At 67.8% G+C, this 54,246-nt stretch carries 59 protein-coding genes (2 of these 59 only partly in view); 27 read left to right on the top strand and 32 right to left on the bottom strand.

The genetic code is table 11. The features are described 5' to 3' along the window. Positions 1–239, top strand: the end of a protein-coding gene (locus BN984_RS05115; RefSeq protein WP_008095045.1) for an acyl-CoA dehydrogenase family protein. 907 nt of this gene lie to the left of the window's left edge; 239 of the gene's 1,146 nt are visible here — the last part of the coding sequence; the start codon falls outside the window, past its left edge; its stop codon occupies positions 237–239. Positions 240–278: 39 nt separating this feature from the next. Here the strand turns inward: BN984_RS05115 and BN984_RS05110 are convergent, their stop codons facing one another. Next, on the bottom strand, positions 279–692 hold the full coding sequence (locus BN984_RS05110; protein ID WP_008095048.1) for a hypothetical protein: 414 nt from the start codon (positions 690–692) through the stop codon (positions 279–281). A gap of 75 nt (positions 693–767) precedes the next feature. On the opposite strand from BN984_RS05110, the gene BN984_RS05105 reads away from it, so the two are divergent. The 3 genes from BN984_RS05105 (at position 768) to BN984_RS05095 (ending at position 2,370) form a co-directional block, all read left to right on the top strand. Beyond that, a complete protein-coding gene (locus tag BN984_RS05105; RefSeq protein WP_008095050.1) occupies positions 768–1,322 on the top strand; it encodes an HAD family hydrolase in 555 nt (184 codons plus the stop codon). A gap of 194 nt (positions 1,323–1,516) precedes the next feature. Then, positions 1,517–1,930, top strand: a complete 414-nt coding sequence (locus BN984_RS05100; RefSeq protein ID WP_008095052.1) for a hypothetical protein — start codon at positions 1,517–1,519, stop codon at positions 1,928–1,930. A 92-nt stretch (positions 1,931–2,022) separates the two neighbouring features. Continuing rightward, the gene (locus tag BN984_RS05095) at positions 2,023–2,370 is read left to right on the top strand and encodes a hypothetical protein (RefSeq protein WP_008095054.1); all 348 of its coding nucleotides are present in this window, start codon (positions 2,023–2,025) and stop codon (positions 2,368–2,370) included. A 22-nt stretch (positions 2,371–2,392) separates the two neighbouring features. On the opposite strand, the gene BN984_RS05090 is transcribed toward BN984_RS05095, so the two are convergent. From BN984_RS05090 to BN984_RS05080, 3 genes are all read right to left on the bottom strand, one after another. Next, positions 2,393–3,898 carry an RtcB family protein gene (locus BN984_RS05090; protein WP_049967817.1) on the bottom strand — a complete coding sequence of 502 codons (1,506 nt, stop codon included), beginning with the start codon at positions 3,896–3,898 and terminating at the stop codon, positions 2,393–2,395. A 37-nt stretch (positions 3,899–3,935) separates the two neighbouring features. Beyond that, positions 3,936–5,048: a DoxX family protein gene (locus tag BN984_RS05085; protein ID WP_049967816.1), complete on the bottom strand. Its 1,113-nt coding sequence runs from the start codon at positions 5,046–5,048 to the stop codon at positions 3,936–3,938. Positions 5,049–5,139: 91 nt separating this feature from the next. Further along, on the bottom strand, positions 5,140–5,550 hold the full coding sequence (locus tag BN984_RS05080; protein WP_004042904.1) for an archease: 411 nt from the start codon (positions 5,548–5,550) through the stop codon (positions 5,140–5,142). A gap of 178 nt (positions 5,551–5,728) precedes the next feature. On the opposite strand from BN984_RS05080, the gene BN984_RS05075 reads away from it, so the two are divergent. The 3 genes from BN984_RS05075 (at position 5,729) to BN984_RS05065 (ending at position 8,575) form a co-directional block, all read left to right on the top strand. Next, positions 5,729–6,205, top strand: coding sequence for a GNAT family N-acetyltransferase (locus BN984_RS05075; RefSeq protein WP_004969418.1), 477 nt, complete (start codon positions 5,729–5,731; stop codon positions 6,203–6,205). Between the two features lie 109 nt (positions 6,206–6,314). Further along, positions 6,315–7,283, top strand: coding sequence for a sugar phosphate isomerase/epimerase family protein (locus tag BN984_RS05070; protein ID WP_004974649.1), 969 nt, complete (start codon positions 6,315–6,317; stop codon positions 7,281–7,283). Positions 7,284–7,456: 173 nt separating this feature from the next. Beyond that, positions 7,457–8,575, top strand: coding sequence for a Gfo/Idh/MocA family protein (locus tag BN984_RS05065; RefSeq protein ID WP_008095062.1), 1,119 nt, complete (start codon positions 7,457–7,459; stop codon positions 8,573–8,575). Positions 8,576–8,626: 51 nt separating this feature from the next. Here BN984_RS05065 and BN984_RS05060 read toward each other — a convergent pair whose 3' ends face one another. From BN984_RS05060 to BN984_RS05050, 3 genes are all read right to left on the bottom strand, one after another. After that, the gene (locus tag BN984_RS05060; protein WP_049967815.1) at positions 8,627–9,475 is read right to left on the bottom strand and encodes a translation initiation factor eIF-2B; all 849 of its coding nucleotides are present in this window, start codon (positions 9,473–9,475) and stop codon (positions 8,627–8,629) included. Between the two features lie 94 nt (positions 9,476–9,569). Then, a complete protein-coding gene (locus BN984_RS05055) occupies positions 9,570–9,806 on the bottom strand; it encodes a DUF5822 domain-containing protein (protein WP_049967814.1) in 237 nt (78 codons plus the stop codon). A gap of 135 nt (positions 9,807–9,941) precedes the next feature. Continuing rightward, a complete protein-coding gene (locus BN984_RS05050; protein WP_049967813.1) occupies positions 9,942–10,448 on the bottom strand; it encodes a type IV pilin in 507 nt (168 codons plus the stop codon). Positions 10,449–10,590: 142 nt separating this feature from the next. Between BN984_RS05050 and panB the strand changes: the two genes are divergently transcribed. Next, the gene (panB, locus tag BN984_RS05045; protein WP_008095070.1) at positions 10,591–11,400 is read left to right on the top strand and encodes a 3-methyl-2-oxobutanoate hydroxymethyltransferase; all 810 of its coding nucleotides are present in this window, start codon (positions 10,591–10,593) and stop codon (positions 11,398–11,400) included. Between the two features lie 27 nt (positions 11,401–11,427). Here the strand turns inward: panB and BN984_RS05040 are convergent, their stop codons facing one another. Next, entirely contained in the window at positions 11,428–12,210 is a 783-nt protein-coding gene (locus tag BN984_RS05040) for an alpha/beta fold hydrolase (protein ID WP_049967812.1), read from the bottom strand. Between the two features lie 252 nt (positions 12,211–12,462). Between BN984_RS05040 and BN984_RS05035 the strand changes: the two genes are divergently transcribed. Continuing rightward, on the top strand, positions 12,463–12,714 hold the full coding sequence (locus tag BN984_RS05035; protein ID WP_008095074.1) for an Hsp20/alpha crystallin family protein: 252 nt from the start codon (positions 12,463–12,465) through the stop codon (positions 12,712–12,714). Next, positions 12,715–14,979 carry a CDC48 family AAA ATPase gene (locus BN984_RS05030; RefSeq protein WP_008095076.1) on the top strand — a complete coding sequence of 755 codons (2,265 nt, stop codon included), beginning with the start codon at positions 12,715–12,717 and terminating at the stop codon, positions 14,977–14,979. It begins immediately after the preceding gene. A 381-nt stretch (positions 14,980–15,360) separates the two neighbouring features. Here the strand turns inward: BN984_RS05030 and bcp are convergent, their stop codons facing one another. From bcp to priS, 3 genes are read right to left on the bottom strand one after another with little or no spacing between them, the layout of a single operon-like run. Continuing rightward, complete coding sequence (gene bcp / locus BN984_RS05025; protein ID WP_049967811.1) at positions 15,361–15,828, bottom strand: thioredoxin-dependent thiol peroxidase; 468 nt, start codon at positions 15,826–15,828, stop codon at positions 15,361–15,363. A gap of 36 nt (positions 15,829–15,864) precedes the next feature. After that, positions 15,865–16,830: a DNA replication complex subunit Gins51 gene (locus tag BN984_RS05020; RefSeq protein ID WP_049967810.1), complete on the bottom strand. Its 966-nt coding sequence runs from the start codon at positions 16,828–16,830 to the stop codon at positions 15,865–15,867. Further along, on the bottom strand, positions 16,827–17,984 hold the full coding sequence (priS, locus tag BN984_RS05015) for a DNA primase small subunit PriS (RefSeq protein WP_008095082.1): 1,158 nt from the start codon (positions 17,982–17,984) through the stop codon (positions 16,827–16,829). Before priS ends, BN984_RS05020 begins: the two co-directional genes overlap by 4 nt. A 125-nt stretch (positions 17,985–18,109) precedes the next feature. Here priS and BN984_RS05010 point away from each other — a divergent pair, with 125 nt between their 5' ends. From BN984_RS05010 to BN984_RS04975, 8 genes are all read left to right on the top strand, one after another. Further along, entirely contained in the window at positions 18,110–19,087 is a 978-nt protein-coding gene (locus BN984_RS05010; RefSeq protein ID WP_049968584.1) for an aldo/keto reductase, read from the top strand. A gap of 155 nt (positions 19,088–19,242) precedes the next feature. Next, positions 19,243–20,793 (top strand): substrate-binding domain-containing protein, encoded by a 1,551-nt coding sequence (locus BN984_RS05005; RefSeq protein WP_115819362.1) that lies wholly within the window; start codon positions 19,243–19,245, stop codon positions 20,791–20,793. 126 nt (positions 20,794–20,919) lie between these two features. Continuing rightward, a complete protein-coding gene (locus BN984_RS05000) occupies positions 20,920–21,867 on the top strand; it encodes a carbohydrate ABC transporter permease (RefSeq protein ID WP_008095088.1) in 948 nt (315 codons plus the stop codon). A 1-nt stretch (position 21,868) separates the two neighbouring features. Further along, entirely contained in the window at positions 21,869–22,828 is a 960-nt protein-coding gene (locus tag BN984_RS04995) for a carbohydrate ABC transporter permease (RefSeq protein WP_049967809.1), read from the top strand. A 2-nt stretch (positions 22,829–22,830) separates the two neighbouring features. Continuing rightward, complete coding sequence (locus BN984_RS04990) at positions 22,831–24,018, top strand: ABC transporter ATP-binding protein (RefSeq protein WP_008095091.1); 1,188 nt, start codon at positions 22,831–22,833, stop codon at positions 24,016–24,018. A gap of 101 nt (positions 24,019–24,119) precedes the next feature. Next, entirely contained in the window at positions 24,120–24,323 is a 204-nt protein-coding gene (locus BN984_RS04985) for a hypothetical protein (RefSeq protein ID WP_004042869.1), read from the top strand. Between the two features lie 156 nt (positions 24,324–24,479). Further along, a complete protein-coding gene (locus tag BN984_RS04980; RefSeq protein ID WP_008095092.1) occupies positions 24,480–25,574 on the top strand; it encodes a Gfo/Idh/MocA family protein in 1,095 nt (364 codons plus the stop codon). A gap of 42 nt (positions 25,575–25,616) precedes the next feature. Continuing rightward, on the top strand, positions 25,617–26,411 hold the full coding sequence (locus BN984_RS04975; RefSeq protein WP_049967808.1) for a hypothetical protein: 795 nt from the start codon (positions 25,617–25,619) through the stop codon (positions 26,409–26,411). A gap of 60 nt (positions 26,412–26,471) precedes the next feature. On the opposite strand, the gene trmB is transcribed toward BN984_RS04975, so the two are convergent. Together trmB and BN984_RS04965 are read right to left on the bottom strand one after the other, a co-directional pair. Further along, entirely contained in the window at positions 26,472–27,533 is a 1,062-nt protein-coding gene (gene trmB / locus BN984_RS04970; RefSeq protein WP_004974690.1) for an HTH-type sugar sensing transcriptional regulator TrmB, read from the bottom strand. Between the two features lie 129 nt (positions 27,534–27,662). Next, a complete protein-coding gene (locus tag BN984_RS04965; protein ID WP_008095094.1) occupies positions 27,663–28,403 on the bottom strand; it encodes a proteasome assembly chaperone family protein in 741 nt (246 codons plus the stop codon). Positions 28,404–28,497: 94 nt separating this feature from the next. On the opposite strand from BN984_RS04965, the gene BN984_RS04960 reads away from it, so the two are divergent. Further along, positions 28,498–29,667 carry a mechanosensitive ion channel family protein gene (locus tag BN984_RS04960; protein WP_049967807.1) on the top strand — a complete coding sequence of 390 codons (1,170 nt, stop codon included), beginning with the start codon at positions 28,498–28,500 and terminating at the stop codon, positions 29,665–29,667. 76 nt (positions 29,668–29,743) lie between these two features. On the opposite strand, the gene BN984_RS04955 is transcribed toward BN984_RS04960, so the two are convergent. The 16 genes from BN984_RS04955 to BN984_RS04880 all read right to left on the bottom strand — a co-directional run bounded on the left by BN984_RS04955 (position 29,744) and on the right by BN984_RS04880 (position 44,071). Continuing rightward, entirely contained in the window at positions 29,744–30,151 is a 408-nt protein-coding gene (locus tag BN984_RS04955; protein WP_004974696.1) for a universal stress protein, read from the bottom strand. 93 nt (positions 30,152–30,244) lie between these two features. Further along, complete coding sequence (locus BN984_RS04950) at positions 30,245–31,624, bottom strand: bifunctional metallophosphatase/5'-nucleotidase (protein ID WP_008095096.1); 1,380 nt, start codon at positions 31,622–31,624, stop codon at positions 30,245–30,247. A gap of 117 nt (positions 31,625–31,741) precedes the next feature. Beyond that, positions 31,742–31,954 carry a dodecin gene (locus BN984_RS04945; protein ID WP_004042852.1) on the bottom strand — a complete coding sequence of 71 codons (213 nt, stop codon included), beginning with the start codon at positions 31,952–31,954 and terminating at the stop codon, positions 31,742–31,744. Between the two features lie 104 nt (positions 31,955–32,058). Beyond that, positions 32,059–32,868, bottom strand: coding sequence for a helix-turn-helix transcriptional regulator (locus BN984_RS04940; RefSeq protein WP_049967806.1), 810 nt, complete (start codon positions 32,866–32,868; stop codon positions 32,059–32,061). A 111-nt stretch (positions 32,869–32,979) separates the two neighbouring features. Continuing rightward, positions 32,980–33,627 (bottom strand): hypothetical protein, encoded by a 648-nt coding sequence (locus BN984_RS04935; RefSeq protein WP_049967805.1) that lies wholly within the window; start codon positions 33,625–33,627, stop codon positions 32,980–32,982. Next, positions 33,624–34,337: a hypothetical protein gene (locus BN984_RS04930; protein ID WP_008095101.1), complete on the bottom strand. Its 714-nt coding sequence runs from the start codon at positions 34,335–34,337 to the stop codon at positions 33,624–33,626. The genes BN984_RS04935 and BN984_RS04930 overlap by 4 nt, the downstream gene beginning before the upstream one ends. 56 nt (positions 34,338–34,393) lie before the next feature. Next, positions 34,394–34,738 (bottom strand): DUF7116 family protein, encoded by a 345-nt coding sequence (locus tag BN984_RS04925; RefSeq protein WP_049967804.1) that lies wholly within the window; start codon positions 34,736–34,738, stop codon positions 34,394–34,396. Between the two features lie 87 nt (positions 34,739–34,825). Continuing rightward, complete coding sequence (locus BN984_RS04920) at positions 34,826–35,074, bottom strand: DUF5816 domain-containing protein (protein ID WP_004974710.1); 249 nt, start codon at positions 35,072–35,074, stop codon at positions 34,826–34,828. A gap of 39 nt (positions 35,075–35,113) precedes the next feature. After that, positions 35,114–35,479 (bottom strand): HesB/IscA family protein, encoded by a 366-nt coding sequence (locus BN984_RS04915; RefSeq protein ID WP_008095106.1) that lies wholly within the window; start codon positions 35,477–35,479, stop codon positions 35,114–35,116. A gap of 120 nt (positions 35,480–35,599) precedes the next feature. After that, complete coding sequence (gene hisD, locus BN984_RS04910; RefSeq protein WP_181950704.1) at positions 35,600–36,880, bottom strand: histidinol dehydrogenase; 1,281 nt, start codon at positions 36,878–36,880, stop codon at positions 35,600–35,602. A gap of 88 nt (positions 36,881–36,968) precedes the next feature. Further along, positions 36,969–37,574, bottom strand: coding sequence for a hypothetical protein (locus tag BN984_RS04905; RefSeq protein WP_008095110.1), 606 nt, complete (start codon positions 37,572–37,574; stop codon positions 36,969–36,971). Positions 37,575–37,646: 72 nt separating this feature from the next. Continuing rightward, positions 37,647–37,913: a hypothetical protein gene (locus BN984_RS04900; protein WP_049967802.1), complete on the bottom strand. Its 267-nt coding sequence runs from the start codon at positions 37,911–37,913 to the stop codon at positions 37,647–37,649. A 127-nt stretch (positions 37,914–38,040) separates the two neighbouring features. Further along, positions 38,041–39,177, bottom strand: coding sequence for a pyridoxal-phosphate-dependent aminotransferase family protein (locus BN984_RS04895; RefSeq protein ID WP_008095115.1), 1,137 nt, complete (start codon positions 39,175–39,177; stop codon positions 38,041–38,043). A gap of 195 nt (positions 39,178–39,372) precedes the next feature. Then, the gene (locus BN984_RS04890; RefSeq protein ID WP_049967801.1) at positions 39,373–42,519 is read right to left on the bottom strand and encodes an FAD-binding and (Fe-S)-binding domain-containing protein; all 3,147 of its coding nucleotides are present in this window, start codon (positions 42,517–42,519) and stop codon (positions 39,373–39,375) included. A 133-nt stretch (positions 42,520–42,652) separates the two neighbouring features. Next, the gene (locus tag BN984_RS04885; protein WP_049967800.1) at positions 42,653–43,465 is read right to left on the bottom strand and encodes a hypothetical protein; all 813 of its coding nucleotides are present in this window, start codon (positions 43,463–43,465) and stop codon (positions 42,653–42,655) included. 30 nt (positions 43,466–43,495) lie between these two features. Further along, entirely contained in the window at positions 43,496–44,071 is a 576-nt protein-coding gene (locus BN984_RS04880) for a flavodoxin domain-containing protein (RefSeq protein ID WP_049967799.1), read from the bottom strand. Between the two features lie 180 nt (positions 44,072–44,251). Between BN984_RS04880 and thiE the strand changes: the two genes are divergently transcribed. The 4 genes from thiE (at position 44,252) to BN984_RS04860 (ending at position 47,508) form a co-directional block, all read left to right on the top strand. Next, entirely contained in the window at positions 44,252–44,884 is a 633-nt protein-coding gene (gene thiE / locus BN984_RS04875; protein WP_181950686.1) for a thiamine phosphate synthase, read from the top strand. Then, positions 44,881–45,777, top strand: a complete 897-nt coding sequence (gene thiM / locus BN984_RS04870) for a hydroxyethylthiazole kinase (protein ID WP_181950685.1) — start codon at positions 44,881–44,883, stop codon at positions 45,775–45,777. The genes thiE and thiM overlap by 4 nt, the downstream gene beginning before the upstream one ends. After that, positions 45,778–46,635, top strand: coding sequence for a bifunctional hydroxymethylpyrimidine kinase/phosphomethylpyrimidine kinase (gene thiD / locus BN984_RS04865; RefSeq protein ID WP_049967798.1), 858 nt, complete (start codon positions 45,778–45,780; stop codon positions 46,633–46,635). A 75-nt stretch (positions 46,636–46,710) separates the two neighbouring features. Continuing rightward, positions 46,711–47,508, top strand: coding sequence for an HpcH/HpaI aldolase family protein (locus BN984_RS04860; RefSeq protein ID WP_008095130.1), 798 nt, complete (start codon positions 46,711–46,713; stop codon positions 47,506–47,508). A 9-nt stretch (positions 47,509–47,517) separates the two neighbouring features. Here BN984_RS04860 and BN984_RS04855 read toward each other — a convergent pair whose 3' ends face one another. Both BN984_RS04855 and BN984_RS04850 read right to left on the bottom strand, forming a co-directional pair. Then, positions 47,518–48,264 carry a class I SAM-dependent methyltransferase gene (locus BN984_RS04855; RefSeq protein ID WP_049967797.1) on the bottom strand — a complete coding sequence of 249 codons (747 nt, stop codon included), beginning with the start codon at positions 48,262–48,264 and terminating at the stop codon, positions 47,518–47,520. Between the two features lie 31 nt (positions 48,265–48,295). Beyond that, positions 48,296–49,180 carry an aldo/keto reductase gene (locus tag BN984_RS04850; protein ID WP_008095133.1) on the bottom strand — a complete coding sequence of 295 codons (885 nt, stop codon included), beginning with the start codon at positions 49,178–49,180 and terminating at the stop codon, positions 48,296–48,298. Between the two features lie 146 nt (positions 49,181–49,326). Between BN984_RS04850 and BN984_RS04845 the strand changes: the two genes are divergently transcribed. The 3 genes from BN984_RS04845 (at position 49,327) to BN984_RS04835 (ending at position 51,973) form a co-directional block, all read left to right on the top strand. Further along, positions 49,327–50,316 (top strand): ring-cleaving dioxygenase, encoded by a 990-nt coding sequence (locus tag BN984_RS04845; protein ID WP_049967796.1) that lies wholly within the window; start codon positions 49,327–49,329, stop codon positions 50,314–50,316. Between the two features lie 153 nt (positions 50,317–50,469). Then, a complete protein-coding gene (locus tag BN984_RS04840; protein ID WP_049968582.1) occupies positions 50,470–51,582 on the top strand; it encodes a pyridoxal-phosphate-dependent aminotransferase family protein in 1,113 nt (370 codons plus the stop codon). A 19-nt stretch (positions 51,583–51,601) separates the two neighbouring features. Beyond that, a complete protein-coding gene (locus tag BN984_RS04835; protein WP_049967795.1) occupies positions 51,602–51,973 on the top strand; it encodes a tautomerase family protein in 372 nt (123 codons plus the stop codon). On the opposite strand, the gene BN984_RS04830 is transcribed toward BN984_RS04835, so the two are convergent. Beyond that, entirely contained in the window at positions 51,934–53,820 is a 1,887-nt protein-coding gene (locus tag BN984_RS04830; RefSeq protein ID WP_049967794.1) for a PAS domain S-box protein, read from the bottom strand. The two genes, BN984_RS04835 and BN984_RS04830, sit on opposite strands and share 40 nt — an antisense overlap. A gap of 125 nt (positions 53,821–53,945) precedes the next feature. Between BN984_RS04830 and BN984_RS04825 the strand changes: the two genes are divergently transcribed. Next, positions 53,946–54,246: the 5' portion of an NRAMP family divalent metal transporter gene (locus BN984_RS04825; RefSeq protein ID WP_049913573.1), read on the top strand. The gene runs 1,058 nt beyond the window's last position; only the first 301 of its 1,359 coding nucleotides appear in the window; it begins with the start codon at positions 53,946–53,948; its stop codon lies beyond the right edge, outside the window.

The raw sequence follows: 54,246 nt of genomic DNA, 5'->3' as shown, positions 1-54,246 counted from the left end.
AGGCCGCTCGCGTCGCCGACGCCGGCGACGACCCGCGGACCGCGGCGTCCATCGCGAAGTACTTCGCCAGCGAGGCCGCGGTCGACGTGACGAACGAGGCCGTGCAGGTCCACGGCGGCTACGGCTACACCACCGACTTCGACGTGGAACGCTACTACCGCGACTCGAAGATTACGACCATCTACGAGGGGACCAGCGAGATTCAAAAGGAGATTATCGCGCGGTCGCTCCTCGACTGAAGGGGCGAGCCAGCCCGCTTTTTCACCCGGTCGGGTCGCTCACGGACTCCGGGCGAGCGTCGGCAGTCCCCGCTCGCGGACGACGTCGACCGCGGCGACGCCCGCGAGGAAGATACATCCGACGAGCGTCACCCACGCACCCGCCGCCGAGACGAACGTCTCGTCCCACAGTTGGATGAACCGCAGGACTGCGACGGTCCCGACGACGCCGACGACGAGTTCCGCGCGGCGGGACCGCCGTCCGGCGAGCGCGGCCACGGAGAGCAGGACGACTGTCGGGAGGAGGACGATGCCGTGGACGAGCTCCAGACCGTTTCCCATGCCGCCGTAGTAGACGGAGATAACCGGACCTTCGTGGGCTGGGTCGACCTGTATCCACGGGAGGAAGACGCCGGCCGCGACGACGAGCGACGGGAGGACTGGGGCGAGGCGTTCGCGGAGCGGAGATGCCATATCGGAGGCGACGCCGGTTTTCCGTATAGGCCTTCTCCCGAAGCGTCTTTTCCCCGCGGTTCCCTACTGCGGGCAATGACGCTCCCCGACCTCTCGGCGTTCGACGCCGTCGTCTACGACCTCGACGGTACGCTCGTTAACCTCCGCGTCGACTGGGACGACGCCGCCAGCGACGCCGCAGCCGTCCTGCGCGACGCTGGCGTCGACGCCGACTCGCTGGACCTCTGGAAGATGCTCGACGCGGCCGACGAGGCCGGCGTCCGCGACGAACTGGAGCGGGAGCTCGCGGCGCACGAGCGAGAGGGCGCGTGGGTCTCCGACCGTCTCCCGCTCGCGGACTACCTCGCTGACGACGGCGTCCCCTCCGGCGTCTGCTCGCTCAACGCCGAGGACGCCTGCCGGGTCGCGCTCGACGTGCACGACCTCACGGGGCACGTCGACGCCGTCGTCGGCCGCGACACCGTGGCGACCCGCAAGCCCGACCCGGAGCCGTTGCTCGCGACGCTCGAACGGATGGCGGTCGACCCCGACTCGGCCGTGTTCGTCGGCGATTCCGGTCGCGACGAGGTGACCGCCGACCGCGCGGGCGTCGCCTTCAGATACGTCGACGGCGGCCCGTCGGGCGTCTGAGACGAGGCTCTGAGGAAGCAGAAATCGAGAGATGCAGGGCGAACAGGCGGCACGTTCGCTCCGCCGGACGGCGTGCCGCGCTCCCGCGTCTCGCCCGGCGGCGATGCTCAACGCACGGGGGCGCTGGCCGCGGAATCGGTGATAAACCTCCGCTCCGGCGCGGCCGTTAAGCCCGCCGAGTCCTACGGTCACGCATGGGATTTCCGGTCTCGTACTACTGTCCGCACTGCGGCGCGGTCGTCGAACTCGAACGCGACGGCTACCTGGCCGACAAGTCGGTGACGCCGTACCCGCTCGAAGGCTGGTCGTACGCCGACCCGACCGACGACTTCGAAGACGCCGAGGGCGTCCGGTTCGCCTGCGGCGAGAGCGACGCCCCCGGCCTGTCGTGGACCGGTGACGTGGTCGATGCCGACGACGTGGAGAACCCCACGCTGGCGTCGCCGTGCGGCCGCGAGTTCTACCTCTCGTTCGTCAGATACGAGAATGGCCGCGAGGTCGAAGCCGTCCCCGAGAGCGACTACGTCGTCATCGGCGGGGGAGGCCCGTCCGGTCCGTCGGGCCCACGAGGTCCGGACGCGGGGCCGCGCGGTCCCGACGGGTTCTGAGTCTTCGGGAGCCTCCGCGCCCGCGACGTACGTCCGAGTCGTGCGAACGCGCGTCACTCCGTATTCAATAGCTCACGCGTCGACTATCTATCATGGTTCCCATTCAGTCCACGTTCGGTCTCGGTGACGCGCTGTTCTTCGTCCCGTTCGTCGTCATCGCCGTCGTCATCTTCGCGTTCGCCGGCGCGGTGGTCTACCTCGAACACAGAAAGGAGATGGCGCTCATCGAGAGCGGCCACTACGACGAGGTCGGCCGCGACTCGCGGGCGTGGATTCTCGGCGGCGGCCTGCTCGTCCTCGCGCTCGGCCTCGGAAGCGTCGTCTCGGCGCTCCTCTCCGGCGGCGCGGTCGGCGACGGCGTGACCGCGGTCTTCGTCGGTCTCGCGGCGCTCGCGTACTACTTCTACAAGCGCCGCACGGTCGGAACGACCGCCGCCTGAGCCGCGAACACGGGTCGGGAGCTCAGCCCTTGATGTTGCAGACGGGGAACGTCCGCGCGACCTTGTCGCCGATGCCCAGTTCGTCCGAGACGCGGACGACCTCGTCCACGTCCTTGTAGACGCCGGGCGCTTCTTCTGCGACCGTCGCGCCCGACTGGGCCTTCACGTATATCTTCTCCTGCTCGCGGAGTTCGTCCTGCACCGTCTCTCCCCAGTACTCCTGTTTCGCTTTGGTTCGGCTCATAAGTCGGCCCGCGCCGTGGGCCGTCGAGCCGAAGGTGAGGTCGAGCGACTGGTCGCCGCCCCGGAGGACGTAGCTCCCCGCGCCCATGCTGCCGGGGATGATGACCGGCTGACCCACCTCGGCGTAGGCGGGCGGCAGTTCGGGTCGCCCCGCGGGGAACGCCCGCGTCGCCCCCTTTCGGTGGACGTAGAGTTCGCGCTCCTCGCGCTCGACGGCGTCGCCGTCTCGCACAGGTCGCCCCTCCGGGTCGACCCCGACTTCATGGACTTCCTTCTTGGCGATGTTGTGCGCGACGTCGTACAGAAGGCGCATCTCCATGTCGCGCCAGTCGCGGTCGAACACGTCGGCGAACACCTCGCGCGTGCGGTGCATGATGAGCTGTCGGTTCACCCACGCGAAGTTGATGGCGGCGCACATCGCGCCGTAGTACTCTTCTGCGAGCGCGGAGCCGGCGGGCGCGGCCGCGAGCTCCTTGTCCGGGAGGTCGTCGAGCAGGTCCTTGTGTTCCTTCTCGATGCGTCGGAGGTAGTCGGTGCAGGTCTGGTGGCCGAGGCCGCGGGAGCCGCAGTGGATGAGCACGACGATTTGGTCGGCTTCGAGGCCGAACGACTCGGCCACGTCCTCGCGGTAGATGTCCGTGACGCGCTGGACTTCGAGGAAGTGGTTCCCGGAGCCGAGACTGCCGATTTGGTTACGGCCGCGGTCCTTCGCCTTCTGCGAGACGAACTCGGGGCGGGCGTCGTCGCGGAAGCCCTCGTCTTCGCAGTGGGCGAGGTCGTCGTCCGTGTCGTAGCCGGCGTCGACCGCCCAGCGCATCCCGCGGGCGAGGATGTCCTCGATGGTCTCTGCGTCGCCCGTGACGACGCCGCCGCCGCCGAGGCCCGAGGGTACCGCCTCGAACAGGGCGTCGACGAGTTCCTCCTCGTGTCCCTGGAGGTCCTCGTAGGTGAGGTTCGTCGTCATCATCCGGACGCCGCAGTTGATGTCGTAGCCGACCGCGCCGGGCGAGAGACAGCCGTCCGTGGCGTCGGTCGCGCCGACGCCGCCGACCGGGAACCCGTAGCCCTGGTGGCCGTCGGGCATGCAGATGGCGTGTTTGGTGATACCCGGCAGGTGCGTCGCGTTCCGCAGCTGTTCGAGCGTCTTGTCGTCGCCGATGTGGTCGAGCAGCGCCTCGGAGGCCAGCACCCGCGCGGGGGCGTTCATCTCGCCCTCCCGCGGAATCTCCCAGACGTGCTCGCGAACCCGTCGCAGTTCGATGTCGCCGAACTCGCGCGTTTCCATATCCGGACAATCGACGCGGCGACTCAATAGGATTCCGTCACGCGCCGGCGGACCGCCCAGACGCGTCGCCGTCGCTCTCGGCGTCGCCCGCGCCGCGGTCGGAGAGCGCGCGGTCGACGGACAGCGGCCCGCCGCCGGTCACGAGCAGCGCCGACACGAGACCGAAAAGCGAGATGTGCGCCAGCACGGGGTCGTCCGGCAGGCCGAACAGCGTCGTCGTGAACAGCAGGAAGGCGACGCCGGAGGCCGCTCTGGTGAACGCGCCGGCGACGAGCAGGACGCCGACGAGCGCCTCGGCCAGCCCCGCGCCGACGACCCACAGTTCTGGTGCGACCGGGACGACCGCGGTGAGGTCGTACTTGGCGACGACCGCAAGCGCGTCGCCCGGCTCCATGAGCTTCTGAGCGACGCCGAGGTAGACGAACGTGAGGCCGAGGCCGACCCGGAGAACCGCGGGCACGTAGGCTTCGAGGTGGCGAGTCCGCTCGACGAACGGGAGGGCGACCCGACGATAGAACGGGTCGATGCGGGAGTAGAACGTCCGGTCGTCGGCGGCCATCGAGGCGACGACGTGGTCAGCGCTGGGGCGGCCGCCGCCGACGAGTGCGATGGCGAGGAAGCCCGGCACGTACTCGAACGCGAGGACTAACGCCGGCTCGACCGCCAGTCCGACGAGGTAGGTTCCGAGGCCGACCGCGGCGACGAGGCGCGTCCCGAACCCGAACAGCAGGAGGAACCCGACCGTGATGCCGAACAGTCGGACGAAGACGGGCGACGAGGACTGGACTGCGGGCGAGAAGAAGTAGCCCGAAAACCCCGCGCCGACGAGCGGGAGCCCAACCGCGAGGCGGAGGAGCCACGGGAGAAGCGACTCGTAGGACGCCATCGTTCGGCGGAACGCCCGAACGTCGTTCGGGAGCGGTCGGAACCGAAGGTAGGCCGCACCGGCGACCGCGACACCGACGCCGCCCGCGCCGAGGACGGCGAGATTGAACGGGTCGATCAGCGCAGCCGACAGAAACGCCGCCACTTCGACGGGGTCGCTCCCCGGCGTCACGTACTTGACGTGCGCGCTCGCGCTCCCCGCCCCCGCCGCGAGGAGCGCGACGAGGCCGGCGAGTCGGGTCGCCCCGCGGACGTGCTGTGTCATGTCCCGGGTTACGACCGAACGAACATAACGGCGCGGGATGAATACAGCCGAAACCGGGCGAGAGAAGGTATGAAACGATTGAATCGGAACGTCACACGTCGAAGACGACGTACGCCTCCCACCCGGCGTCGGTCTCCGCCAGTCGCATCTCGGAGTAGGTGACAGCCTTCACGTCGCGGGCGTCCACGTCGGCGAAGGGGACGCCGCGTGCGGACGCCTCGACGACCCACTCGTCGCCCTCCAGCCGGACGGTTGCCTCGTGGGCCGCGGGGAGGACGCCGCGCACGTCGCGCTCGTAGATGAGTTGGTCGAGGTAGTCGAACAACAGCGCCTCGCGGCCCTCAGCGCGGACGGCGAACGAAAAGCGGTCGCCCGTCTCGGCGGGGTCGTCGCACATCGCGGCGGTGAGCCCGTCGGCGACGGCGGCGAAGACGGCACCGAGGCTCTCGCCGTCGGCCTCGACGGCCACGTCGGCGGTGTGGTCGCGGAGCGTGAATCCCATACCGGAGGGAGGGACGCCGCCGACCCTCGTCCTTTCGGTCGGCGACGGGTTCGCGTCCCGGACCCCCCGCGTTCGCGCGTCGTTCGTGTCGGTGAGCTATCCGGTTTGCCGACGGCGGCTTCGGTCGGACCTGCAAACGGACGGTGGAGTTATATTCTCGCTCCGGCTACGACGGGACGTGAGCGTCAACGTGGAGATGCGGGTCGACGCCCCCGGCCAGCGCGAGTACGCCGAGGAGGCGTGGGACCTGAAAGAGCGGATTCGGGTCGAGGAGGGGCTCCTGAAACAGCGCCGGGGCTTCTTCATGGACGCCTACCGCCGGTCGAACACGTATCTCCTCTACGAGAACGACGCGCTCGTCGCGTTCGCCTCCACGCGGCGCGACGGCTACATCCTCTTTCTCGCGGTCTCGCCCGACGCCCGCGGCGAGGGCTACGGCAAGCGACTCGTCGCCGAGGTCGCGAGGGAGCATCCGGTCGTGACCTGTCACGCCCGGACGACGAACACGAACGCCCTCGACTTCTACGAGCGGATGGGCTTCGAGGTCCGCCGCCGCATCGACAACTACTACGAGGACGGCGGGGCCGCCTTCTACCTCCGACTCGGCGAGGAAGCCGGCCTCAGAGAGAAGCTCTCGGAGTTCCTCCGCCGGTAATCGCCTGACAGAACCGTATTCGACGCCGATTCGGAGAGCCGCCGCGCCGCCGTCGACCCGGTTGCGTGTATCCTTAATTTTTATTCACTTCCTAGTATATGTGGTTGATATGTACATCGGAGTGCTCACCGTCCCGCTCGGAGACGAACCCCTCGACGACGCGCTCGACTACCTGTCCGGTATCGGCGTCGACGGCGTCGAACTCGCCGTCGGCGGCTGGCCCGGCGAGGACCACGTCGACCGAAGCGCCGTCCTCGCGGACGACGACGCGCAGGCCGACCTCCTCGACTCGGTCGAGAGCCGAGACCTGCAAATCAGCGCGCTCGCGACGCACAACAACCCGCTTCACCCCGTCGAGGAGACGGCCGCCGAGGCCGACACCGAACTCCGCGAGGCCATCGAACTCGCGGACGCCCTCGACGTGAACACCGTCACCTGTTTCTCGGGACTCCCCGCCGGCGGCCCGAACGACGAGGTACCGAACTGGATTACCGCGCCGTGGCCGACCGAGCACGCCGACGCCCACGACTACCAGTGGGAGGTCGCCGTCGACTACTGGTCGGACCTCGCCGCGTTCGCCGACGACCACGGCGTGGACATCGCCATCGAGATGCACCCGAACATGCTCGTCTACGAGCCCACGGGCATGCTGAAGCTCCGCGAGGCGACGAACGAGCGCATCGGCGCGAACTTCGACCCCTCGCACCTCTACTGGCAGGACATCTCCATCACCGACGCGATTCGGTTCCTCGGCGAGGAGGACGCCATCCACCACTTCCACGCGAAGGACACGAAGGTCTACGAGTCCGAGTCGCGCATCAAGGGCGTCCTCGACACGACCTCCTACGCGGACACCGCCGACCGCTCGTGGCTGTTCCGCTCTATCGGCTACGGCCACGACGAAGGCCACTGGAAGGACGTGGTCTCGACGCTCCGGATGGTCGGCTACGAGGGCGCGCTCTCCATCGAACACGAGGACGCGCTCACGTCGTCCAAGGAGGGCCTCGAAAAGGCCGTCGACGTGCTCTCGCGGGCCGTCTTCGAGACGCAACCCGGCGAAGCCTACTGGGCGGAATAACTCATGTCTGAACCCCTCAAAATCGGCGTTCTCGGCTACCGCTTCAGGCCCACCTTTTTGCGGTTCGGGGCCGCTTCGCGACCCGCTCACCCCAAAAATCTGGACCAAAAAGTGCCGCGAGACTCGGCCTCCGGCCTCGCCCGCGGTACCGCATCGGGCACGGAGGTGGCGCAATGACTGAACCGCTCTCAGTCGGCGTCCTCGGCTACCGCTTCATGGGGAAGGCCCACTCCAACGCGCTCGCCCGCCTGCCGATGTTCTTCCCCGACGCGCCCGACGTGGAGCGCTCCGTCATCGTCGGCCGCAACGAGGAGGCGCTCGCCGACGCCGCAGACCGATTCGGCTTCGAATCGACCGCGACCGACTGGCGCGACGTGGTCGACGACGTGGACGTGTTCTACAACCTCGGCCCGAACCACCTCCACGCCGAACCCTCCGTCGCCGCGCTCGAAGCCGGTGCTAGCGTCTTCTGCGAGAAGCCGCTCGCGCCGACGCTCGACGAGGCCAAGGCGATGCGCGACGCCGCCCGCGCGGCCGACGGCGTCGCCGGCTGCGCGTTCAACTACCGCTTCGTCCCCGCCATCCGGTACGCGAAGGGACTCATCGAAGACGGCGAACTCGGCGAGATTCGGCACGTCCGCGGGCGTTACCTGCAGGACTGGCTCGTCGACCCCGAAGCGCCGTGGTCGTGGCGGAACGACGAGGAACTCGCCGGCTCCGGCGCGCTCGGCGACCTCGGCGCGCACACGGTCGACCTCGCGCGCTTCCTCGTCCGCGACGCCGCGGGCGACATCGAACGCATCTCCGGGCACCTCCAGACGTTCGTCGACGAGCGGCCCGTGCCCGGCGCGGACGAGTACAAGCCCGTGACCGTCGACGACGCCTACACCGCGCAGGCGGAGTTCGGAAACGGCGCGGTCGGGAACTTCGAGGCTTCGCGGTTCGCCGACGGCCACAAGAACGACCACACCATCGAGATTCACGGCTCCGAGGGGAGCCTGCAGTTCTCGCTCGAACGCCTCAACGAACTGGAGGTGAAGACCGGCGACGCCCGCGGCTACGAGACGGTGCTGGTCACCGACGAGGACGACCCCTACCTCGACCACTGGTGGCCGCCGGGCCACGTCCTCGGCTGGGAACACACCTTCGTCCACGAGAACTACGAGTTCCTGTCGGCGGTCGCCGACGGCGGCGACTTCTCGCCCTCGTTCGAGGACGCCTACGAGGTTCAAGAAGTGCTCGACGCCATCGAGCGCTCCGACGAGACCGGCGAGTGGGTCAGCCTCGGCTGACGGCGTCGAAGCGACGAAACCCGAACGAACCGCGGGCGAGTCGCCGCCCGCTCAGAACTCGATGACGCCCTCGTCGGTGATGACCTCGTCGATGAGTTCGACCGGTGTGGCGTCGTAGGCGGGGTTCTCCAGCTCGATGCCCTCGACGGGTTCGAGCATGACCTCGCTGGGCGAGCGAATCTCGTTTTCGAAGCGGAAGCCGCCGTCGACGACCTTCGCGCCCGAGCCGACGACCGTGACCGGCACGCCGACCTCGTTGGCGGCGGCGACGAGCGGGAACGTCCCGATGCGGTTGTAGAGCGTCTCCTCGACGATACAGTCCATGCCGATGATGACGCGGTCGCACTTCGGGAGGAACATCCCCGACGCGCCGTCGACCATCAGGTGCGGCTCGACGTCGTCGATGGCGGCGAGTTCGCGCGCGAACTTCCGGCCGAGGAAGCGCGGGCGGGCCTCGGTCACGTAGGCGGTGAGTTCCGCGCCGTCGGCGACGGCGAGTTCGACGGCCTCCATGACCGTCGAGGAGTAGTCGTGAGTGAGGAACGTCTGGCCGTCCTCGATGGTCGCGGCCGCCTGCTGGGCGGCGTGGCGCTTGCCCGTCTCGACGTTCTCGACCACGCGGTCGATAGTCGCCAAGGTGAGGTCCCGCGCCTCGTCGAGGTCGTCGACCTCGCCTTGGATGCTGTGAAGCACGTCCTGTAAGGCGTTGTACAACGACGCGTGCGACGGGTTCGCCCGCTTGAGCGCGCCGACGTTGCGCTCGAGGTCGCGTTCGAACTCCTCGACGGTCGCGTAGTCGCGCTCCGTCAACTCCGCGAGCGCCCGCGTGGCCTTGACGGCGACGACCGAGGAGCTGTGCGTCTGCATCTCGCGAATCTCCTCGATGGTCTCGTCTATCATACGAGAACGTCGCCGTATCGTGTGAAAGAGTTTCCGGGAGCGAGCGCCGTCGCGGTCGCGGGGGACGTCCCCGGTCGCCGCGTTCGCGCCGGCCTCAGTCCTCCGCGTCGATGTCGGTGTCTAACTCCGCCTCGGGGGGCGTCCCGCCGTCGCCCGCGTTGGTCCGCTTGGCGTAGACGAACAGGATGACGGCGGTCACGAACCAGATGACCGCGCCGACGCGAATCGCGAACTCGGCGCGCGCGCCCCACGTCTGGAGCCCCGCGTTCACGGAGAGGACCGCGACGATGGGCGACCCGACGAGAATCGTCGTGACGAAGGTCATCTGCATGACCCACCCGTAATCGACGCCGTCCGGATTCGAGCGCTCGACTGGTTGCACGGGTAGCAGTATCACGGGGACGGCTAATGCGTGCCGGTTCGCGCTCGCGACCCGCGGTGCCGGCGTTCCGGTGTGCCCCGTCGCTCAGCAGGCGGCGCTTTTGGAGGTCGGCTCGGTCGAAATCTCGTAGTCGACGAGGATACTCGACGACCCGTCTTCGTGTTCGATGACGACCCGGTAGCGCTGGCCCGCCTCGCAAATGGGCTTCAGCGCGCTGTCGGAGCCAGCACCGTCGATGTGGGCGTACTCGCCCGCGGGACCGACCGTCTCGCCGCCGGTCCACACGTCTTCCCACGCGATTCGGTTGTTGGCGTCGTCGACGACGAACACCCGACTGCCGTCTTCGAGACTGCCGAACTCGTGGGTGATGTTGATGTACGCGCCGTTCGCCCCGTTATCCGGGCCGTCGGGGTGGTAGTCCACGTCGAACGACACCTGCGGTTGTGGCTCGGAGAGCACGTCCTCGAACCCCATCACCATCACGCCGACCGTGGCGGCGAGGAGGACGACGATGACGACGAGGAGCGAGACGCCGACGACCGGCGAGAGGCCGCGGGCGGAGCGGTCGTTGGAGGGCGACGAGGCGGGCATGCGTCGTTCGCACAGGCGCGTTCCGCCGAGTAAAGTGTTCCCTCGGTCGCAGGTTCGGGTGAGCGGGCGCAACGAGCGAACCTCGCGCGGCGCGCTGGAGTTGGCTGATAAGGCTGATAACCCGGACGCGCGAACGGCACGCATGGTCACGGTACGGTCCATTCGAGCGAAGGCTGGTAGCGAGCCCATCACGATGCTCACGGCGTACGACGCGCCGACCGCGAGCGTCGTCGACGAGGCGGGAATCGACATCATCCTCGTCGGCGACAGCATGGGCAACACGGCGCTCGGCTACGACTCGACGCTGCCGGTGACCGTCGAGGACGTAGCAAGCCGGACCGCCGCGGTGGCGCGCGCGGCCGACGACGCCCTCGTCGTCGCCGACATGCCGTTCCTCTCGTTCGGCGTGGACGAGGCGTCGAGCGTCGAACACTGCGGTCGGATGCTCAAGGAGGCCGACGCCGACGCGGTCAAACTGGAGTGCGGCCCCCACACCGTCGAGCTGACAGAACACCTCGTCCGGCTCGGTATTCCCGTGATGGCCCACCTCGGCTTGACCCCCCAGCGCGTCAAGGAAGTCGGCTACGGCAGGCAGGGGACGGACCGCGACGACGCACAGGTGATTCTCGACCTCGCGAAGGCCCACGCCGACGCGGGCGCGTTCTCGCTCGTCCTCGAACACGTCCCGGCGAACCTCGCAAAACAGGTCACGGAGGCCATCGACATCCCGACGATTGGCATCGGCGCAGGCCCCGACTGCGACGGGCAGGTGCTCGTCGTCGACGACGTGGTCGGGATGAGCGACCGCACGCCGCCGTTTGCGGCCCAGTTCGGCGACGTGAAATCCGAGATGGAGACGGCGGTCGGCGCGTACAGGGACGCCGTCGAGGCCGGCGAGTTCCCGGCCGACGAACACAGCCACGTCGAGGACGACCTCGACGAACTGTACTGAGGAGGCTCGCGTCCGCGCGGCTTCAACTCACGCGACGCGGCTGTCGAGGAACGTTTTCACGGCCTCGTTGAACGCTGCCGGCTGTTCGAGCATCGCAAGGTGCGCGGCGTCTTCGACCGTCTCGAGTTCGCAGTCGGGCATCGTCTCGGCGAGGTACTCGTGGTACGACGGCGGCGTCAGCCGGTCGTACTCGCCGACGAGCGCGAGCGTCGGAACCGAAATCCCCTCGATTTCGTCGCGCACATCGAAGGTGTGACACGACCGGAAATCGCGGCGGGTGACGGCCTGTCCCGCGTCGTACATCGCTTCTTTGGAGCCCTCGACGAGTCGCTCGTCGTCGGTGTGGAACAGTTTGTCTTCCCCGTGAAGGAACGAGACGGCGCGGTCGAAGTCGTCGTCGAGCCAGTTCAGCAGGTCCGAGAGCACGGCGAGTTTCGCGCCCGTGCCGGCGAGGACCAGCGCGTCGAGGTCGAGGTCGCGTTCGAGCGCCAGCGTCAGGACGACCGCGCCGCCGAGCGAGTTGCCGACGAGGACGCTCGCGTCGGTTTCCTCGACCACGGCGACCACGTCGTCGACGTAGGCCGAGAGCGTCTCGTAGCCGACGTCGGCGTTCACGTCGTCGCTGTCGCCGTGGCCGCTCAGGTCCAGTGCGGCGACCGGGTAGTCGCTCGCGAGGCGGAACTGACCGCGCCAGACGCCGTGTGCGCCGCCGCTCCCGTGGACACAGAGAACCGTCGGTCCTTCTCCGCCCGCGTCGCGGTATCGATAGGCTGTCTCTCGTCCGTGGTGGTCCGCCGAGGCCGTCTCCATACCTCGAAACTGGTCGCCGCGAGCCAATAAACCCCCACGCCGGCACCGGGTTTCGGCGGCGGTCCGTCCCGCCTCGGCCGTGCGGGCGACTGCCGTGGCCACTAGTTTGACGTTACTCCGCCGCGAATAGCACGGTGAGGCGTGACGACTGTGAACCGCAATTCAACCGAAATGCGGCATATCGGTGTCGTCACCCGATTCGTCGGAGAAAGATATATATATTCAAAACGCTAACCTTGGGTTAGACTTATCATGAGCATGCAACAGTTCGCCGGCGGGAACGAGCGGTTCATTCGCCGGTACGAATACGAAGACTGCTGGGTCATCGCGGCCGACGTGGGCCTCTCGGAAGACGAGGTCGACGTGGACATCGTCGGGTCGACGGCCATCGTCGTGGCCGACCTCGGCGACCGCGTGACCGAGACGGAGTTCGAACTCCCCGCCGGCGGCGACGCCGACGTGGCGGTTCGAAACGGCGTGCTCACCATCACCCTCACCAAGTAAATGAAACTCATCGTCAAACCCCTCAAACAGAAGGACGCCGGTCGCGGACTCGCCGCTATCGACCGAGCCGCGGCCGCGGAACTCGACCTCGAAGGCGGAGATTTCATCCGCATCGACGGTCCGAACGACGGGACCGCCATCGCCCGCGTCTGGCCCGGTTACCCCGAAGACCAGGGAACCGGCATCATCCGCATCGACGGTCGTCTCCGCCAGCAGGCCGGCGTCGGCATCGACGAGCGCGTGGACGTGGAGAAAGCCGACGTGAAGCCCGCAAAGCGCGTCACTATCGCGCTCCCGCAGAACCTCCGCATCGGCGGTAACATCGGGACTTACATCCGCGACAAGCTCTCCGGCCAGCCGGTCGCGCAGGGCCAGAGCGTCCAGCTTCCGCTCGGCTTCGGCTTCATGAGCGCGTCGAACCAGTCGGTGCCAATCAAAATCGCGTCGACCGACCCGGACGGCACCGTCGTCGTCACCGACAACACCGAATTCCAGGTGAGCCAGAAGCCCGCCGAGCAGATCAAGGACTCCGCGCCGGGCGACGACGGCGGTCCCTCCGTCACCTACGAGGACATCGGCGGCCTCGACAAGGAGCTCGAACAGGTCCGTGAGATGATCGAACTCCCGATGCGCCACCCCGAGCTGTTCAAGCGCCTCGGTATCGAGCCGCCGAAGGGCGTTCTCCTGCACGGCCCGCCGGGGACGGGGAAGACCCTCATCGCGAAGGCCGTCGCCAACGAAATCGACGCCTCGTTCCACACTATCTCCGGCCCGGAGATCATGTCGAAGTACTACGGGGAGTCCGAAGAGCAACTCCGCGAAATCTTCGAGGAGGCCACGGAGAACTCGCCCGCCATCGTCTTCATCGACGAGATAGACTCCATCGCGCCCAAGCGCAGCGAGGCCGGCGGTGACGTGGAACGCCGCGTCGTCGCCCAACTGCTGTCGCTCATGGACGGCCTCGACGAGCGCGGCGAAGTCGTCGTCATCGGCGCGACCAACCGCGTGGACGCCATCGACAACGCGCTCCGCCGCGGCGGGCGCTTCGACCGCGAAATCGAAATCGGCGTGCCGGACCGCGACGGACGCAAGGAAATCATGCAGGTCCACACGCGGAACATGCCGCTGACCGACGACGTGGACCTCGACGCCTACGCCGACAGCACTCACGGCTTCGTCGGGGCGGACCTCGAATCGCTGGCCAAGGAGTCGGCGATGCACGCCCTGCGGCGCATCCGGCCGCAACTCGACCTCGACGCCGAGGAGATAGACGCCGAGGTGCTCGAAGGCCTCAAGGTCACGGAAGACGATTTCAGACAGGCGCTCAAGAGCATCGAGCCCTCGGCGCTCCGCGAGGTGTTCGTCGAGGTTCCCGACGTGACGTGGGAGGACGTGGGCGGACTCGAACCCACGAAAGAGCGCCTCCGCGAGACCATCCAGTGGCCCCTCGAATACCCCGAGGTGTTCCAGCAGATGGACATGGACGCCGCCAAGGGCGTCCTGATGTACGGCCCGCCGGGGACGGGGAAGACCCTGCTGGCGAAGGCCGTCGCCAACGAGGCGGAGTCGAACTTCATCTCCATCAAGGGCCCCGAACTCCTGAACAAGTTCGTCGGGGAGTCCGAAAAGGGCGTCCGCGAGGTGTTCAAGAAGGCCCGCGAGAACGCCCCGACGGTGGTGTTCTTCGACGAAATCGACTCCATCGCGACCGAGCGCGGTCGCGACTCGTCGAGTTCGGGCGTCACCGAGCGCGTCGTCTCCCAACTGCTCACCGAACTCGACGGCCTCGAAGCGCTCGAAGACGTGGTCGTCATCGCGACGACCAACCGGCCGGACCTCATCGACTCGGCGCTCCTGCGCCCCGGCCGCCTCGACCGCCACGTCCACGTGCCCGTCCCCGACGAGGACGCCCGCCGCGCCATCCTCGACGTGCACACCCGCGAAAAGCCGTTGGCTGACGACGTCGACCTCGATAAAATCGCGTCGAAGACCGACGGCTACGTCGGTGCCGACCTCGAAGCGCTCGCCCGCGAGGCGTCGATGAACGCCTCCCGCGAGTTCATCCGGAGCGTCGAGAAGGAGGACATCGGCGAGAGCGTCGGTAACGTCCGCGTGACGATGGAACACTTCGAGAACGCCCTCGACGAAATCGGCGCGAGCGTCACCGACGACGTGCGCCGCCGCTACGAGGAGATCGAAGAGCGCTTCCAGAAGAGCGAGGTCGAACGCGACCGCGAGACCGAAGTCGGCCGCACCTTCCAGTAAGCGGCCCGCGGCCGTCGCGCGAACTCCCACGCGACCCCGACGACCCCCGCGATTCCGACGATTTTTCGAACTCGACCGCCGAGCGACGGCACCGTCGGCCGCGGACCGACCGGGCGGTTCGCGGTCGCGTTCATCCGACCTACCACCCGACGGGCCACCGCGACCGTCACGTTCATATCACTCCCATCTGCTACGTAGTGGTACGCGGTTCTCGGGATACGCAATAATCAACGAGTTCTACGTTTATTTCACCGGAAATGCGGTGTGTCTCCCGTCGTTTGTAAAGAATGTACTCGGTCAGTAGTTGTCGGTTCGACGCGAGACGGAAACCGGACGGTCCTGCGGGGCGGGGCAGTCGCCCGGTCGAGGCGGCGTCCCCGTTCAGCCGTCCAGTTCGTCGAGATCGGCGAGGATTTCGTCGGCGTGGCCGTCGGGCGAGACGCCCTCGTAGACCCGCTCGATGGTCCCGCCGGGGCCGACGAGATACGAGTTGCGGAAGACGCCGTCGAACGTCTTGCCGAACATGTTCTTTTCGCCGTACGAGCCGTACGCCGAGGAGACGCTGCCGTCTTCGTCCGACAGGAGCGTGAAGGGAAGGTCGTACTTCTCGGCGAACGAGTCGAGGTCCGAAACGGGGTCGTCGCTGATGCCGAGAACCGTCGCGTCGCGTTCCTCGAACTCGTCCCACGAGTCGCGGAAGCCGCAGGCTTCGGTGGTACAGCCCGGCGTGTCGGCGCGCGGGTAGAAGTAGACCACGACGTGCTCGCCGCGGAAGTCGGACAGCGAGACGAGGTCGCCGCGCTGGTCGGGCAGTTCGAAGTCGGGGGCGTCGTCGCCAATGTCGAGCATAGCCACCAGTTCCGGCGGCGGAAAGAAGGGTCTTTCTCAGTCGAGTTTCTCGGCCGCGCCGCGCTCGACCAGCGGGTCGGCGTTGGCCGCCGGAAGCGTCACCACGTCCTCGGTGGCGAGGTCGTACTCGCGCTCGTCGACGCCGAGGATGGTCCCTACGTCGGCGGTGATGCGGACCGTCTCGCGCTCGTCGGCGAGACCGGAAAGCGGGTCGTCGGCGGACGGTTCAACCGTGTCGGTATCGCCCGCTGACGGGGCCGCGGTCTCCGAGTCTGGTTCGTCCGGCGGAACCGCGGGACCGGAGTCCGAGGGGCCGGAATCGGTCGACACCGCGGCGGCCTCGGTGGCCGGTCGGCTGGGGTCCGGTTGGGGCGTCGACTGCGCGCCCGAAGCGTCGTCGCCGGTTCCGCCGCCCATCGCGTCCGCGAGCACGTCGCCCGCGGCCGAGTCGCCGGTGGGGGTCTCGGAGCCGTCAGCGTCGGTGCCAATGCCGGTCGGCGCGGTCTCCGGGTCGGGTTCGTCCGGTGGAACCGCGGGTCCGGAATCGCCGGGCGCGCCCGGTTCCGCGGTCGTCACGTCGGTCGCGGAAACGGCGTCCTTCGGGGAGTCGGCGGCCGACACGTCTTCGAGCGCGGAGAGCACCGTGCCGCGGTTCTCCTCGATGCGGTCGACGAGGTCGTCGAACAGCCGCTTTTCCTCGTGGGTCAGCCCGTCCGTCTCGGAGGACATCCCCGCGGCCGCGAAGCTCGCGGCCTTGACGACCTTGCCGACGCGGCGCTCGTAGATGGAGGTGACGACCTCCTCCGCGGTCTCGATTTCGTCCGTGAGCCGCCGAATCTCCGGCGAGTAGTGGGTGCCGAGCTGTTCGGCCTTCTGCTCGCGTTTCGCCTTCTGCTCGGCGATGAACTCCGCGACGTCCTCGTAGAACGACTCGCGGAGGTGCTGTAGGCTGTCTTTCTGTCGCTCCGTCCGAAGCACGCTCCTGAGGTCGTCTACGTTCATTCTGTCACCTTCTCGGCTCGACCGCGAGTCATGAGAAACACGCCGAGGCTCTCGTCTACCGACTGCACGCCGGAGTCGAGTGTAAAGCTATCGCCGTCGAACTCGACCTCGCCGGGGTCGGTCACTCTGACGGCGATGTCGCGGCCGCGGAAGCGGTCCGGGACCGCATCGGAGAGGGGGTCGAAGTCGTCGATTTCGTCGCGGTCGAGCGGTTCGACGACGAGTCCCGACCCGCCGTGGAGGCTCTTCGGGAGGCGAATCAGCCGTTTCGTGTCGGTCGTCACGGGTTCGTCTATCGGCGAGGTCTCGTCCTCGACGGTCTCGTGGGCGAGCGCCTCGACCAGCGTCCGGACGCCCGGGCCGCCGGCCTCGACGTTGCCCTCGCGGACGGCGTCGGGGTTGTTCCGGAACGCGCCGAGAATCGTTTTCGCGCGCCCGTCGCCGATACCGTCGAGTTCCTTCAACCGCGAGAGCGCGGCGTCTTCTTCCATCTCCAACAGCGCGTCCACGAACGCGAGGAGTCGCCGGTGGGTCCGCCGGCCCCACCCGCCCTCGGTTCGGAGGACGCGCTGGGTCGTCGTCCCGTGCTGTCGCGTCTCGACGAGCGCGTCGAAGTCGAGGTCGATGGCGCGGATGTAATCGACCACCTCGCGGCGGGCCTCGCTGTCGAGGCCGCGGACCGATTCGTCGCGCACGTGGACGTGGTAGCCGCGGCCGCCGGAGAATACGGCCTGCATCTCCTCGAACGCGAAGTCGTCTTCGAGGAGGCTCAGCAGGTCGAGAAGGGCCTCCTTCCCGGCGTCGAGCATATCGGCGTACCCCGTCGTCTCGGGGTCGACGCCGGGGAGGTGGTCCGCGTCGATGTCGAAGACGAGGTCGGCCTCGCGCCAGTCCTTGTCGTCCATCGAGGCCGCGCCGGGGTCCGAAAACCGGGCCGACGAGAAGTAGACGTGCCGGGGCGCGCTCCGGGCGAGGTAGTCCGAGAGGTCGCCGAGGTCGAGAAGCGACTGGTGGCGGTGCATCCGCGTGCCGCCGGCCGACCACGGGATGACCCCCCACTCCCGTTCGCCCGGCGCGGGCGGGAGCGGAACGTCGGTGCTCCGGTAGTAGTCACCGAAGCGACCTTCGAGGTACTCACGAGTGCGCCCGTCCATACACCTCGGGTTCCAGAGGCGCGGGTAAAGCCATTACGTCTCCCCACGGCCGTGGTCGTTTCTCTCACGTCCGTGATGTGAGTATGCTTATCATTGACGTTCGTGTATGAAGCGGTGTGACCGACATGGAGTACACCTACCTCGGCGACACCGGCCTCGAAGTCTCACGGCTCTGTCTGGGCTGTATGAACTTCGGCTCCAGCGCGGAGTGGATGATGAACGACAGGCAGGCGAGTCTCGACCTCCTCGACAACGCGCTCGACGCCGGCATCAACTTCCTCGACACGGCGAACGCCTACTCCCGCGGGGAGTCGGAGGAAATCGTCGGCGAGGCCATCGCCGAGCGCGACCGCGAGGAGCTCGCCATCGCGACGAAGGTTTACTTCCCGATGGGTGACGGGCCGAACAAGTCCGGGCTCTCGCGCAAGCACATCATCGACCAGGCGCACGCGAGCCTCGACCGACTCGGCACCGACTACATCGACCTCTACCAGATACACCGCTGGGACGACGGCGTCCCCATCGAGGAGACGCTCTCGGCGCTCGACTACCTCGTCGAAGAGGGGCTCGTCCGCTACGTCGGCGCGAGCACGATGACCTCGTACCAGTTCACGAGGGCGCTGTACACCGCCGACGTGGAGAACTTCGAACGCTTCGCCTGCATGCAACCGGAGTACAACGCGGTCGACCGCCACGAGGAGGCGAACCTGCTTCCGGTCTGCGAGGGCGAGGGCATCGGCGTCATCCCGTGGTCGCCGCTCGCGGGCGGCTTCCTCACGGGCAAGTACGAGCGCAACGCCGAGGTCCCAGCGGACACGCGCGCGGACTCGGACGAGTACACGTCGAACCGCTTTACCGACGAGAACTGGGGCGTCCTCGACGCGATTCGCTCGCTCGCCGAGGAGAAAGGGGCGACGCCCGCGCAGGTGTCGCTCGCGTGGCTCCTCCACAAACCCGTCGTGGACGCGCCCATCATCGGGCCGCGCCGACTCGACCACCTCGAAGAGAACGTCGGCGCGCTCGACGTGGACCTGAGTGAAAACGATATCGAGCGAATCGAAGCCCCAAAGACGCCGCGGTGGCCCGCGCCGGGTAAAGACTAAGCGTCAACGGCGCTAACCTTTACGGACAATAGTTACAGATTCTCGACTGATTGAATTTCGGACTGCCGAGACTATTGACAAGTAATTTACTACAACACCGGTAGTGGCCAGCACCAAAACTATAAATAATCACTAATTGTAGAATACAGACTGTAATGGTTGATGCTGACTCACGCAAGGGCAAGCGTACTGGCGTCTCTCGACGCAGTTTTGTGAAGGCGGCCGGCGCATCGGGCGTCGCCGTCGGACTGGCCGGGTGCATTAGCACCGGCGGTGGAGACGGCAACGGCGGCGGAAACGGTGGCACCGACACCGACACCGACACGCCGATTAACACCGAAGAGACCACCGACGACATCACGCTTCAGTGGGCCGCCGACACCCGCGTCGCGGAGGCGGAAGAGGAAGTCGTGCAGGCGCTCCGGGACGCCGGCCTCCCGGAGAACATCGATATCGACATCCTCGCCGGGTCGCAGGTGACGGACAACCGGCAGGCACAGTACCAGCAGTGGCTCTCCGGTGGTCGCTCGGAGCCGACGCTGCTCATGATGGACAGCGGGTGGACGATTCCGTTCATCGCGCGGAACCAACTGCAGAACCTCTCGCAGTCGCTCCCGGAGGAGATGACCAGTACCATCGAAGAGGAGTACTTCGAGGCCAGCGTCTCGACGGCGAAGGGGTCGAACGGCGACCTCTACGGCCAGCCGCTGTTCCCCGACTTCCCGACGGTCCAGTACCGAAAGGACCTGCTCCGAAACGCGGGCTACACCGACGAGGACTTCTCGACGTGGGCGACCGAGTCCATGTCGTGGGAAGACTTCTCGCGCGTCACGAAAGAGGCGCTCGACGCCAACCCCGACATCGAGAACGGGTTCACGTTCCAGGCGAACGTCTACGAGGGCCTGTCGTGCTGTGACTTCAACGAGTTCATGACCTCGTACGGCGGCGCGTACTTCGGCGGCCGCGAGAACCTGTTCGGCCCCATCGGTGACCGCCCCATCACGGTCGAAGAAGAGCCGGTCATCAACGCGATTCGGATGGTCCGGACGCTCATCCACGGCGAGGACGATGAGTACGCCCTCGACGGCATCACGGGCGGCATCTCGCCCGAGGCGGTCCTCCAGTGGACCGAGGACCCGTCCCGACAGCCCTTCACGACGGGCAACGCGGTCATGCACCGCAACTGGCCGTACTCCATCGTCATCAACGGCGCGGAGCCGTCGGAGGAGAACGACCAGACCGGCTTCGGCGAGGACCTCGGCGTCATGCCGATTCCGTACGGCGTCACCGCCGACGAGGCCCAGTACGAGGGCACCGGCGGCCCCGTCGCCGCCCTCGGCGGCTGGCACATGACGATGAACCCGAACTCCTCGGACGAACAGAAGCAGGCCGCGGTGCAGGTGCTTCGGACGATGCAGACCGAGCAGTTCCAGCTGGACATGTTCCGCATCATCGGCTGGATTCCGCCGCGCCCGTCGCTGCTCGAATCCGACCAGGCCGCCGAGGTGCCCATCATCGGCCGCTACCTCGACGCCCTGAAGGTCGCCGGCGAGAACGCGATTCCCCGCCCGGTCACCGTCGTTTGGCCGCAGCAGTCCGGCCGCATCTCCCAGGAGGTCAACGCCGCGTTCGCCCAGGAGAAATCCCCCGAACAGGCGATGTCCGACCTCGCATCACAGCTCGAACAGATCGAGCAGAACGCGTAGAGCAACGTCTTTACCGAGACGTAACAAACATACACGTTATCATTTGACATGGCTACCGAACAACAATCAGGGGAGACACTTTCCGACACCCGGAGGAGCGGCCCGTACGCCTCGGCCATCAACTGGATGGAGTCGCTTTCCGAGACGCAGTTCGCGTACCTGCTTCTGACGCCCGCGCTCGTCCTCTTGGGGGTAATCGCCGTCTACCCGCTGGTCTCGACGTTCAGCATGTCGCTGTTCGCCGACCGGCTGACGGGGACCGCGCGACTCGGCGAGTTCGTCGGACTGCAGAACTACGTGGACCTGTTCACCGGCGCGCGCAACTACGCGCTTCCGTCGCAGTTCCTCCCGACGTTCAGCTCGGAGTTCCCCTTCGTCACGAACATCTACTCCAGCGCGCTCGCGGTGACGCTCATCTTCACCGTGTTCAGCGTGCTGTTCGAAACGCTCATCGGCTTCGGTCAGGCGCTCATCCTCGACCAGGACTTCCGCGGTCGCCGCTGGGTCCGCGTCGCCATCATCATCCCGTGGGCCGTTCCTATCGTCATCCAGGGGATGATCTGGTACCTGATGTTCCAGCCGAACATCGGATTCCTCGTCGGCACGAGCGAGAACCCGGCGCTGTTGAACCAGCTCGGTCTCATCGGCACGACGCCGCTTCGGAACACCGCCGACGCGCTGTTCCTCATCATCGTGGCCGACGTGTGGAAGACCTCGGCGTTCATGGCGCTTCTCATCCTCGCGGGGATGCAGAGCATCGACCGGTCGCTGTACGACGTGGCGAAGGTCGCCGGCGCGTCGCGCTGGCAGCAGTTCAAGCTCATCACCTTCCCGCTCATCCTGCCGACGGTGCTCGTGGCGATGCTGTTCCGCACCATCGACGCGATGCGCGTCTACGGTATCATCCAGACCATGGCCGGCTGTCAGACGGTCCCGTCGTTGTCGTGTCTCGTCGTCACGACGTTCAACACGCCGCTGTACGGGACCTCGGCGACCGTGGCGTTCGTCACCGCGGGCATCATCGCCGTCGTGGTCTCGGTGTACATCGTGAACTTCGCTAGCGAGGGTCTCTAAGATGTCCAGCGAAACTTCGGGAGCCGGCATCGGCTCCGACGACGCCGACATGGAACAGGGGCCGCTCGGCCGCTGGGTCGACTCCGCCATCAAGAACCCCGACAGGGTCTACCGCGCGATGTTCTACGTCGCGATGCTGTTCTTCCTGGTGACGACCCTGTTCCCGTTCTACTGGCTGCTCGTGCTCGCGCTCACGCCGAACAACCTCATCGCCAACATGGGGCTCGTACCGAAGGGGTTCAACCCCGAGGTGTTCCTCGCGATGTTCGAACGGGTGCCGTTCCACCTGTACATGTTCAACAGCTTCGTGCTGGGCATCACGACCACCGTGCTCGTGTTGCTCATCGCCAGCCTCGCGGGGTACGTCTTCGGCCGCCTCCGGTTCCCCGGAAAGGGCGTGCTGATGCTCGGCATCCTCGCCATCAGCTACTTCCCGCCGGCGGCGTTCCTCATCCCGCTTTTCGAACTGTTCACCGGGAACACGGCGATTAGCATCGGGATGGTGACGATATCGACGCCGGACCTGTTCAACACGCCGGCACCGATGGTGTTCCCGTTCAGCGCGCTGTTCCTGCCGCTGTCGATATTCATCCTCACAACCTTCTACGGGCAGATTCCCGATGGGTTGGAGGACGCGGCGCGGGTAGAGGGAACGACCCGACTGGGCGCGCTGTTCCGCGTCATCGTGCCGCTTTCGGCACCCGGCGTGGCGACCGCGGGCGTCCTCACGTTCATCAGCGTCTACAACGAGTTCTTCTTCTCGTTCCTGATGAACAACGGCGAGGCCGACTCGTGGGCGCCCATCGTCGCGGGTATCCTGAAGTATCAGGGGCAGTTCGACACCCCGTACAACCTGATGGCCGCCGCCTCCATCGTGGGGGTCTTACCCGTGGCCATCCTTGTCATCATCGCGCAGGAACGCATCGTGAGTGGACTGACTGCAGGAGCGCTGAAGGAGTAACCATGGGAGACGTAACACTCGAACACGTAAGCAAGTACTACGACGACGTAACGGCGGTCGACGACATGAACCTCGACATCGAAGACGGAGAATTCATCTGTCTCGTCGGTCCGTCGGGGTGCGGGAAGTCGACGACCATGGAGATGATTGCGGGCCTCACCATCCCCTCCGAGGGGAAGGTGTTCATCGGCGACCGCGAGGTGACGAACCTCCCGCCGAAGGACCGCGGGGTCGCGATGGTGTTCCAGAACATCGCGCTGTTCCCCCACATGGACGTCTACGACAACATCTCCTTCGGGCTCCGCCTCCGCAACTACGACAAGGAGGAAATCGAGCGCCGCGTCGAGCGCGCCGCCGAAATCGTTCAACTCCAGGGAATGCTCGAACGCATGCCCGACGAGATGTCCGGCGGGCAGCGACAGCGCGTCGCCATCGCCCGCGCCATCGTCCGCAATCCCGGCGTCTTTCTGATGGACGAGCCGCTGGCGAACCTCGACGCGAAGCTCCGGGTCCACATGCGGACCGAACTCCAGCGCCTACACAAGGAACTGGACACGACCATCATCTACGTCACCCACGACCAGGCGGAGGCGATGACGATGTCCGACCGCATCGCGGTCATCGACTCGGGACAGCTCCAGCAGATCGACCCGCCGCTGGTCTGTTACAACGAACCCGCGAACCTGTTCGTCGCCGGCTTCATCGGCTCGCCGTCGATGAACTTCCTCAACGGCGAGGTCACGGAAGGCGGGTTCGTCTCGACCAACATCGACGTGGAGTTCGACCCCGCGAACCTCGGCATCGAGGCGGGGACCGACGTCACGATGGGCATCCGCCCCGAGGACGTGTACCTCGTCGGCGACGAGGCGCTCGTGTCGAACCCCAGCCACAGTATCGATGCCGTGACCGACGTGCTCGAACCGATGGGCGACGAGATATTCGTCTACCTGAAGCTCTCGGAGTCGGCCGAGACGAACCTCGAAGACACGAGCGGCGTCGCCAACGACCAACTGCTGATGAGCGTCGCACCCGACACCGACATCGAGGAGGACGAGGACGTGACGGTCGTCCTCGACCGCTCGCGCGTCCACCTCTTCGACACCGAGACGGGCGAGGCCATCAGCCACGGCATCGAGACGCCCGTCCAGACGAGCGGCGCGCCCGGCACGGAAGCGGAAAGCGACGACTGACGCGCCCGTAAAACGGCTCGTGTCGGTTCGTCTCCGGTCGCCCGCTCGCAACTCGCACAGCCCGCACAACGCTTATCGGAGCCACACCACATCACACATCCATGGTCAACGAACTCGGTCTGTTCTACCTCGGCGGGATGACGGTCCTGTTTTTCTTCTGGGCCTACGGCATCGTCTCGTTCCTCCTCGACCTGAAGAACAAGTTCATCCCGAAGGGCAAGCAGTACCTCCGCGGGCGACGCCGACTCAAGGAGGAAAAGCGCCGCGAGGAAGAGCGCAAAGAGCGCGAAGAACAGCTCTACTGACGCCCAGTCTCGACCCGTGCCAGTCGCCTCGTCCCGCCTCGTCGTTCGCCTCACCCCGCGTCCCGAACGCCGTCTGACCGGGCGCTCGCGGTCGATTCTGGCAATTCAGACCAAAGAACGTGAAACTTAACACCACCTGTAGTTAATCATCGAATCATGAGTACGGAATCATCGGTCCGAGTCGGTATCGTCGGACTCGGAAACATCGGACACCACCACGCAGACCGCCTCGCCGACCTCGGCGCGACTCTCGTCGGCGGCCTCGACATCCAGGCGGACGCCCGTCGCCGCTTCGCGGAGAAGTACGACGTGAACACCTACGAGGAGAAGTCGGAGCTGTTCGGGGAGGTCGACGCGGTCATCATCACCACGCCGAACCGCTTCCACGAGGAGTACGCCGTCGCCGCGCTCGACGCGGGCCTCGACGTGCTGCTCGAAAAGCCGCTCGCGCACTCGCTCGAATCGGCCGAGCGAATCGCCGAGGCGGCCGAGGAGGCCGACGGCTTCTGCATGGTCGGCTTCAACAACCGCTTTGCCAACCCCGTCGAGGTCGTCCGCCACCACTACGAGGAGGGCCGCTTCGGCGACGTCACCCACGTCGAGGCCAACTACGTCCGCCGCCGCGGCATCCCCGGCCGCGGGTCGTGGTTCACCTCCAAGAAAGTCGCCGGCGGCGGTTCGCTCATCGACATCGGCGTCCACGCCATCGACCTCGCGCTCTACTTCCTCGACTTCCCCGAGGTCGTCGAGGTCTCCGGCGTCACCCGCTCGGAGTTCGGCGACCGCGACGACTACACCTTCGTCGAGATGTGGGGCGACGACGTCGGGCCGGAGGCGTTCGACGTGGACGACTCCGCGAGCGCCTTCATCCGCACCGAGGAGGGGACGACCATCTCCCTCGAAGTCGCGTGGGCGACGAACCGCCCGACCAACGACGAGTTCTTCCTCCGCGGCACGGAGGGCGGCGTGCGCTTCGACCGCGCGAGCCACGACCTCCAGTTCTACGAGGACGGCGTCGGCGGCGGCAACCACCTCTCGACGGCCGACGTAGAGACGCAGGACAACGACACCCACAAGACCGAACAGGAGGCGTTCCTCGCGGCCGTCGCCGAGGGCGAACACCCCGGCCGCAACACGGTCGAACAGGGGCTCGCCGTCCAGCGCGTCATCGACGCCATCTACCGCTCGTCGGAGACGGGGAAGGCGGTCCGCCTCGACGCGGTCGAGACCGAGACGCCCCCGGCGAACTGACCACCGCGAACGCGAACACCTCTCAGTCCCACTTTTCACACCATGTCCGTCATCGACTCACTCAAGCGCCCGGAACACACCGGCGAGAACCGCTGTCTCCCGTGTACCGCCGTCAACGTCGCGCTGGTCGTCCTCGTCGGCCTCGCGGTCAGCGTGCTCTCGCCGCTGGTCGGTTTCGTCGTCCTCGTCGGCGGCGCGCTCGCGGTGTACCTGCGGGGCTACGTCGTCCCCGGCACGCCCTCGTTCGCGCCCCGAGTCGTCTCTGCGCTCGGTCTCGCCGGCTACTTCGACCACGGCGTCGACGCCCCCGACCGCCGGTCGGAGTCGCTCGACGCCAACGTCGACCCCGACGTGATGCTCTCGACGCTCCTGAACGCCGGGGTGCTCGTCGAGGAGGAAGACGGCCTGTTCCTCGCCGACGATGCCCGCGAGGAGTGGGAGTCGACGATGGCGACGCTCCGGAAGACCACGGACGAGGAACTCGCCGAGGCAGTCGGCAACGCGGTCCCGTTCGAGGCGACCGTCGACGCCGAGTTCGGAGGCATCTCGCTAGACGGCCCCTCGATGTCCGTGTGGATTTCCCGGCCGCAGGCCATCGCGGACGTGGCGACGCTCTACACGGTCGTCGAGCGCGGCGTCGACCCGATGGTCGCGCTCGCGGCCACGGAACCGATGCGGATGTTCACCGAGGTCTGTCCGGACTGCGGCGGCGCGGTCGAGGAGACGACGACGCGCAACTGCTGCGGCGGCACCGCGGGGCTGTACGACTCGCCGGAACACGAGGTCCTCGGCTGTGCGGACTGCGGCGCGGTCGTCTACGAGTTCCCCGACGAGTAGCCGTCGCTGGCGGGGACTAGTCGAGCGGAAAAGACGCGAGCGGAAACTGACGACGCGGCTTCAGACGATTTCGTCGCGGTTCGGAACCTCGTCGCGGCCGAGCAGAATCTCCTGTCCTTCGACGTCTTCGAGCGCGGCGACCAGCCCGCCGACCTCGACGACGCCCTCTTCGGTCTCGATGTGGAGCGACGCGACCTCCTCCGTGTCCTCGAAGGCCGTCTCGATGACGCGCCCTTCGACCACGATGGGGTCGCCGGTCTCGATGTCGCGGCCGGAGACGGAGGCGTAGAAGTCGCCTTCTATCTCGCGGATGTCCTTGACGGCCCGGCGGATGGAGGCGTAGCGGCGCGGGAACGGCCGGCGCTTGCCGTTGGCGACGATGGTCTCGGCGGTGCTCCAGAGGACGGTCCCGAAGAAGCCGCTCACGAGGAAGCCGAGCGCGGAGCGGTTGAAGATGACGCCGTAGCGGTCGCGGTCGTCGCGGAGGGCGTCTTGGGTCGCGTAGATGGAGTACTCGCCGTCGGCGACCGCGAGGACGGGCGAGGTGATGCCGCGGCGGGCGCGGGCGATGGTCGCCACGTCGAGGTAGTTGAACTCGTCCGGGTCGGGCGCGCGGGAGGCGGGCGTGACGAGCAGGTCGATGCTGACGCCGCTGTCGATGGCCGCCGCGAGGTCATCGCGGAAGCGACGAAGCAGGTCGGGCGTCAACGAGAGCACGAGTTCGTACTCCGCGGCCTCGATAATCTCCTCGATGTAGCGGAGGATGGTCGACCGCGACTTGACGAGCGAGACGGCCTCGGTGTCGCGGGCCGGGGCGGTGTAGCGCGCCTCTAACTCCTCGATGAGCTCCTCCAGCGAGGTCTTGACGTTCGCGAAGGCGTCGTCGGGATCGACTGCGACGATTTTCATCGGCCGCGACTCGCGGAGTTCGACGAGGCCGCGGTCCGACAGGCTCCGGACCGTGTCGTACACCCGCGGCTGGGGGATGCTGGTTCGGTCGGCGATTTCGCTCGCCGTCAACTGTCCGTGTTCGAGGACGGCCAGATACGCGTCTATCTCGTACTCGCCGAGGTTGAAGCGCTCACCGACTCGCTCCATGGTGAGCCGCAGTTCGTCAGCCATGGTCGTGACGTGTACGGCATCACCTAAATCATTTACTGAAATCCGAGTAGCACAAAATTCCGAAAACAAGTGGCACAAACGGTAGCAGACCGGCTGTCGGACGCTATTTGACGGCGGGCGGGTCGGCGCTCACATGTACATCCGGTCGTCGGGGAGGTCGGCCTCGCTGTCGTGGAGTCGCTCGGCGAGTTCGGCGTAGTACTGCTGGACCTCGGCCGCGAACGACTCCAGCGGCGAGGAGTCGACGCCGAGGTCGTACACCTCGTTGGCGGCGTCGACGAGTCGAATCGTCGCCTCTACGTCGGGGACTTGAGCGTGAACCGGCGTGACGTAGACGCCGACGCCGAGGGGCGACCCGATGCCGCGCTCGACGAGCGCCGCGTTGGTGCCGTCGAAGAAGCCCCGACCCATCGGAGGGATGTCGCTGTCGGCGAGTCGCGCTTCGCGGTAGTCGTCGGTGGCGATGTAGAACACGCGGTGTTCGTCGGGGCCGTGAGCCATCGGAATCCCCGAGAGGACCGCGAGTTCCTCGACTTGATTGTGCTCTGTCCACTCGAGGATGGCGTTGCCGAACTGGGTGCCGTGGACGGCCGGGACGAACAGCTCGCCGACGAGGACGGTCACGTCGAGGTCCTCGCGGGAGAACAGCCGGGTGTGATGCCGAGGGCGGCCGTTCTCGAATGGAGTCACCGCCGGGAGGCCCTCGACGGTGAGGTGGCCAGTCTGTTCGAGGTCGAGGTGGTCGACGATGAAGTCGACGGCCGTGAGACCGGCGAGTCCGAACGACGAGAAGCCGCAGAGGAGCGCTCGGCTGGGCGGCGTCTCGTGGGTGATGCGGAAGTCCGGTCCGGGCGTCGTCACGTGGTTCATGCGCTCTCTACGCCCCGGTGACACTTAGCCGTTCACCGCGACCGGAACCCTCGGAGTAACAACCCTTTTTTCACCGCTCCCCGTTGCGGTTTCCATGGACGGAGTCGAGGGGGTTGCCGACGCGTCGGATGCGGTCGGCGGGACGCTGACGGCGGGGAGTCACGTCGCGGTCGCCCCGCTCCAGTCGACGGCAATCGAGCCGCCGGCGTTCGTGCCGGACTACCTCCTGTTTCCGGGGTGGCGCATCGCCGTCGCTCTCGTTATCGTCTCCCTGGCGGTCGGGCTCTCGAAGTACATCGTCCGCCTGCTCGGACGACCGATCGCCCGGCAGTTCCGGCGGCAGAGTGTCGCCCAGACGGTCCTCCGAATCGTCCGGCTCACCATCGTCCTCCTCGGCGTCGGCCTCGGGGCGAACGTCCTCGGCCTCGAACTCGGCGACATCGTCCTCTCGGTGACGGTGTTCTCGGCGGTGCTCGGTATCGTCCTCGCCCCCATCGTCGGGAGCATCATCAACGGGGTGTTCGTCCTCTCGGACCAGCCGTTCGAAATCGGCGACATGATAGAACTCGACGACGGCACGAAGGGCTTCATCGACGAGATAACCCTGAGCTACACGAAGATATTCACCCTCGACAACACGTTTCTGGTGATGTCGAACTCGAACATCCGCGACCGCGACGTCATCAACTACTCCGCGGAGGACGAGCGGACCCGCCTGTCGCTCGACGTGCTCGTCACCTACGAGTCCGACATCGACGCCGCCCGCGACCTCGTCGAGCGCGCCGCCCGCGACTGCGACGCCGTGGTCGAAGGCGGCCCCGACATCCGCATCGGGAGCGCCCGCTACCCGGCGAAGCCGACCGCCTACATCAACTCCTACGCCGACAACGGCGTCCTCCTGCGCCTCCGCTACTGGGCGCTGAAGCCGTACAAAATCGGTCGCATCCAGTCGGAGGTCCAGACGCGGCTCTGGACGCTCGTCGAGGAGTCCGAGGCGACCGTCGAGTTCGCCTACCCGCACACCCACCTCGTCTTCGACGAGACGAGCGGGAGCCTCCACGTCACCGGCGACGAGGCCGCGAACCGGAGACACGCCACCGCGTCGCCGGCACCGGGAGCGCCCGTCCAGCAGGTCTCTGACGGCGAGGGTGTCGACACCCCGGAAACCCCAACTGATGCGACCGACGCCACGGAGTCGACGGACGCCGAGTTGACGGACGCCGAGTCGACGGACGCCGAGTCGACGGACACCGCCGACGACTGACGAGAAACGGCGAACACAGTCGGGACTGAGGCCGCGTCGAAAGCGGAAAAACGAATCCGAACCGAGAGTCGCCGGCTCAGTCGTCCGCGCGGACGGTGATGACCGTGCAGTCGAGTTTTTCGCGGAGGAACACGTCGATGTCGGGGTCGTCGAGGAACCGCCGGAGCATCCGCCGCCAGCGGCTCGCCTGTTTCGACCCGATAACGACGATGTCGGCCTCCTCGGCGGCGACCTCTTCGAGAATCGTCTCCTCGACGAGGAAGCCTCGGCGGACCACGTAGCGCGCGCGGACGAGCGGGCCGAACTCGGCTTCGACCGCCCGCTTGAGTTCGGTCCGCGTGACGCCGCGGTTCGACTGGTAGAGGTCGACGTGGAGGACCGTCAGCTCGGCGTCGCGCTCGCGCGCGACGCGGACGGCCTCTTCGAGCGTCGCCCGGGAGTGCTTCGAGAGGGGGTACCGAACCGGGACCACGACCCGTGTCATACTCCGAGACCACTCGCCGGGCGTGCGTGAACCTTTCCCTCTCGGTCGGCTTGGCCGGCGGACGCGCGCCCGTCTCCGGCCCTTCGACCGCGCTCAGTCGTCGGCGCGGGTGGCCGACCGGCGCTCGATGCGCCCTTCGACCGCGGCGTCGAAGCCGACCTCGCGGGCGTAGCGCGCCAGCGCGTCGTGCTGTATCTCGAACTCGCCGACGCGGTGGGCCTGCGTGATGGCCGGGAACTCCTGTGTGCTGTGGAGCAGGTAGTCGCTCGTGGCGACGGTGTAGCGCGCCTCTGGGTCGATTGGCTCGCCGCCGACGAACGCCGCGACGACCTCGTCGCGGTCGTCGTCCCAGACGATGCGCGCGCCGCTGACGTGGGCGTGCCACCAGTCCGGTTCGCCGAATCCCATCTCGGCCCCGCGGGCGGCCCCGAACGCCGCCAGTAGCTCCGTGCCGGTCACCTCGGCGACGACGAGGTGCTCCTCGAAGGGGACGAGGCTCACGAGGTCGGCGTGGGTCACCTCGGGACCGATGGGCGGGCCGGAGCGGATGCCGCCGCTGTTCTGCAGCCCCACGTCCGCGCCGGTCGCCCAGCGGTAGGCGTCGGCGATGGCGTTGCCGACGCGGCACTCGCCGGCCGCGACGGTCTCCTCGGCGCGGTCCATGGGGCGGTCGATTCGACAGAGCACCTCGTCGAGGCCGGCGGCGTCGACTCGACCCGCCAGCGCCGCGACCAGCCCCTCGTCGGCCCGGTACTCGGCGGTCCGGTGGCGGACCGTCTCGATTCTGTCGGCGGCGACGCGGACCTCCCAGACGACGTGGCCGTTCGCGCCGGGGCGGACGACCGGCACGCCGTCGACCACGTCGTCGCGCTCGGCGTGGACGTGGCCCCCGAGGACGAGGTCCACGTCGCACCGGGCGACGAGTTCGTCGTCGCCGCTGCCGAGGTGCGAGAGCGCGACGACGAGGTCCGCGCCGTCGTCTCTGAGCGCGGCGGCCGCGTCGGCGGCGGCCGCGTAGGGGTCGGAGAAGCCGACGTCGGCCGCCTCCGGGTTGATAGTGCCGGTCGCGGGGTCGGTGACGCCGAAGAAGCCGAGGGTCAGCCCGTCCACCTCTCGGGTCGTTCGCGGGACGGTTCCCTCGGCGGCGGCGAACCGGCCGCCGTCCTCGCCGTGGACGTTGCTCGTGACCCACGTCGGCCGGCTCGCGGCGACGAGTTCGCGGGTCCGGCTCGGCCCGTAGTCGAAGTCGTGGTTGCCGAACGTTTCGAGGTCGGCGTCCACGGCGTCGTAGAAGTCGAGCGCCTGTCCGCCGCGCTCGACGAGCGAGAGGACGCCCGGCGCGGTGTTGTCGCCGGTGCCGACCACGAGCGTGTCGTCGCCGTCGAGGGCGCTGACGCAACCCGCGAGGCGGCCGGCGCGCTCGGTGTCGTCGAAGACGTTCTCGATGTCGGAGTAGTGGAGGAGCCGAGGCATTCGCTTCTCGAATGTGGCGGTGCGGGCGGATAAGAAGCCGTCGGGACGGCCCGTGGGCGGGCGAGACGGCGCGGAACCGGCGCGGCCGTCATCGCCTCGACCGAGTGAGCGTCGTCTCTACTCGCCGTCTTCCCCTTCGAGTTCGAACGCGACTTCGACCTCGGCTTGGTACTCTCGGGTCTCGACGGACGCGAGTTCGACGCCGAGTTCCTTTACTTCGACCCAGTGGACGCCCGCGAGCGTCTCCTCGGCGCGGTTAATCGCGTCGTCGACGGCGGCGTCGAAACTCTCTGCACTCCGACCGACAAGGGTGATTTTCTTGAACACCATCTCGTCGGACCCTTCGTCTTACTATCACAAATAATCGTCCCCGATTCGGCGGCGATGGCGGGACGAGCCGGAAGGGTGCGCGGCGGTGCGTGGCGGCGCGCGGCTCACTCGTCGGGCCGATACGGACGCGCCGTCTCGGCTCGCGCCGCGACGCGCGTTCGACCCCACGCCACGGCCGCGGAGTCGTAACTCACGACCAGCGCCTCCGGCCCGCCCATGTGGTCGTAGACGACGAGCGTGACCGACGCCGTCGTCGGTCGGTCCACGACCACGACGCCGTACGACGGGTCGCCCTCGACCGCGGACACGCGGACGCCGGCGTCGACCATGGCGTCGAGCCCGTCGGGGTACCGGTTCGAGAGCCAGTCGAGGGACTCCGCCGAGAGAACGAGCGTGGCGCTGTCACCGAGCCGCGCGAGTTGCTCGTGCGCTTCGGGCCAGATGCTGAACAGGAACGGGCCGTTGAACCCGGAGAGACTCGTCGATTCGCCGAGGTCGAACTCGAGGGGGGAGCACGCTTCCATCGCCGGGAGCTCGCCGGTGCAGACGACCGCGTCGCGGAACAGCGAGGGCGGCGGGTTGACCGATTCCGGGAGGCGGTCGAGCACGGGTTTCGCGTCGAGTACGTTCGCCATCGACCGGAGCGCCTCGTCGTGCGTCTCCAAGGCGACGCGACCCGCGCTCGTGGCGACGAAGCCGCCGTTCGACCGCTCGACGAGTCCGAGTTGAACGAGGCGCTCGACGCCGCGGTCGACGGTGGACCGAGAGACCGAGAGCGCGCGGACGAGGTCGGCCTTCGAAAGCGGCTCCGACGAGAGCGCCTGGAGGAGTCGACGGCGGCGGCCGACCGCCTCGAACGCGTCGGCCGCGTCTCCGCCCTCGTCTTCGTCCTCGTCACCAATCCAACTCGACATCGGTGTGAACATCTCAGGGCCTACACAAATGTATATCGGGACTCCGGATATTCGCCCGAAATCGGGGGGCTTGGGCAGACCGACGGCCGCCCCAATATGTCAACGAGCTGTTTATTCGAGCCGTTTCTGCAACGCGCCGACTACGTCGGAGAGGTGTGCGGTCCCCCAGATGGCGACGACGACCCCACCGACGGCGTCGAACACGAGGTCGAGGAGCGTGTCGTCGAGGCCGTACTGCGTCAGCACCGATGCGGTGCCGGCGAGCGAGGCAACCCCCGAGATAGCGAACTCGATGACCTCCCAGAAGACCCCGAACGCGAGCACGAAAAGCAGAATGAAGACGAACATGAATCGCGGTGGCAGGTAGATGTCCGCCGTGTGCTCGTCGACCGCGCGGACGGTCGCGTAGCCGGCGGCCGCGACGACCGACGACGACAGCGCGTGCGTGAGGTGGTCCCACCACCAGACGCCCGCGTAGAAACTGGTCTCCGAACCGGGGAGACCGACCGTACCCAGCGCGTGGAGGAACGCCGCCGTCGATATCCAGAGCGTCAGCCCGGCGTCCATCGGGATGCGGTAGTCGCGTTCGAGTAGCGCCGGGAGGTAGGTCACTCCGAGGCCGACGAGCGCGTTGACGACGATGCCGAGGTTCCCGCGGTCGAGGCCGATGAAGACGAGACCGACGAGGACGACCTGCATCGCCCGCGAGAGCTGGCGCTGGCGTCGCGCGTCGATGCGGAGATACGAGCGAACCCTCACGACGACTCACCGCCCTCTCTCGTGGAGTCGTCGTCAGTTTCCGCCGGACTCACGTCCTCGGCGACATCCGCCACCTCCTCGGGGAGCCGCTTGCGCGAGCCGGCCCGGCGGCGGAAGTAGTACTCGAACAGCAACCCGGCCCCGAGTCCGGCGACGGTGGCGGCGACGAAGTCCCACATCAGCCCCGCCTCGACGACGTGTTCGGGTCGGCCGTTCAACAGCAGGCGCGTCCCGAGGTAGAGGTCCGAGAGCCACTGGACGACCGCCCAGACGCCGGCGGCGGCCATCGTGGCGATGACGACGAAGAAGACCGCGAACGAGTGGTTCATCCGGACCGGCGTGAACACGTCGAGTTCGACGGCGACGATGAGCGCGATGGCGGCCACCGCGAGGTACGTCGAGACGCGTCCGGAGAACGTCACGCCGCCGATGGTCTGGCCCCGAACGAGGACGCGAGCGACGAGCGGGAGCGACGCGAGCGCGACGACCTCCCACGGCAGCATCGCTCTCGGTTCGCGGAAGGCGACCGCCGGGACGACGGTGACCGCGGCGACGACGGCCGCGAACCCGCCCCAGACGAGGTCGCCGCCGGTGACGACGCTCCCGACGGCGACGGCGACGAGGAACCCCACGAACAGCCACGCGAGTACCGCGTTGAGCCGTCTACTCCGGACGAATTGCGCCAGCTCCGTCTGTGCGGCCTGCGACATGCCCGTCCGTTAGCGACGGGCTGAGAAAACGTTTGGGCGAAGACGCCCCGTTTCGATTACGTGTTCGTTCCGTGAACGACCTCGTAGTCGTTCCCACTACCGTTCGACACGCCGATGATTGCCCACTCGTATGGAAGGTCGATACCGCGAAGCCGCTCTCGAAGCGCGCTGATGTGGTCGTCCCACGTCACGAAGCAGCGGAACCGATACGGTGTCTCGGTTCCGCCGTCTGCGAGCACCGGACGGCATTCGGTCGCTTCTCGCGAACTCAGTGCGGTCACGTGGACCGTACGCCACTTGCGTTCGGCCAGCATATCGGTTCCGTCGCCCGAGACGGAGTAGCCGAGCCGGCCGAATATCGACCGAGCCTCCTGGACGGGAGGCATCGAAGCCTGGGCCATGCACGTCTACGTACACCCGCACCCCTGATAAAGATTGCCACGGTATGACATACCAATAGTTGACGAACGGTCGCGCCGGCCGCTCGACTACTCGTGAGCGGCGTCCCACTCCTCGGGCTTTCTGACGTTTCCGCAGTTGTTGCACTCGATGCGGGCCATCGTGTCCATCGCGGTGTCGAACGAGTCGCAGTTACCGCAGAGGTAGCCCCATCGGCTCTCGGCGTCCTCGGTCGAGTACACCACGTAGAACGGCCCCTTCGAGCCGCGCTCGGCCTCGTCAGTGGCGACGAAGACAGTCTTGCCGCTCGATACGGTCTGGGTCTGGAGTTCGGCCATGCCACCGATTCGCGCGGGGGTGGCTTAAGAAATTGGTCCCTACGTCCGGAACGACTCGCCGCAGCCGCAACTGCTCTCGGCGTTCGGGTTATCGACGTGGAAGCCCGCGCCCTGCAGGCCGCCCTCGAAGTCGAGGGTGGAGCCGCCGATGTAGTTCATGCTCGCGGGGTCGACGAACACCCGAAGACCGTGCTGTTCGACGACCGTGTCGTCGTCTTCCGGTTCGTTGTCGAAGCGCATCCCGTAGGACAGACCGGCGCAACCGCCCTGCTGGACGAACAGTCGGAGGCCCGCCACGTCGGTGTCCATCGACTCCCCTTCGAGGAGGGAGACGGCTTCGTCCGCGGCCGCGGGCGTGACCGTGACCGCCACATCGCCGCCGCCACTCGCGGATTCCGTGCTCATACGCCCCACTATACTGTGGGAACGGTTAACTGTGGCGCAGGCGGAACCCGGAGCCGGCCCGGTAGGGTTCGGCTACCGGCCGCAAGTCAGAGGAAAACGAGTCGAACGAGCCGCGTTCGCTTACTCTTCGAACCGCTCGCGGACGCTCTGAGCGTGCGCGTCGAGCCCTTCGGCCTCGGCGAGCGTCGTAATCGTTCCCGAAAGCTCCGACAGTCCCTCGCGGTCGAGGCGCTGGACCGTCGTCGAGCGGACGAAGTGGTCGACAGAGAGCCCGCCCTGTCGCTTCGCGCCGCCGCCCGTCGGGAGAACGTGGTTCGTCCCGGAGGCGTAGTCGCCGGCCGCGACGGGCGTGTACGGGCCGAGGAAGACGCTCCCCGCGGAGTCGATGCGGTCCAACAGCGCCTCGTCGTCGTCGGCCTGAATCGTCAGGTGCTCGGCGGCGTACTCCTCGGCGAACAGCACCGCCTCGGACATCGACCGCGCGAGGAGGACGCCCGACGCGTCGCCTTCGAGCGCCGCCTCGATGGTCTCGGTCCGCTCGCGCTCGCCCGCCTGTCGTTCGACCTCCGCGACGACTTCCTCGGCGAGTTCGGCGTCGTCCGTGACGGCGACGACCGACGCGTTCGGGTCGTGTTCGGCCTGCGCGACGAGGTCGGCGGCGACGAACCGCGCCTCGGCGGTCTCGTCGGCGACGACGAGCACCTCGGAGGGACCGGCGAGGAAGTCGATGTCAACGTCGCCGCGGACCTCGGCCTTCGCCGCGGTGACCCACTTGTTGCCCGGCCCGACGACCTTCTGGACGGCCTTCACCGTCTCCGTGCCGTAGGCGAGCGCGGCGATGCCCTGCGCACCGCCGACCGAGTACACCGCGTCCGCGCCCGCGACGTGCATCGCGGCGAGCGTGACGGGGTTCATCTGGTCCGCGGGCGGCGTGGCGACCGCGACGTGTTCGACCCCCGCGACCTTCGCGGGAATGACGCCCATCAGGACGCTCGAGGGGTAGGCGGCGGTGCCGCCGGGGGCGTAGACGCCGACCCGGCCGAGCGGGCGGTACCGACGCCCGAGTTCGCGGGTGCCGGCGTCGCCGAACTCCTCGCGCCAGTCCTCGGGGACCTGTTTTTCGTGGAACTCGCGGACGTTCGCCGCGGCGGCCTCGATGGCCTCGCGCACGTCGTCGTCGATTTCGTCGTAGGCGCGCTCGGCGGCGTCGGTCACGTCGATATTACCGACCTGAACGCCGTCGAACTCGCTTGAGAACTCACGGACCGCCACGTCCCCCTCGCGGTGGACGCGCTCGACGATGTCGCGCACGTCGGAGCGAACCTCGCCGACACCGGCGTCCCGCTCGAAGAAGGCGCGGCGGGCGTCGGTGCCGAGGTCGGCCAGTTCGCGAACCTCGATGTTCATACCTCGGCTTTGCGGCCGGCGCGAAAAGTCGTTGCGGAAGCGGTGGGCGGCGCCCGCGCCTCGCGCCGCGGCCTCGCGCGACTTACGCCACGTCGCGCTGTTCCGTGTACGTCAGGGTCCGGTCGTCGGTCTCGATGGTCGTCTGGACCGTAATCCAGCCGTCGGCCTGCCGGACCGCGAACGCCTCGGAGTACGAGAGTTTGACGCGCTTCGTCGTCGTGTAGGACTCGCCGGCCGCGAGGCCGCCGACCGCTTGGGACCCGCGCCAGACCTCGTCGTCCGGGTCGGTGCTGTTGCCGACGAAGATGCGACTGTAGACGGTGACGCCGGAACTATCGGCGTCCTGCTGGTTGGTTATCGTGCTCGTCACGTCGCGGCACGTCTGGCCGCACTTCTCGATGTTGTCGACGACGACGCCGAACGGCGGCACCGATTCGCTTTCGGCCGCGTCGCCGTCTCCGTCGTCGCTACTGCTGTCTCCACTCTCGCTGTCACTACTTCCGCTGTCGCTGCTACCGCTATCGCCGCTATCGCCGTCGTCGGGCGGCGCGGTCGTCTGCGTGGGGAACGGTTCGTCTGAGTCGGCGTCGTCGTCGGAGAACGGTCCGATTCCGGTCACGAACGCGGCCGAGACGCCGGCCGTGAGGAGGACCAGAACTGTCGCGGCGACGAGGAGTGTTCGTCTCATAACTGAATTGAAACTTCGTCTTGGACGGCTGTCGTTCAGCTCAGTTGCCGGCTACCTTCGGGTCGCACTTAGTTACGCACCCGAAAAGTCGTCGGCGAGGTCGCTTAGCGAGCCCCCAAGCGACCCGTCGAGGGCCCCGTTCAGGAAGTCGCTAACGAGGTCGTGGATGTCCGAGACGAACTCCGGGGCCGGTCCGGGGAGTTCGCCGGGCGGCCCCTGCTGGCCGGCCTCGGGGCCCGATTGCTGTGCGTTCTCGCTCGGTGCGGCCGCGGCGAGGCCCGCGGTCGCGGCGAGAGCCGCGAGCGAGACGCCGACGAGAGTGAGTCTGCGTCGGTTCATGGTGAATCGCTTCGGTCGCCACTCGCGGAGCGACGCTCATGAATACGGGACACCGTGGCGGGCGTTTTGCGTCGGTTTCGCCGAGTTTCGCCGCGGTTCACATCGAATTGCCGCCGGTTCGGGGTCGCTACTGGCGCAACTGCTCGCGCATGGCGGCGAAGCCGGCCTCGGGGTCCACGTCCGCGCCCTGCGCCTCCAGCGCCTCCCCGAGTGCGGTCAGGAGGAACGAGACGTTCTCCGGCCGCGCCGAGTGGCCCATACAGCCGACGCGGAAGATGTCGCCCGCGAGCGCGCCGAGGCCGCCGGCGATTTCGAGGTCGTAGTGGTCGAGGACGTAGTCGATGGCCGCGCCCGCGTCGACGCCGTCGGGGACGAGCACCGCGTTGAGGCTCGGCAGCCAGTACTCGTCTTCGGGGTTGAGGCCGAGGCCCATCGCCTCGACGCCGGCTTTCAGCGCGCCCGCGACCCGGCGGTGGCGCGCCCACCGCTCTTCGATGCCCTCCTCGGCGACCAGACGGAGCGCCTCGCGGATGGCGTAGACGTTGGTGATGGGCGCGGTGTGGTGGTACGAGCGGTCGTCGCCCCAGTAGCCCTCCAAGAGCGACAGGTCGAGGTACCACGAGCGGGGCGACTTCTCCCGCGAGAGCACCTTGTCCATCGCGCGGTCGTTGAGCGTCAGCGGGCTCGCGCCCGGCGGGCACGACAGGCACTTCTGCGGCCCGGAGTAGGCCACGTCGATGCCCCAGTCGTCGACTTCGAGTTCGACCCCGCCCAGCGAGGTGACGGTGTCGGCGACGACGAGCGCGTCGTGGTCGTGGGCGATGCTCGTCAGTTCGGGCACGCCCGGCTGTTTCACGCCCGTCGAGGTCTCGGCGTGGACGAACCCGAACACGTCCGGCTGGTGCTCGTCGAAGGCGTCCTGCACGTCCGCGGGGTCGAGCGGCTCGCCCCACGGCGCGTCCACGTGGACGACCTCGCCGCCGGCGCGCTCGGCCATCGACTCCATGCGTCCGCCGAAGTAACCGTTCGTCGGGACGAGCATCGTGTCACCCGGTTCGACGAGGTTGCCGATGGCCGCCTCCATCGACGCCGACCCGGTCCCCGAGACCGGAATCGTCCACTTGTTGTCGGTGCGGAACGCGTAGCGCATGAGCTCCTGCACCTCGTTCATGATGTCGATAAACGACGGGTCGAGGTGGCCGACGAGCGGCGTGGACATCGCGCGGAGCACGCGCGGGTGGACGTCGCTCGGGCCGGGGCCCATCAGCGTGCGATTCGGCGGGCTGAGTTCGCCGACATCGGGTGCATCGGACATGGTCTGACTGCACGTGCCACGCAAACGGGCAAAAGGGATGTGATTGCGGAACGCTGTGAAGTGGGACTGACTCCGACAGGCCCCGACTCGCCTATCCGACCCGTGGAACTCCGGCCGGCCGGTCGAGTGCTTCGCGTAGCCCGCTCACCCCGACAGCGCCTGCGCGACCTTCTCTATCGGGTGCGGCGGTCGCCGCGCCGCGTCGTCCCTGTCTTCCAGTTGCGTCCGACACGACGCGCCGGGGGCGACCACCTCGTCGCCCGGGCTCTCGTCCACCTGTTCGAACAGGATGTCACCGATTGCCTTCGAGAGGTCGTAGTGTTCGGCCTCGTAGCCGAAGCTCCCGGCCATGCCGCAACAACTCGAATCGAGGGGGTCGACCTCGTAGCCGACCCGCCGGAGGACGCCCACCGCGTGGTGGTCCTTGTTCAGCGCCTTCTGGTTGCAGTGGCCGTGGTAGGTGAGCGAGCCGAGCGCGCCGCCGTCGGCGACCGCGGAGGCGACGGTTCCGGCCGCGTCGCCGTCGGACGAGCGGCCGCGAATCGGAAGCCCCTCGGCCAGCCGATAGGTGTCGAGGAACTCCATGACGCCGTAGGCGGCCGCCGCGACCGGGGCGACCGCGTCGTCCGGCAGGAGGTCGGCGTACTCGTCTTGGAACATCACCGCGTCGGAGGGCTCGACGAAGACGACCGACCAGCCGTTTTCGACCGACGGGCGGAGCGTCTCGACGTTGTGTCCCGCGCGCCGCCGCGCGAGGTTGAGGAAGCCGCCGGAGTAGGCGGCGCGACCGCTCGGCTCGATCCCTTCCGCGAGGCGGACGTGGACCCCGGCCGCCTCAAGCACCCGCACCGCCGCCTTCCCGATTTCGGGCGTGACGTAGTTCGTGTAGGTGTCGGGAAACAGGAGGACGCGGTGGTCGGCTTCGGACGCCGGCACGCGGGGTCGTCGCGCGTCCATCCACGATTCGAGCGTGTCGCGGGTGAACGACGGGAGCGCTCGGTCGGGGGCGATGCCCGCGAGTCGCTCCATCGCGGCCCGCGCGCCCGGTAGCTCGGCCGCCCAGTTCGAGACGGGTGCGAGGGCGCTGCCGACGCCCGCCAACCGGTCGATGTGGGCGAACAGGCGCTCGCGGAGCGACGCGCCCGCCTCTGTGTGGTGGGCGTGTTTCACCTCGGCTTTGAGCTTCGCCAGGTCGACGCCGGTCGGGCAGTCGTTCTGACAGCCCTTACAGCCGACGCAGAGCCCGAGGACCTCCTCTTGGAACCGGTCTGAGTGAATCTCGTCTTCCGGGAGGTCGCCGCTGATTGCGGCGCGGAGCATGTTGGCCCGACCGCGGGTCGTCTCGGCTTCGTCCTTCGAGGCGCGGTAGGTCGGACACATCGTCTCCGACCCGGTCTGCCGACAGGTGCCGCAGCCGTTGCAGAGTTCGACGAGGTGGGAGAAGCCGCTCTCGTCCGAGAAGTCCAGCGTCGTCGCGGGCTCGATGGACTGGTAGGCCGCGCCGTACCGGAGGTTCTCGCGCATGTCCGCGCCGACGCCGCGGTCGCCCTCCGGACCCGGGTCGGAGGGACCGTCCCGATAGACGACGTTCCCGGGGTTCATGCGCCAGTCGGGGTCGAACGCCGTTTTCAGCTCCTTGAACGCGCCCCAGAGTTCGGGGCCGTACATCTTGGGATTCCACTCGGTCCGGGCCATCCCGTCGCCGTGTTCGCCCGAGAAGGCTCCGCGATGGTCCAACACGAGGTCGGTTACGTCGTCGGTGATGGCGCGCATCGTCTCGATGCCCGCGCCGTCTTTCAGGTTCAGAATCGGGCGGATGTGGAGCGTCCCCGCGCCGGCGTGGGCGAAGTACGCGGCCGACGTGCCGTGGTCTTCCAGCACTTCCTCGAACGACTGGACGTACTCCGCGAGTTCCTCGGGCGGGACGCTCGCGTCCTCGATGAACGGGTACGGTTTCGGGTCGCCCGGAAGCGACATGAGAAGCGGAATCGCCGCCTTGCGGAGCTTCCAGAGGTCCGCCTGCGCCTCGGGCGTGTACGCCTCGATAGCCTCGAACGCGCCGCCGTCGGCGTCGCCACCGGCCTCGGTGTCGCCGTCTCGCAGGAAGTGGCCGTTCGCCTCGCGAATCACCGCCTCGAAGTCGTCGTGCAGTTCGGAGTCGAACTCCAGCATCAGCGTCGCCGCCGTCCCGTCAGGAATCTCCTCGACGTACTGCGCGTACTCGCTGGACTCGGCGGCCATCCGAAGCACCTCGTCGTCCATGAGCTCGACCGCGCTGGCGTCGAAGTCGAGGGCGTCGGGGACCGCCGCCATCGCCTCCACGAGGTCGTCGTAGGCGTAGAGGACGAGCGCCGTCTCCTCGGGGACCGTCACGAGAGACACGGTGGCCTCGACGACGACGCCGAGGGTGCCCTCCGCGCCGACGAACAGTTTGGAGAGGTTGATGACCGTCTCGCCGTCGTCCGTCTCGGAGACGACCTTGTGGAGGTTGTAGCCCGACACCGACCGCTTGAGGCTCGGATACCGCCGCTCGATTTCCCCCTCGTGTTCCTCGACGAGGCCGAGGACGGTCCGGTAGATGTCGGCTTCGCGGTCGTCTTTGCCGACGATGCGGTCCCACTCGTCGCTCCCGACGACCACGTCGCGGGTGTGGACGACCGACCCGTCGTCGAGGACGACCCGTAACTCCTCGGTGTAGGCGTCGGTGATGCCGTAGCGGACCGAGTGCGCGCCCGTGGAGTTGTTGCCGATGCCGCCGCCGACGGTCGCCCGGTTCGAGGAGGCGGGGTCCGGCGCGAACTTCAGTCCGTGGTCGGCGAGGCGGTCGTCGAGGTCGTCCTGCACCACGCCGGGTTGGACCCGCGCCCGCCGCGCGTCGGGGTCCACGCAGACGATTTCGTCCATGTACTTCGAGCAGTCGATGACGACGCAACCGGGGCCGACGGTCTGTCCCGCCAGCGACGACCCAGCCCCGCGCGGGAGGACGGGAACGTCGTGCTCGGCCGCCGTCCGCACCGCGGCGCGCACGTCGTCCTCGTCGCGGGGGACGACCACCCCCGCCGGGCGCGCTCGGTAAATCGACCCGTCGGTTGCGTACAGCACCTGCGCGTACTCGTCGAAGCGTACCTCGCCGGAGACGACTTCCCGGAGGTCGGCGGCGAGGTCGGCGTGCTCGGCTACGTCGACCACGTCGTAGTCGCGCGACTCCTGAAACCGCCGGAAGTCGCCTCGTTCCTCGTCGTCCGTCTCCGCCACGATGCGGGTCGCCCGCGAAGGGCCGTCGCCAGACATTATCACGTATAATCGTGCAGGATAGCAAAAACCTGTGTGTGACTCGCCATGTTTGCCAGAAGCGGTAGTCGTTCGCGGCGGACCGGCTTCGTCGCGCGCGGGACGAGTGTGCTGAGCCGGGTGAGAACCCGTCCTACTGCGGCGGATTCCGGAGGTAGTTCCCGACGCCGGTTCGCAGTTCGCCGTCGGCGACAACCCAGCCCTGGCGGTCCGCTGGGAGGTCGTAGGCGGCGACGTGGTCGACGTACTCGTTGTAGTTCCAGCCGCCGACCCACCACGAGTTCGCGCCGCGGAGTTCGACGCTCACCGAGACGTTCGTCGTCTCGGGGCCGTCGTACTGGACGAACAGCATCGACTCGTAGTCGTAACACCGGGTGTCGTCGCTGTTGCTCGGCCAGTCACACGGGACGAGCCGGGCGTTCTCGCGCGGTTCGAACAGCGGTTCGGTCCCCTCGGGCGCGAGCGTGTCGATGGACTGGTTCACCCGCACGTCGGCGCTGAGGTCTATGGCGTCGTGTTCGACGCGGAGCGTGTCGGAGTCGTTCCGACTGTACTCGCTCGCCGGAATCGGCTCCCAGCGGACGAGCCGGTCGTTCTCGACGACCGCCCGGTAGTACGTTGGGTCGGCGGGAAGCTCGTCGGCCCGGAGGCGGAGCATCGGGCCGTACTCCGTCTCGACCACGTCGTACGCCCAGCCCGTCGGAAGCAGGTACTCGCGGGACTCGACGGCCTCACCGACGGCCGAGGAGCCGTCGCTGACGGGTAGCGGCACGAGGACCGTCACGTTCGAAATCGGCTCGTCGGCCGAGACGCGGACGCTGTAGTCGTACTGGCTCCCGTAGGAGTCGAGGGACGAAAGCCGGCCGAACGCCCAGAGCCCGCCGGCCGCGACCGCGACCACGACGAGCGCGGCGACGACGACGATGCCGAGTGTGCGGAAATTCATCGAAATCACCGGGCAGGTCAGACCGCCCGCTCAGACCGCCGCACCTCCCGCGGCGGTGCCCGCGGTCGACTCCACGAACTCGGCGAAGTCGGCGGCGAACGACTCGACTTCGTCCCAGTCGGTGTACTCGTAGTCGCGGGAGGCGTCCGTGTCGCCGGTCGCCCCCTTGGCGATGCGCTTCATCATCATCCGGGTGAGAAAGCCGTACTCCGAGTACCGAAGCGCCCCGCCGAACGCGGCCATCCGCTCCGGGTGCCAGCCGCTCTCTTCGACGAACTCGTCGAGGTACGTCGCGACCTCGGCGCGGGCGTCCTCGTCGTCGAGCGCCGACGACAGCGACACCTGGAAGAACCCGTTGGGCCGCGCCTCGATATCGTCGCGGTGCTCGCGGACGAACTCGTAGACCGGTTTCGAGTGCGCGCCCACGTGAATCGACGACCCGACGAGCACCGCGTCGGCGTCGGCGAGCGCCTCGCTAACGTCCGAATCGGCGACCGAGGCGGTCCTCGCGTCGTGCCCGTGCGCCGCCAGCGCCTCGGCGATGCGCCCGGCTATCTTCTCGGTCTGTCCCTCTTTGCTCCCGTACGCGACGAGTATCGTCCCCATACAGCTCACCGCATACCTGTTGGTTCGCGCACAGCATAACCCCACACACAGCCTCTCACCCCCCGAGAACCGACCGCGACCCGATTCGACGCGAAGCCGGCCGAGTCGACTCCGACCCGCGAGGAGGAACTATTTTGCCCGTCGCTACATCACTCCAGAATACAACTCATGAATACCTCGATGGGAACCTATCTAGTGACGCAGTCGGACCGCTCCGGCGGGCGGTCGACGCCGGACGTGGTGCAGGCCGCGGTCGACGGCGGCGTCGACGTCGTTCAACTCCGGGAGAAGCACGCGAGCGCCCGCGACCGCTACGAGGTCGGTCGCGAGGTTCGGGCCGTGACGGCCGACGCGGGCGTCCCCCTCGTCGTCAACGACCGGGTCGACATCGCGGCGGCCATCGACGCCGACGGCGTCCACCTCGGCGACGACGACGTGCCCGTCTCGGTCGCGCGCGAACAGCTCGGCGACGACGCCATCGTCGGCCGGTCGGTCTCGACCGTCACGGGCGCGAGAACCGCCGAGGAGGCCGGCGCGGACTACCTCGGCGTCGGCGCGGTGTTCGCCACGGACACGAAGGACACCGACCCCGAGCAGTCCGAAATCGGGACCGAGCGGGTGTCGGCCATCGCGGACGCCGTCTCGATTCCGTTCGTCGGCATCGGCGGCGTCACGCCCGACAACGCCGCCGACGTGGTCGCCGCCGGGGCCGACGGCGTCGCGGTCGTCTCGGCTATCACCGCCGCGGACGACCCCACCGACGCGACTCGCCATCTCGCCGACTCGGTCGCCGCCGGGAGGGACCGCCGATGAGCGGACGCGACGACGCGGACGGCGCGGGTGGACCGGGCGGTTCGGGCGACGCGAACGACGTGGGCGGCGTCCCCGACGTGGCGCTGGACGAGGCGCTCGCCGCCGTCGCGGGCGAGCAACCGCTCATCAACTCGGTCACGAACGACGTGACTGTCAACGACGTGGCGAACATCACGCTCTACTGGGGCGGCCTGCCGGTCATGTCCGACGACGAGCGCGAAGTCGGCGACATGGTCGGCATCGCCGACGGCTGTCTGCTCAACATGGGGACCGTGAGCGAGTCCGGCGAGGAGACGATGCTGACCGCCGGCCGCGCCGCGAACGAGGCCGGCGTCCCCCTCGTCGTCGACCCCGTCGGCGTCGGTGCGACCCCGACGCGCGACCGGGTCGCGGACCGCCTCGTCACCGACCTCGACGTTGACGTGCTCAACGGCAACTACGGGGAGATATCCGCGCTCGTCGGCGACGACGCCGAGGTCCGCGGGGTCGAGTCGGTCGGGGAGTACGCCGAAATCGCCGCCGCGGCCGTCGAGTGCGCCCGGAAGACCGGCGCGGTCGTCGTCGCCTCCGGCGAGACCGACATCGTCGCCACCGAGGAGGCCGCCTTCGAGGTCGACGCCGGCCACTCGATGATGGGCGCGGTCGTCGGAACCGGCTGTATGCTCGGCGTGACGCTCGCCGTGTTCGAGGCCGCGCTCGACGACCCGCTTTCGGCGGCGCTCTCCGGGACCGCAGCCTACGGGCTCGCGGGCGAACTCGCCGCCGAGGGCGCGTTCGGCGACTACCGCGGCCCGGCGAGCTACAAAATCGCCTTCCTCGACGCGGTCGCCGGACTCGCGGACGCCTCGACGCCAGACATCGCCGACCGAATCGACCGCATCGAGGTCCGATAGATGCCGGGGGCCGCCCCCGACCCGCGGACGCCGCCGTACGTCCTCACCATCGCCTCCAGCGACTCCGGCGGCGGCGCGGGCATCCAAGCGGACCTGAAGACGATGACTCGGCTCGGCGTCTACGGCGGGTCGGTCATCGTGGCCGCGACGGCCCAGAACACCCGCGGCGTCGAGGGCTCGCACGTCCTCCCGACCGAGTCGATTCGCGCCCAGTACGAGGCCGTCGCCGACGACTTCGACATCGCCGCCGTCAAACTCGGGATGCTGGCGACCGTCGAGGCGGTCGAGACGGTCGCCGACTGCCTCGCCGACTACGACGGCCCGGTCGTCCTCGACCCCGTGATGGTCGCCACCTCCGGCGACCGACTGCTGGACGAGGACGCCGTCGACGCCTACGACGCCCTGTTCGCGCGGGCGACGCTCGCGACCCCGAACGCCGACGAGGCCGAGGCGCTGACGGGCGTGTTCCCCGACTCGCCGGCAGCCGTCTCCGAGGCCGCCGACTGGTTCTTCGACCGGGGCGCCGACGCCGTGCTCCTGAAGGGCGGCCACGTCGCCACCGACGACGACACCGTGGTGGACACGCTCGTCACGCCGACGGAGACGACGACGTTCGTCAATCCGCGCATCGACGCGACGGCGACTCACGGCTCCGGCTGTACGCTTTCGAGCGCCGTCGCCGCCCGCCTCGCCCGCGGCGACGACCTCGCCGACGCCGTCCGGCACGGTATCGAGTTCACGCGCGCAACCCTCGCCGAACCGGCCGACGTGGGTGAGGGTGCGGGGAGCGTGAACCACCTCGTCGGCGTCGGCGACGGCTGGACCCCCGACACGGACGCGCCCGACGGCGACGACTGACCGCCGGTCGCGCCGGCACTCGTCCGAGGTGCTCGCGGCACGCGCCTTTTTCCAGATACGTGTCGTATCACGAACATGGCAGAGAAAGCAGCCGCGAACGCGCTTCGTGCCCGAATCGAGAGTGGCGGCGTCGCGCTCGGCGTCCTCGACAACACCTACAGCCCGACGCTCGTGGAGTTCTACGGCGAGCTCGGCCTCGACTTCGTGTGGCTCGACCTCGAACACGGCGGGCCGAGTCCGCTCGACTCGGGCGCGATGGAGGACCTCCTCCGCGCGGCGGAACGAACCGGCATCGAGCCGCTGGTCCGGCTCCCGACGACGGACCCGGAGTTCGTCCGGAAAGCCCTCGACCTCGGCGTCAGGAACGTCTTCCTCCCGCGCGTGGAGTCGGCCGAGGAGGTCCGCGAGGCGGTTCGGTCGGCCCGATTCACCTACGGCGACGGCCCCGGCGACCGCGGCCTCGCGTCGCCGCGCGCCCGCCGGTGGGGGCTCGCCGACGACTACGTCGCGAGCGAGGACCGCGAGACCCTCGTCGGCGTGACCATCGAGACCGCCGAGTCGCTTTCGGACCTCGACGCGATTCTCGACGTGCCCGAACTGGGCTTCGTCTTCATCGGCCCGTTCGACCTCTCGGTGTCGCTCGGCCACCCCGGAGAGATAGACCACCCCGACGTGCAGGAGGCCGTCGAGCGAGTTCGCTCGGCCGCGGTCGAAGCCGGCGTCCCCGTCGGCGGCCTCGGCTTCGACATGGACGACGTGAACGAGAAGGCGGAAAACGGCTATCGGCTCATCAACCTCGGCAGCACCACCGGCGCGCTCAAGGGCGTCGTCGACGGCTGGTTCGACGCCGCGACGTTCGACCGCGAGGGGTAGCGCCCGCGCCTATCGAGTCGCGTCCGACCCCGAGTCGGACAACCGCATCGCCACGCTGTACATCTCGCCCGCGGACTCCGATTCGACCGCGTCGGCGACGCGCTCGGCCTCGTCGGCGAGCCACTTCACCATCTCGCCGGGGACTTCAGCCGCCAGCGAGGTCGCCACCGACGCGTGCGCCTCGACGTGGCTCGCGGACCACGGCACCGGGTCGAGCAGGGTCAGTTCGCGGTCGAAGCGCCAGCCGTATCCCGAAAACAGCGCCCTGAGCGCGTCGGCCGGATAGAACGTCAGCGCGGGCCGCCCGCGGGCCAACTGGCTCGCCGCGTTTTCGAGCGCGAACAGCTCTCGAACCGCGGCGTCGTCGGGGAGCGGTTCGTAGTCGTCGAGGACGAGGTGACAGCCGGGCGCGGCGACCCGCGTTAGCTCGCTCGCGACGGCGGCGAGCGACGCGGGACCGACGAGGTTGAACAGCCCGTGAGCGGTGACGACATCGACCGAGTCGTCGGCGAGCGGGAGGCTCCGGACGTCGGCCTCCAGCACCGCGGTTCTCGCTCGGTCCGTCGGCGACGGAGTCACGCGGTCGCGGACGATTGCCGCGTGCTCCGGGTCGTTCGTGACGGCGTAGACGCGCTCCGCGCCCGCGTCGAGGAGTCCGGCGGTAGTGTTGCCGGTCCCCGCGCCGGCCTCCAGACAGACCGCGCCGTGGACCGGACGGTCGTCGAGGGCGGCCGTAACGGTCGTGGGAACGTCCATCGCGGGAATCGAGGGTAGAGCCGTTCGCTCGCTAGTGGTGCAGTTGCTCCGGAACCGGGCTCTCGTCGTGCCGGAGGCGCTCGATGAGGGACCGCTGGGCCGTCTCGTCCATGCCGTTGTACCGCGTCGCGGCGTCGAGGACCATCGCCACGAGCTTCGGGTCGCCCGGCGTGACGACGCTCGTGAGGCCCTGGGCGGCCGCGAAGTCGAACCGCTCCGCGATTTCGCCCGGGGTGTCGACCGGCTCGTACCAGTTGGGGAACGGCCGGTCGGCCTCGGGTAGTTCGTCGGTGTCGGGCCACGGCCCGCGGGCGAACGCCTTGATTCCGAGGGTGCCGATTCCGGCCTCCTCGGCCGCCTCGAAGACGCCCGCGTAGTCGTGTTCGTCGTCGTCCTTGCCGACGACGACGGGGTTCAGCGGGAACATCAGCGTTTCGAGGTCGTCGATGCGGTCGATGGCGTCGCGGATGAGCCCCGGATTCCCGTGACTCGTCAGGCCGATGTGGCCGATTTTCCCCTCGTCTTTCGCCTCGCGGAAGGCCGCGAGCGCCCCGTCGTCCGCCGTGATTTCGTCCAGTTCGGACTCGTATTCGAGGCCGTGGACCTGATAGAGGTCGATGTAGTCGACGCCGAGGCGGTCGAACGAGCGGTCGAGCTTCCGCTTTGCGCCCTCGTAGCCCCGCTCTTGGGTCTTGCAGCCGAGGAAGATGTCCTCGCGGTGCTGGCGGAGCTTCGGCCCCAGCTTGAGTTCCGCGTCGCCGTAGGTCGGAGCCACGTCGAAGTGGTTGACGCCCTTCGAGAGGACGTGTTCGACCATCTGGTTCGCGCCCTCCTGTTCGAGCCAGTTGAGCGCGATAGCGCCGAACGTCGCGATACTACTCTCGTGGCCGGTGTCGCCGAGTGCGCGGGTTTGCATACGTCGAACGTCACCGTCGACGGACAAAAACGTGTGTCTCGACAACTAAACTGCCGTCTCTGCGTCCGCGACGCGATAGCGTCACCGCGACCCGGTAACACTCGCGTCAGCGGATACTCAAGTCCTTGCGGCCCGTAGCACCGTCCATGGCAGAACCCACGCCCACACCCGGCATTCACCACGTCACCTGCATCGCGGGCGACCCGCAGCAGAACCTCGACTTCTGGGTCGAGACGCTCGGGCTCCGCCTCGCCAAGCGCTCCATCAATCAGGACGACCCCAGCACGTACCACTTCTTCTTCACGGACGCGGAGGGGACGCCCGGCACGAGCATGACGTTCTTCCCGTGGGAGAACCTCTCGCAGGGGAAGGTCGGCACCGGGCAGGTCTCCCGGACCGCGTTCCGCGTGCCCGAGGGGAGTCTCGACTACTGGGAGGAGCGATTCGACGAGTACGGCGTCGACTACGACGAGCGAGTCGAGCGATTCGGCGAGACGGTCCTCCCCTTCAGCGACCCCGACGGCCTCCCGGTCGAACTGGTCGAAGTCGAAATTCCCGACGACGACCCGACCGTCCCGTGGACCGAGTTCGTCCCCGAGGAGGCCGCGATTCGCGGCTTCCACTCCGTGACGCTCTGGTTGGCCGACCCCCAGCCCACCGAAGACCTCCTCGAAACGATGGGCTTCGAGCGCGTCGGCACCGAGGAAGCGCAGGGCGACACCCCCGGCGACGAGCGGACGCGGTTCGCCGCGACCGGGAGCGTCGGGACGTACGTGGACGTGTTGCCGACCATCGAGAGCAGTCGACAGGGCCTCGGCACGGTCCACCACGTCGCCTTCCAAACGCCGACCGACGAGGACCAAGAGGCGATGCGCAAGGCCGTCCAGTCGAAGGGTCTGCGCCCGACCGCACAGATCAACCGCCACTGGTTCCGGTCGGTCTACTTCCGCGAGTTCGGCGGCGTGCTGTTCGAACTCGCCACGAGCGGGCCGGGCTACACCGCCGACGAACCCCTCGAGGACCTCGGCGGCCGCCTCGTCCTTCCCGGCGAGTTCGAAGGCCGGCGCGAGCAGATAGAGGCCGGACTGACCGACGTGACGGTCCCGCGGGCCGAGTCCGCCGAGGCCGACGACTAACCCTCGGAATCACCTCGCCCCGGAGCAGTGTTCCGCCCGTCGACGCCGCCCGTTTTGCCCCGTGTTAGCACCCCGTGAGCCACCGCGACGAGTGTCGCAATCACAAGTACCATCATCGCCCGCGACGCAGTGGTCCGTACTTAGGTGGATGACGTGACGGAAAAACGCGAATACACGGACGACTATCAGGACAAGACGCTGTACATCCCCGGTCCGACCGAGGTGCGCGAGGACGTCATCGAGGAGATGTGCCAGCCGATGTTCGGTCACCGGATGGACCGCATGACCGACCTCTATACGACCATCGTCGAGGACACGAAGGAGTTCCTCGGCACGGACAACGACCTGATGATTCTCACGGGGTCGGGCACCGAAATCTGGGAGTCGTCGACGCTCAACCTCGTCGACGAGAACATCCTCGTGCCGACCTGCGGGAGCTTCAGCGAGCGCCACGCGAACGTCGCGGAGCGCCTCGGCAAGAACGTCGACCGCATCGAGTACGAGTGGGGCCAGGCCATCAAGCCCGAGGACATCCGCGAGGCGCTGGAGTCCAGCGACAAGCACTACGACGTGGTCGCCACCGTGATGAACGAGAGTTCGACCGGCATCCGCAACCCCATCGAGGAAATCGGCGACGTGGTCGCCGAGTACCCCGACACCTACTTCGTCGTCGACGCGGTGTCCGCTCTCGGCGGCGACTACGTCGACATCGACGAGCACAACATCGACGTCATCTTCGCCTCGTCGCAGAAGGCGTTCGCCATGCCGCCGGGACTGGCCATCTGCACCGTCAGCGACGACGCCTACGAACGCGAACTGTCGAAGGACTCGGCGTCGTGGTACGGCGGCTTCCAGCGCGCCCTCGACTACTACGACCGTAAGGGCCAGACCCACTCCACCCCCGCGATTCCCATCATGCTCGCGTACCGCAAGCAGATGAAGTACATGCTCGAAGAGGGCCACGAGGGCCGCGACCAGCGCCACCGCGAGATGGCCGAGTACACCCGCGACTGGGCCTACGAGCACTTCGACATGTTCCCCGAGGAGGGCTACGAGTCCCAGACCGTCGCCTGCATCGAGAACACGCAGGGAATCGACGTCGCCGCCACCATCGAGGAGGTCTCCGAGAAGTACGACATGGCCTTCTCGAACGGCTACGGCTCCGCGCTCGGCGAGAAGACGTTCCGCATCGGCCACATGGGCGAACACGACGTGGAGTCCATCAAGGCGCTGACCGACGCCATCGAAGACGTGGCCGGCCTGTAACGGCCGCGGCTCACCCCAGATGCCGCACCTACAGTTCGACCTCGACTTCGAGGTCACGGAGCGAGAGGCGAACCAGTTCGCCACCGAGCTGGCCGAGTTGTACGCCGAGCGAATGGACGCCGACACCGACTACGCCGCCGTCACCGTCCGCGAAGTCAAGACGATTCATCTCGGCCGGGCGACCGACGAGAAGACAGTCGTACTGCAGGCCGATATCCGGGCGGGTCGGTCGGCGGACCGGAAGCGCGAACTCGCCCTCGCGGTCATCGACGCCGTCGCAGAGCGGTTCGGCGTGCCGGAGTCGAACCAGAAGGTCGTCTTCACCGAACACGAGGGGAGGCAGATGATGGGCTACGACCGCGTCGGCGACGACTGGTCCGAGCCGTCCTGACCCCCGTCGGCGGTCCGGAGTTCGACCGCGAAGACGGACCCGCAGGGGTCGTTGTCTTCGACCCACACGTCGCCGCCGTACGTTTCGACGAGCGACTGCACGAGATACAGTCCGAGGCCGGTTCCCCGACTCTCCAGTCCCTTTTCGTCCTTGGCGAAAATCGCTTCTTTCCGCTCGTCCGACACTCCCCGCCCGTCGTCGGCGACGCGGACGACGACGCGGTCTCCTCTCTCGGTCTCCGAGACGGAGATGTCGACAGTCGGTTCGTCTTTGTCGGTGTGCTGGACGGCGTTCGTGAGGAGGTTCCGAAAGACGGACCCGAGCATGTCGTCGGCGAGCACCGCGACCGCGGGTATCTCTGAGTTGACCGTCACGGTCGCGTCCGGGGCCATGTCCCGGAGCGACGCGAGTTCGGATTCGAGCACGGGTCGGAGCGGGACCCGCTCGTTTTCGACGCCCCGACCGCCCATCATCTCGGCCATGTCTCGCGCCGTCTCCGTTAGTTCGACCGCGTGATTGGCGCGCTTCCGAACGATTTCGACGTACTCCCGCGCCTCGTTGTCGTCGTCGTCGACGCGCTCGGCGAGCAGTTCCGCGTAGGCGGTCACCAACTGCAGGTCGTTGCGAACGTCGTGGCGGACGACCTGATTCAGCACCTCGAGTTCGTCGCGTTGCGTTTCGAGGAGGCGGTTCTGCTCGCGGAGTTCCGCCTCGTAGCGCTTCCGCGTCGTGATGTCGCGGGCGACGCTCAGCACGACCGTCTCCCCGCGGTAGGTCACGAGGCTCGAACTGATTTCGACGGGGAACTCCCGGCCGTTTTTCGCCCGATGGACCGTCTCGAACACCTGCGTTCCGTCCGTCGGCATCTGGGAGATGAGCGCCGAAGCCTCCTCGTCGCTGAGTCCCGCGTCGATGTCGTGGACTGTCATCGAGAGCAGTTCGTCCCGGGAGTAGCCGAGCAGTTCCACCGCGGTCTCGTTCACCGCGAGGATGTGGCTGTCGATGTCGATGACCCAGACGGTGTCGTTCATCCCGTCGATGAGCTCTTGGTACTCCTCGCGGGCGCGCTTCAGTTTCTGCTCTCGCTCTCGTCGGTCGGTGATGTCCCTCGACACGGCGATGACGCCGACGACCTCGTCGGTCACTCGAAACGGCGCGAAGCGGTAGCTCAGCGTCCGCGATTCGCCGTCAGGGGTGACGAGTTCGGTCTCGCCTTCGAGGCAGTCTACCTCGCCGTCCAAGAGTTGCTGATACGGGTCACCCGTGCGCTCCTCGCGAATCCTCTCGACGAGCAGGCTTCGCTCGCCTTCGAGTTCGGCGGGCGTCGCCCCGTAGAACCCGGCGAGGTAGTCGCTCACGAGTACGAACCGACCGTCGCGGTCGTACAGGCACGCGCCCTCCAGTATCTGTTCGAAGACGCGCTCGTAGACGAGCGACGGGTCGACCGCCCGGCGGCCGGTCGCCGCGACCGCCCGCTCGACTCGGACGGCCAACTCGTCGTACCCCTCCGAGCCTCGCGCCCGGACGTAGTCGGTGACGCCGGCATCGAGGGCGTCGCTCGCCGTCACCTCGTGTTCCTCGTCGGCGACGACGAGAAACGGAAGTTCCACGTCCCGCTTCCGAATCGCGGTGAGGAAGCCGAGCGCGTCCGTCTCCCCGGCGTCGACCCCCGAGACGACACAGTCGAAGTCGGCGTCTTCGAGCAGGTCCAGCGCTCCGGTCGCGGTTCGAACCGTCTCGACCTCGAACTGCGCCTCCCGCCGGCGAACGGCTTCGGCGACCGCCGCCGTGACCCCCAAGCTGGCGACGACGAGAAGTTCTACCGCTCCGCTACCTCCATCGCTCATTACATAGGTCACTCAGGTGCGGCAAATAAAAGGTAGCGTGCCGACCCACCGCGGTTCCGAAATAATTACTCGGTTGTAACACCCAGTAGCAACACTTTTGTGACGACCGCCGAGACCACGACGGCATGAACGAACCAAGACTCGACGTATCGGCGGTAACGGGCGGCAATTGGCGGGGATATCTCTCGGAGATGGGCCCGTCGTGGGTCGCGGGCGCGGTCGCGGCGGGGCCGGCGACGATGGCGACCGTGCTCACGGCCGGCGCGACGTTCGGCTACGCGATGCTGTGGGTCGTGGTGCTCTCGGCGGTCCTCGGCGCGTCGGCGCAGTACCTGTCGATGCGACTCGGCCTGCTCACGGAGGACGGTCTCATTGCCGTGGTCGAACGGGAGTTGGGCGACGGCTGGGCGTGGGTGCTCGTCGCCG

The organism is Haloferax prahovense (assembly GCF_000723845.1).
GTDB classification, from domain to species: domain Archaea; phylum Halobacteriota; class Halobacteria; order Halobacteriales; family Haloferacaceae; genus Haloferax; species Haloferax prahovense.
Note: the sequence above shows the minus strand (reverse complement) of the source record. Positions and strands in the feature narration are given on the sequence as shown.

What these genes read in the sequence shown, in the direction of transcription:
- BN984_RS05110 (WP_008095048.1), bottom strand. Translation starts at nt 692, where the DNA reads ATGGCATCTCCGCTCCGCGAACGCCTCGCCCCAGTCCTCCCGTCGCTC.
- BN984_RS05105 (WP_008095050.1), top strand. Translation starts at nt 768, where the DNA reads ATGACGCTCCCCGACCTCTCGGCGTTCGACGCCGTCGTCTACGACCTC.
- BN984_RS05100 (WP_008095052.1), top strand. Translation starts at nt 1,517, where the DNA reads ATGGGATTTCCGGTCTCGTACTACTGTCCGCACTGCGGCGCGGTCGTC.
- BN984_RS05095 (WP_008095054.1), top strand. Translation starts at nt 2,023, where the DNA reads ATGGTTCCCATTCAGTCCACGTTCGGTCTCGGTGACGCGCTGTTCTTC.
- BN984_RS05090 (WP_049967817.1), bottom strand. Translation starts at nt 3,898, where the DNA reads ATGGAAACGCGCGAGTTCGGCGACATCGAACTGCGACGGGTTCGCGAG.
- BN984_RS05085 (WP_049967816.1), bottom strand. Translation starts at nt 5,048, where the DNA reads ATGACACAGCACGTCCGCGGGGCGACCCGACTCGCCGGCCTCGTCGCG.
- BN984_RS05080 (WP_004042904.1), bottom strand. Translation starts at nt 5,550, where the DNA reads ATGGGATTCACGCTCCGCGACCACACCGCCGACGTGGCCGTCGAGGCC.
- BN984_RS05070 (WP_004974649.1), top strand. Translation starts at nt 6,315, where the DNA reads ATGTACATCGGAGTGCTCACCGTCCCGCTCGGAGACGAACCCCTCGAC.
- BN984_RS05065 (WP_008095062.1), top strand. Translation starts at nt 7,457, where the DNA reads ATGACTGAACCGCTCTCAGTCGGCGTCCTCGGCTACCGCTTCATGGGG.
- BN984_RS05060 (WP_049967815.1), bottom strand. Translation starts at nt 9,475, where the DNA reads ATGATAGACGAGACCATCGAGGAGATTCGCGAGATGCAGACGCACAGC.
- BN984_RS05055 (WP_049967814.1), bottom strand. Translation starts at nt 9,806, where the DNA reads ATGCAGATGACCTTCGTCACGACGATTCTCGTCGGGTCGCCCATCGTC.
- BN984_RS05050 (WP_049967813.1), bottom strand. Translation starts at nt 10,448, where the DNA reads ATGCCCGCCTCGTCGCCCTCCAACGACCGCTCCGCCCGCGGCCTCTCG.
- panB (WP_008095070.1), top strand. Translation starts at nt 10,591, where the DNA reads ATGGTCACGGTACGGTCCATTCGAGCGAAGGCTGGTAGCGAGCCCATC.
- BN984_RS05040 (WP_049967812.1), bottom strand. Translation starts at nt 12,210, where the DNA reads ATGGAGACGGCCTCGGCGGACCACCACGGACGAGAGACAGCCTATCGA.
- BN984_RS05035 (WP_008095074.1), top strand. Translation starts at nt 12,463, where the DNA reads ATGAGCATGCAACAGTTCGCCGGCGGGAACGAGCGGTTCATTCGCCGG.
- BN984_RS05030 (WP_008095076.1), top strand. Translation starts at nt 12,715, where the DNA reads ATGAAACTCATCGTCAAACCCCTCAAACAGAAGGACGCCGGTCGCGGA.
- bcp (WP_049967811.1), bottom strand. Translation starts at nt 15,828, where the DNA reads ATGCTCGACATTGGCGACGACGCCCCCGACTTCGAACTGCCCGACCAG.
- BN984_RS05020 (WP_049967810.1), bottom strand. Translation starts at nt 16,830, where the DNA reads ATGAACGTAGACGACCTCAGGAGCGTGCTTCGGACGGAGCGACAGAAA.
- priS (WP_008095082.1), bottom strand. Translation starts at nt 17,984, where the DNA reads ATGGACGGGCGCACTCGTGAGTACCTCGAAGGTCGCTTCGGTGACTAC.
- BN984_RS05010 (WP_049968584.1), top strand. Translation starts at nt 18,110, where the DNA reads ATGGAGTACACCTACCTCGGCGACACCGGCCTCGAAGTCTCACGGCTC.
- BN984_RS05005 (WP_115819362.1), top strand. Translation starts at nt 19,243, where the DNA reads ATGGTTGATGCTGACTCACGCAAGGGCAAGCGTACTGGCGTCTCTCGA.
- BN984_RS05000 (WP_008095088.1), top strand. Translation starts at nt 20,920, where the DNA reads ATGGAGTCGCTTTCCGAGACGCAGTTCGCGTACCTGCTTCTGACGCCC.
- BN984_RS04995 (WP_049967809.1), top strand. Translation starts at nt 21,869, where the DNA reads ATGTCCAGCGAAACTTCGGGAGCCGGCATCGGCTCCGACGACGCCGAC.
- BN984_RS04990 (WP_008095091.1), top strand. Translation starts at nt 22,831, where the DNA reads ATGGGAGACGTAACACTCGAACACGTAAGCAAGTACTACGACGACGTA.
- BN984_RS04985 (WP_004042869.1), top strand. Translation starts at nt 24,120, where the DNA reads ATGGTCAACGAACTCGGTCTGTTCTACCTCGGCGGGATGACGGTCCTG.
- BN984_RS04980 (WP_008095092.1), top strand. Translation starts at nt 24,480, where the DNA reads ATGAGTACGGAATCATCGGTCCGAGTCGGTATCGTCGGACTCGGAAAC.
- BN984_RS04975 (WP_049967808.1), top strand. Translation starts at nt 25,617, where the DNA reads ATGTCCGTCATCGACTCACTCAAGCGCCCGGAACACACCGGCGAGAAC.
- trmB (WP_004974690.1), bottom strand. Translation starts at nt 27,533, where the DNA reads ATGGCTGACGAACTGCGGCTCACCATGGAGCGAGTCGGTGAGCGCTTC.
- BN984_RS04965 (WP_008095094.1), bottom strand. Translation starts at nt 28,403, where the DNA reads ATGAACCACGTGACGACGCCCGGACCGGACTTCCGCATCACCCACGAG.
- BN984_RS04960 (WP_049967807.1), top strand. Translation starts at nt 28,498, where the DNA reads ATGGACGGAGTCGAGGGGGTTGCCGACGCGTCGGATGCGGTCGGCGGG.
- BN984_RS04955 (WP_004974696.1), bottom strand. Translation starts at nt 30,151, where the DNA reads ATGACACGGGTCGTGGTCCCGGTTCGGTACCCCCTCTCGAAGCACTCC.
- BN984_RS04950 (WP_008095096.1), bottom strand. Translation starts at nt 31,624, where the DNA reads ATGCCTCGGCTCCTCCACTACTCCGACATCGAGAACGTCTTCGACGAC.
- BN984_RS04945 (WP_004042852.1), bottom strand. Translation starts at nt 31,954, where the DNA reads ATGGTGTTCAAGAAAATCACCCTTGTCGGTCGGAGTGCAGAGAGTTTC.
- BN984_RS04940 (WP_049967806.1), bottom strand. Translation starts at nt 32,868, where the DNA reads ATGTCGAGTTGGATTGGTGACGAGGACGAAGACGAGGGCGGAGACGCG.
- BN984_RS04930 (WP_008095101.1), bottom strand. Translation starts at nt 34,337, where the DNA reads ATGTCGCAGGCCGCACAGACGGAGCTGGCGCAATTCGTCCGGAGTAGA.
- BN984_RS04925 (WP_049967804.1), bottom strand. Translation starts at nt 34,738, where the DNA reads ATGGCCCAGGCTTCGATGCCTCCCGTCCAGGAGGCTCGGTCGATATTC.
- BN984_RS04920 (WP_004974710.1), bottom strand. Translation starts at nt 35,074, where the DNA reads ATGGCCGAACTCCAGACCCAGACCGTATCGAGCGGCAAGACTGTCTTC.
- BN984_RS04915 (WP_008095106.1), bottom strand. Translation starts at nt 35,479, where the DNA reads ATGAGCACGGAATCCGCGAGTGGCGGCGGCGATGTGGCGGTCACGGTC.
- BN984_RS04905 (WP_008095110.1), bottom strand. Translation starts at nt 37,574, where the DNA reads ATGAGACGAACACTCCTCGTCGCCGCGACAGTTCTGGTCCTCCTCACG.
- BN984_RS04900 (WP_049967802.1), bottom strand. Translation starts at nt 37,913, where the DNA reads ATGAACCGACGCAGACTCACTCTCGTCGGCGTCTCGCTCGCGGCTCTC.
- BN984_RS04895 (WP_008095115.1), bottom strand. Translation starts at nt 39,177, where the DNA reads ATGGGCCCCGGCCCGAGCGACGTCCACCCGCGCGTGCTCCGCGCGATG.
- BN984_RS04890 (WP_049967801.1), bottom strand. Translation starts at nt 42,519, where the DNA reads ATGTCTGGCGACGGCCCTTCGCGGGCGACCCGCATCGTGGCGGAGACG.
- BN984_RS04885 (WP_049967800.1), bottom strand. Translation starts at nt 43,465, where the DNA reads ATGAATTTCCGCACACTCGGCATCGTCGTCGTCGCCGCGCTCGTCGTG.
- BN984_RS04880 (WP_049967799.1), bottom strand. Translation starts at nt 44,071, where the DNA reads ATGGGGACGATACTCGTCGCGTACGGGAGCAAAGAGGGACAGACCGAG.
- thiE (WP_181950686.1), top strand. Translation starts at nt 44,252, where the DNA reads ATGGGAACCTATCTAGTGACGCAGTCGGACCGCTCCGGCGGGCGGTCG.
- thiM (WP_181950685.1), top strand. Translation starts at nt 44,881, where the DNA reads ATGAGCGGACGCGACGACGCGGACGGCGCGGGTGGACCGGGCGGTTCG.
- thiD (WP_049967798.1), top strand. Translation starts at nt 45,778, where the DNA reads ATGCCGGGGGCCGCCCCCGACCCGCGGACGCCGCCGTACGTCCTCACC.
- BN984_RS04860 (WP_008095130.1), top strand. Translation starts at nt 46,711, where the DNA reads ATGGCAGAGAAAGCAGCCGCGAACGCGCTTCGTGCCCGAATCGAGAGT.
- BN984_RS04855 (WP_049967797.1), bottom strand. Translation starts at nt 48,264, where the DNA reads ATGGACGTTCCCACGACCGTTACGGCCGCCCTCGACGACCGTCCGGTC.
- BN984_RS04850 (WP_008095133.1), bottom strand. Translation starts at nt 49,180, where the DNA reads ATGCAAACCCGCGCACTCGGCGACACCGGCCACGAGAGTAGTATCGCG.
- BN984_RS04845 (WP_049967796.1), top strand. Translation starts at nt 49,327, where the DNA reads ATGGCAGAACCCACGCCCACACCCGGCATTCACCACGTCACCTGCATC.
- BN984_RS04835 (WP_049967795.1), top strand. Translation starts at nt 51,602, where the DNA reads ATGCCGCACCTACAGTTCGACCTCGACTTCGAGGTCACGGAGCGAGAG.
- BN984_RS04830 (WP_049967794.1), bottom strand. Translation starts at nt 53,820, where the DNA reads ATGAGCGATGGAGGTAGCGGAGCGGTAGAACTTCTCGTCGTCGCCAGC.